We start from the raw sequence: 57671 nt of genomic DNA on the forward strand, positions 1-57671 counted from the left end.
AGCAGTTTGAAATTTATGATCCGGGAAGAGGGAGGGCTGATTCGCGAACTGACCATGGTTTCCGGAGATACCAAAAGCTTTTCGCTAATCTCCATGCTGGGAAGCTTCACCTACGATGACCTAAATATGCTAGCTGAAAAAACCAATATACCTGGCATGGAACAATACAATAAGGGCTCAAAAGGGCCAAAAGGACCAAAATAGAAACCAACTTCAAAACCATGAAAGCTTATTTCCTTGTAATTTTTATTTGGGTAGCCAACCTCTCTGTGGGTTTCGCCCAGCAGAATCCTTATGAATCCCTCAAGTCCACTCTTGGTGATGATCAAGTGAACCCTTCGGTGCTTTTCCCACTGGAGATGGATGGGGTTAAAATTCTTGAAGCCAAAGTAGATTACCGTTTTCCTTTCGAAGAAGGAAAATCTGACTTGGTCATTTCCATGAATGAGTTTACCTCCATGGAAAGTGCTGTTTTCTTTTTTGAAAAGACAGATAAGATTAAACTCATCGAGGCATTTGATGCTGGTACAGCGGAAGGATTTACGGTTGATTTCGAGAAGAATGGTCCTCAGAACTTCTGCAGGCTAATTTCCAATAAGCAAAATCCTAATGAAGCCTACCTCTTGGTTGGAAATCTAAAGCAGGCCGAATTGCTCAAAATTGTTTATCCCAAGAATTCAAAAAAAATGGTCCAATCCCTTAAAGTCAAACTTGAAAATAGCTTAAACTAAACCACTATGAAAAAACTTATTTTAACCTTGTCCATTTTTGCTTTTGCCTTCGCCGCTCATGCTCAAAGCAAAAGCATCGCCGCACTTAAAGACAAATACAAAACCAATGACGATTTCTTCCACATGGAGTTGGGAGGAAACTTCATGAACTTCGCAGACGGCTTTAAAATCAACATAGACAAAAACGATATGGCGACTATGGCCAAGTCCGTCGAAAAGCTCAATTTCTTCAGTCTTCCCGAAGGCTCTCAGGCCATCGCAGAGTACAGAACCCTTCAGAAAGGATTAGAACGTGAAAATTACGATTTGCTGATGGAGGCATCAGAGGGCAAAAGTGGAGTTTTGATCTACGGAAAAGGAGCCCTTACACTTTCTGATCTTGTGATTTTGGTAGGGGATGAAAAAGAGGGCGATCTGGTTGTAGTAGAATTGAAAGGCAGCTTCACCCAAGAGATGCTGGCCAAGGCAAAAAGCCAGTTAAACTGAAAAATCTGAATGGTAAAGGCCCGGATTTCGGGCCTTTTTTATTGTTTTCTCTTCACTTTTGGAAAAAACTTCATTTTTTTTTAATTCCATACAATCGATTGCGAAAAAGGAATTTGCTAATTTGTTGTAGTGACATGATTTTATAAAATACATTTTTCACAAAATTAAATTTTAATAAGCTCTTAAAAATCCAAACACATCAGCATCTGCTATCGATTGCGAAATGATTTTATATTTTTTATAAAAAATTTACAATTTTATTGATGTTTCAGAAAAAATAAACCTGTTTTTTTGAAACTATTGCAATTATGTTTCCGTTTGGTAACTTTGTATTGTAATTCGAATTGCATCGAAGACCCTGTAGCCCAAAATTTCCCCCAGATGGAACAGTCCATCCTGTGGTTACATCAAATCTCAAAACCTATTTAAACTTCTTTCCTTGGAACTTATCCAAGCCATTATTCAATCATTTATCACAACTTATTAAACCAACTAGAAAAAATGAGAAAATTCATGACCATGCTTTTTGTTGCGGGGATCGCATCAGGAGCGTTTGCTTACAACGACGAAAAGACAGTAGAAATCAGACAGACTGAACCGGCTAAAGTAATGGTGGCTGTGGCAGAGGCGCCACAAGGTACGCTCACCGTTAAAATAACTGACGCTAATAACCAGCTGGTATTAAGAGACCGGATCTTCAAATCTGAGGCTTTCGCCAAAAGATATGACCTTAATGCTCTTCCTGTAGGTCAGTACTCCATAGAGGTTTCTGATTTGAATGGAACCTTGAGAACAGCTACCGTGAACACAGAGGTTAGAACCAGGCCAGAGGTATTTTCTAAGGTGACTGCTCTTGGCGATAACCAATACAGACTTGTGGTAGCAAATCTGAAAGCTCAGGATGTGACTGTACAGATCTTTGACGGAGACAAATTGATCCACACAGAAGTGGTGGATAATCCTCAAGGTCTTCACAAGGTTTACACCATTGACAGACCAGGTTTCCCGGATGCAATCAGCTTCAAGGTTTCAACAGCAACTGGCTTTTCCGCTTACGTAGCTTCCAAATAAGCTAAACCAACTTCAGCTAAACCCCGCTCTGGTTTAACCTTGGCGGGGTTTTATTTTTCAATAAGGTCCCATTTCAGAGTCATCTCAGCGACTCTTTTCCCCAGCCCAAACGCTTTTTTCAAAAAGATTCCATCTATGGATTCTTTGGCAAATGGCCCTTCTCCAGTGATGGCAGAGGCTCCAAAAGCAGCTTCTACTTCCTCGCCACCCATCACAATCATCCCATGGATCAGCATGGACCGAAGTATGTCGATCAGGACACCTTCCTCACCAATAGAAATTCCCCCACCGGTAGAAAATGCCGCCCCAATCTTGTCTTTCAAGGGGCTTCCTTCGAATGGCCAGGAATTGATGAATTCCTGCACAGCTGGAGCCATGTTGGCATTATAAACAGGGGACCCTAGGATAATTGCCGAAGACTCGAGCAAATCCTTTTCTGTAACCTTTTCAATGGATAATAGCCTTGTTTCCACCTCTGAAACCGATTTGGCACCCTTTTCAATTTCCTCTGCCAATCGTTGGGTATTGCCGGACTGAGAATAATAGGCAATGAGTACCACCGGTTGATTTTGTGAGTGGACTTGATGGAGGAGTAGAAAAAAAAGAGAAATCGTCATAAAGCTCTTCATTGCCTACTTAGGGGTCATTTTGGTCACCAACTTCCGAATAATTGAGGGGAAATATTTTCCCAAAAACACGACGACCTTGCCATGACCCGTGAATACCACGATTTTTTTGCGCTTTAAAATGGCTTTTACCATGACTTGGGCTGCTTTCTCGGTGGGCCACATTAGGTTAGCCGGCCGGGGATCGGGTCGATCGGGATGCAAGATGCCAGAATTATCTACCCTGGCAATATTGCTTTCGACAAATCCTGGATGGATGGTGGTGCAGCTTACTCCGCTTCCCGCCAATTCCACCAAAAGTGATTCACCCATATTTTGTATCGCCGCTTTGGAAGCTCCATAAGCAGAAATTCCAGGATTAGGAACGAAGGCGGCCACACTCCCCACCAAAGCTAAACGCCCTTTGGTTTTTCTAAGATGGGGCAGGGCATACTTGCAGGTCATCGCCACACCGGTCACATTTACGGCAAACTGCCGATTCCATTCCAGATCAGACAATTCCTCCATTTTTCCTATGACTCCAAAGCCTGCATTAGCCACTGCAATATCCAATCGCCCAAAATCCTCAATAATTTGATCGACGCATGAGGCAACACTTGGAGTATCCATTACATCACAATAGTAGGCCTTGGCACGTCCACCATATGCTTGAATTTCCCGAACAACTTCTTCGAGCTTTTCCATTTGTCTAGCCGAAACAGCCAGAATACCGCCATGTCTGGCAAATTCCAGGGCCATTGCACGACCCAGCCCGGATGAGGCTCCAGTAATCCAAACTACCTTATCAGCGATATCCATTTTTCTCTTTGATCAAGCTTTCTCCTCAAGGTAATCAATAATAAAAACAAAACCCCAATGAAGAGGCATTGGGGTTTTGTAAGCAGCAAACATAAAGGTTACTTCTTCCAGCTGGCTTTTCCGCCTTTGGCAGAATCTACGGTGATGCTGTAGTTGGAAGCAGAGGACACAATCCAGCGAACTTTCACTGCTCCCATACCGGGGATATTTTCGACGGCCATTTTTTCAGGAGAGGATTTTTGCTCCTTGAATTTTTTCATGTCTTCGTCTTCTACCACAAAACCGGCAACCACCTTGGCTCCAGAGATTGTCACATAATCTGGCCTTTCGATTTTGTATTTCAGGTCTTGGCTCGCATGAGTTGGCATCATACGCTCATTGAAGATGGTTGCTGTGATGGCCTTCAATCCGCCGCCGAGATCTTCTTCCTTCACATCTATCACTGAAAGTTTTGGCGTGTGGTAAGCATGATAAATGGTGAAAGCAGCATTACGATGGGCATCTTGCTCGAGCAAAAATCCCGGATGAGCTCTTCCAAAATTTTTCTTGAAACCACCGATTTCTACCGTGCCAAATTGCGGATGCTTGTACTCTTTCCAGTTGACAAAGGCATCTCCGAAGGTGAGCAATTCATCGACTTTGAGCTGCTCTTCCTGATTTCCTCTCCCTGCTTCTTTATGGAAATACAGGTAAGAAACCATCAGTTCGTTGGTGTAAGTGAAGATGCCTCTGTTGCCATAAAACCAGTCCAATTCTCCACCAAAGACGGAATACAAGTCTTTGTAAACTGTCAGGTAACGATAGCCGGGAATCATTTCTTCGCCCTTTTTTCCAATAGCATCGTAGATCCTAATATCCTCCCGATTGTAGGTGTTAAGGTCTTCTTCTGCACCTGGGCCTCGGAGAATCATCCCTCCCGAGTTGTGGAAGCTTTGAGCTCCGGCGATGTTTGGATGCTTCATTACAAACTCCATCACAGCGCGGTTTTCAGGAAGGGTGAAAGGATACTTCAACGCGCCTCGCTGAATGTAATCCGGTTGCCAGTTCCATCCCCAATCACGGTTTGGATCATAGTAGCCAATCCCATCTTCATTGACCTCACCGTCTCCGTCCACGTCCAAACCTTCCTGACCGAGCATTTCATATTCGCCCACTTGGTCTGGTCCAACTTGCATCAATCTTCTTGGATCAAGAGGGTCTTTGATAAAACGGCCAGTTGGTGATTTGCGGATCATCATCGTGATGTGACCGTCTCCATCGAGGTCATTCATCATGTCTTCTCCGGCTTGTCCGTCCCCATCATTATCCAAAACAAGCATTCCAGAGCGTGGAGTATTGGCATTGTTTGGCTCTTTGAAGAAGTTATTTCGTGCGTCAGGATTGATGGTAGGGGTGATGTAGAAGGTCTTGTCCTTGAGCAATTGCTTGACAAATTCGTTGTCGGCATGCATTTCAGTCAGATACCAAGCCACATAAAGCGAAAACTCTCCACCCTGAATCTCATTGGAGTGAATATTTCCATCAATCCACATAGCAGGCTTATCGGTATCTTTTCCGGTGGAAAAATCCGTGATGGTTAAGGTCAGAATATCTCTTCCTTCTACAGATTTCCCGATCGATTCCACCTTGGCCAAATTAGGATGGGCCGCTACGATTTTTCTCATCCAATCCCAGAGTCCTTCGGCAGTATAATACCTATTCCAAGCGATTTCAACTTTTGGTTTGTGCGGAGTACCAATGGCGCGGAAGAAGTTTTCCTGCTGTGCTTTTACTTCCAAAGACCCCAGACTCAATGCTCCCAAAGCCAGGGCTACAATTATATTTTTTGTATTCATCATCTTCATGGCTTAGAGTTTTACAGTTTGAGTGGCAAATCCGGTATGCGAAGCACCCGCCTTGATGGTCACATTGCCAGTTCCTCTGATGATCCAGCTGAAAGTGGCTTTTTCATAAGCGCCCATGGAGTCCATTAGCTTGATTTTGTCTCCGGAGATCAACTTGTCGGCTGTCGCATCGATATCGATGCGCACTTTTCTCATCCATCGGGATCTTGTTCCCATTTCAGAGTGAGTTGGCAGCGGTGAGTTGTTGTATAAGTCCACCGTAATTCGGGTCAAACCGTTACCCAAAGCTTCGGTTTTTAGATTATGAAACTCCAGTTTGGGCTGCATTGCTGCCAGTTTTAGGATGAAATCTGTATGCTGCTGTGCAATTTCTCCCACTTTTTCAAAAGGAGGATTGACCATCACAAAGGGCTTGATTCCGCCTACTTCCACTTTTTGATTTGGAAAATCAGGGTGCTTCACTTCGGTCCAAGGGACAAAGGAATTCCATCCCAGAGAATCTGCCCAAGCCAGGTAATTGGCTTCGGCGTTCGTTTTACCCTTAAACTCAGGCGTCCAATACCCCGGAGTAGAGAAGCTCAATCGGGCAAAATGGAAATAGGCCCATTGAAAGAAATCTCCATCTGTTCCCTGATTGGTTTGCTGGAAGGCTTTTGGAGTCACCGTTTTGTTATACATCTCAGAAACCATCGCATTGATCGCCTGATCTTTTTCCAAAATGGATGTCACCACCCGCTTGCGGGCATCTGCGGCATTGTACTTGAGGGGTGCACTTAGATTATTGGCTGGGGAAAAAGTGACAAAAGCGAAAATATTCCACTGCTCAAACAGGTAATCCAACAAGGCGCGACTTTCCTTTTGTGAAACGGCAATATCTCCAGCCAAAGGTTCAAACACGGGGAATTTGTAAGTCAGAGACTTATTGAATGCGATGCCTTCTTTTAGATCTTCTGCAAATTTGCCGTCCTTGTCATCGTCTTTGGATTCTTTGAAGACACGGTATTTTCCGGCCTCCCCTTTAGATCGGTCGGCTTTGACCAAGACTCTTTCGTCTTCTTTGGAAACGATCCAATCACCCATAGGATCCTCTACTCGCATCCAGGTAATCAGCCCGTCTCCATTGATATCGGAGTAGCCGTTGTCTCCCGGAGTCCCGTCACGGTCATGGTCTACAGCCACGGCATTTCCCCTACGCTCATACTTCAGTGCCGCATGGTATTGTTCATAGGCGTCCGGAGACATATTGGGAAAAATGTAAAAAGTCGTCGATTCCAAAACCTTGGAATTTTCAGCCACGAGTTTTTCGGCAAACTGAAGGGCCAATTCCACACTGAGGACATGAAATCCTTCCACCCCACCGACAACTGCAATGGCAGGTTTTTGATCTTTGTTTCCGGTGCCGATTTTAAGTACGTGAATGTCCTTCCCTCCTTCGGTTTTGGTGAGGGTTTTCAACTCCACGGAGGCATTGCTGCCTAGCTTTTGGAGTCGCTGAGTGACCTGACTGAGTGTAGGATAGTCGGTTTGGGCAAAGGCATCGCCGCAAATCAGACTTCCCAACAGCAGTCCGGTGAGCAAGAATTTTCTCATAGGGAACTTGTTTTCGGGTTATTTCTGAAGAATTGAATGAAAAATTCAAGGGAAGTTTAGGAAAAAAAGAGCGGAAAATAAGCTGCAGTTTTTCAGTATCCAGAAATTGCACTCAAGCGGAATTGACTTGGGATAAATGGCAAGGCTCAAATCGGAAAATTGGTCATTTACCAAAAATTACCTTATTTCAGAAAACTAAGCAGGTTTCTATGTATCAAAAAGTAGCTTTAGCCATCGCATTTTCCCCAAGAATGGAGGCTCTGATTGCCGAAGCGAGAAGGCTGATCGGGATTTTTCAGGGAGAGCTGGTGCTCATACATGTGGGAGTTAAAACAGATGAGTTAGAATCCAAACTGGATGAAATTCTGAAAAGACACTGCGCTGATTTAAAAAGGATCAAAACTCTCTGGAAAGAAGGCAAACCTGCCAAGACCATCCTCAAAACCTGCGAGGAAGAAAAAGTGGATTTACTCGTCTTGGGAGCCTTGAAAAAAGAAGGCTTGCTTACCTATTACCTTGGCTCTGTGGCCCGAAAAGTGATCCGAAAATCCCCCTGCTCGGTCCTGACCTTGATCGATCCCAGGATAGAAACTACCCGGTTTTCCAAAGTGGTCATCAATGGTACCCAGTTGGAAGTCACTCCCAAGGTGATCGAAAAGGGCCTGAAATTCTGCCAGGTAGAAGGAGCCTCTCAAGTCCATATATTGAACGAAATCAAACTTTATAGCCTTCAGATGGCCACAGCCGGGGAAGGCTCTGAAGATGAGGTTTCCCTGATGAGGAGGAAATTGGTTCAGCAGGAAATCAAGTATGTACAGGAAATTTTAGACGGGTTGGATCAAACCGGTTTGAAGATCAACATTAAAGTCACAGCAGGAAAGTGGGCGGTGGAACTGGTTCGCTATTGTGAGTCTATAGGTGCGGATCTTCTAATCATGGGGGATGAACGGGGGTATTCGTTTATTGATCGCCTGTTTCCTCATGACTTGGAGGAAATCCTTACTGAAATTCCATGTAATCTTCTAATCATCAAGTAGCATGGAAAGCTTAGCCCACAAAGACGTCATCAATCTGCTCTTACAGCTTGCAAGCATGCTGCTTTTGGCAAGGGTATTTGCTGAGATCGCCCAAAAGTTCAAGCAGCCGGCAGTCGTAGGTGAAATCATTGCAGGTATAATTCTGGGCCCAACTATACTGGGAATGATCACTCCTGATTTTTTCGAATTCATGTTCAGTAGTAATCCATCGGCCAATCTAGCCCTTGACGGAATCGTACAGATGGCAGTAATTCTGCTTCTTTTTATTGCCGGTCTCGAAGTTGAACTTCATTTGGTCTGGTCTCAGGGGAAGTCTGCCGTCAGTATTAGTTTGCTTGGATTAATTATCCCCTTTATTCTGGGATTTATTTTCCCGTATTTCTTCCCTGGATTTTTTGGCTTGGCAGAAGGAAGCCAAATGTTGTTTTCCCTATTTATGGGTACTGCCATGTCGATCACCGCCCTCCCGGTGGTAGTCAGGATATTGATGGACATGAACCTATTCAAGACCAAAATGGGTATGGTGATCGTAGCTGGAGCTATGGTAAATGACATCATTGGCTGGTTGATTTTTTCGGTGATTCTGTCATTTATGGGAAAAAGCGGTAATCTGTCTCTGATCAATACCATTGGAATCACGCTACTCTTTACGGTTTTTATGCTTACTGTCGGCAAAGGTCTCCTGAATAGAGTTCTTCCATGGACCAACAAAAAGCTGGCTTGGCCGGGTGGAGTATTGTCCCTTTCCATGGCATTTTGCTTTATGCTTGCAGCTTTTACTGAATGGCTTGGTATCCACGCGATTTTTGGCGCATTCCTTTTCGGAGTGGCCTTAGGGGATTCTGACCACTTGTCTGAAAAGGCCAAGGAGATCATCCATCAGTTTATCAATAATATTTTTGCTCCACTATTTTTTGTCTCTATTGGGCTCAAAATCAACTTCTTCACCAATTTTGACATTTGGCTGGTATTGGCCATCATTGCTATTTCTTTTGCCGGAAAGATCATCGGAAGCGGCTATGGAGCCCTCCGTTCCGGATATGCCAAAATGGACGCTTTGGCGGTTGGTTTTGGTATGAACGCAAGAGGTGCGATGGAGATTATCTTGGGTTTGATTGCTCTTGAAAATGGGCTGATTGATGAAAAGCTATTTGTTGCTCTCGTTGTGATGGCTTTGGTCACTTCCATGACCTCAGGGCCTTTAATGAAATGGGCACTGAAAAGAAAAAAAGAAAGTTTGAATTGAAATTTTAAATTCCTGTTTATGGCCTTTTGAAATGAAGAAAATAGGCTTGGCCAACTGGGGCGTTAAGCTTATTTGCTTCCTAACTTTTCGTTCCAAGTATTCGCTCCAGTGTTTCCGCAACTCCGTCTTCTTTGTGATGTAGGGTGATTTCATTTGCCACGGCTTTGACCTCGGGTCTCGCATTGGCCACAGCCACCCCCCATCCGGCCTTTTGCAAAAGGTCTATGTCATTGTAATTGTCTCCAAAAGCAATTACATCCTCCATACCAAAGTTGAATCTGGATTTAAGCAACACCTCCAGTCCTGTGGCTTTAGAGATTTTCCTGGGAGCGATTTCTATGTAAGTATCTTTGGATCGATATAGGTGAAGATCGTTGCCATGAAGGAGGTGAAGTTCTCCAAAAAGCCAGCTGATATCATTGGAATCGCCCATTACCATGACTTTGTGGGCTCCCGAATTATCTTTGGACCACAAGTTCAACACATCCGGAGTCTGCATCCAAGTGGGTTTTACTTTGGTGTTTTGAATCTCTCTTTTAGACCAGTAATCCTCTTTGGCCTCATACCAGTTTTCTCCCTGAAAAAGGCTCACATGGATATCCGCTTTTTGAGCCCATTCGACTATGGAGTGTACTATCGGCAATGGAATGGTTACCGAATCCAATACATGGCTATTTTCGTCCAAAACGAGTCCTCCATTGTAAGCGACCATGGGTTCGGATGGTCGACCCAGATCCTTCAGGAGGTGCCTCATCGCATCAGGCATCCTCGAACTTGCCAGTATGAGCGGGATTTCTTTTGGCAAGGATTGGATCAAATTTTTTAACCTGGCAGAAAGATCTCTTTCTGAATTGAGCAGGGTACCATCCACATCAGAGCAAATCGCTTTGAAATACATAGGGGAGAGGAGTTAGACCTTAGAAAAGATTTTAAGGATATAAAAGTAAAAGATTGGTAGAGGAAATGAGGCGGATCAAAAATCACTTACATCAAAGGTATACTCTTCAAGAGCCATATTTTGAGGATCATTTGGGTCAGTTTGGATAAACTGCACGGTGATTTTTTGGTAATCCATGGCTTTTTCAAAGTCTCGAAGGTAAAGTTCTGCACATCTTCTTGCTAAAATCTCACGCTGACTAGAGAGTTTTGCCGGATCTCCGTTTTCCAGCCTTAGAAAAATTATAGACTCAATCTCTCCATTTTGAGAAGATTGACCTAGCTGAACACTCATTCCGCTAAAATCCCCCAATTGTCGGATTTCTTCTGAAGGCATGAAACCTTCTCCTAGAAGACTTTCCATTCCAGAAAAAGCGAACTTAAGCATATCCTCAGGGCTGCAGGAGCATCCTGTTAGGAAAATAAGTGTGAAAAGAAACAAGAGAATTTTTTTCATGAATCGAAGTTTCCGGGACTACCTCAATTTAAGAATAAATGGAAATTCTAAGGCTTTCTTATCCCAGGGAAATCCATTTTCTAATCAGACCGAATAACCTTAATGGTCTCGGAATGATCTTTCCATTGAATTCTGAGAAGGGTTAATCCAGATGGGAGTGATCCTAGAGTCTGATCCAGCCAAAGTACCCCGTCTGTTCCAATCACCAAGTCTATGGTTTTTAAGTAATTCCCTCCATTGATGGCCTGTATTTGGACTTGTTCACCAAATGAGAGATTTCCGCCTAAATATTTCAATTGAATCCTACCGTCTCTGCTTGGGTTTGGGAAGGCCACCCATTTACTTTCTGTTCTTCCCTCAACCTCTCTTTGCACCATTTTCACCGGACTGTATGTGCTTGTTTCTGCATAGTGATGTACAATACGGTAATACATGAGCTGTTCAAATACAGGAAATGTTTCATCAATAAATGAATAGCTGATCGGAGATTGGGATGTGCCTTTGCCTGGCATTTCACCTATTTTGGAAAAACCGAGGACATCTTTAAAACTTCTTTCAATTTCATAATAGCTGCCCTCTTTTTCAGCATTCATTTCCCATTGAATAGAGACTTTAGTCCCGCTTTCTTTTATATCGATGGATTTCCAGTCCAACTGCAAAACAGAGGCGACGTCCATAACATATTCTACGGTCTGGGTACAGCCATTTGCATCAGTGACCGTCAATCTATAAAGACCGTCTGCCAGGTTGAAAATGTCTCTGTTGGTACTGGTAAATCCGTTTGGACCAGTCCAGTAATAGCTGTAAGGGGGAGTTCCTCCTGTGACACTTTGTACATAAATGATTCCTGAACTCTCATTGATTTTTGTAGGAAAAATACTGACCTGAATCGTCAGGTTGGGATCAATATAGATGTTCCTAGTTACGCTAACTGTCGACGAGCCATTGGTGACAGTTAATTTGACAGGGTAATTTCCTGATCCAGCAAATTCGTGAATAGGATTAGGCAGATTAGAATCTGAAATTCCATCATCATCAAAGTCCCACGAGTAGGTATAATTAAGTGGAGGAGTTCCTCCTAAAGTAGTATCTGTAAATTGAATCCGGGAATTACACAGAGTTGGGGTGTAGGTGAAGTTTGGAGTTAAAAGATCATATATTATGAATTGAGCTGTTTGGGTGCATCCCAAGGCGTCTGTCACCAAAAAGGAGTAGGTGCCCTGTGGTAAAGACGAAATATCTTCAGTAGTTCTGGTAGATCCGTTTGGATAAGTCCAAAGGAAAGTATAGGGTGCTGTACCTCCTGTGACAGTTACATCGATACTTCCTGTGCTTCCATTTAATTGAGTAGAGGAAGTTGTGCCGTTTATGGAGATTGGGGCGGGAATGTTTACACTACTGGAAACTGTGGTGACCGTAGGGGTTGGAGTCTGGCTATCAGTCACTGTTAGGCTTACAGTGTAATTTCCTGGTTGAGGGAAAGTGAAGCTTGGATCTTTCAAAGTGGAGGTTCCTAGTCCTCCGAAGTTCCAGCTGTAGGTGTAAGGTGTAGCGCCTCCTGAAGTATTATTAGTGAAAGAGACAACATTTGAATTACAGGCTGATGAGTAGGTAAATCTTGGGTAGAGTGGAGTGACCGCAGTAAATCCAGTCCCGCTGAAGTAACACTGAGAGTTGATACCATCGATATCTGTTTGGGTTAATATAGGACAGGTAGTATTTGCTTTAGGAGACCCTGTGTCCCAAGTGATGAAAATGTTCCTTATTTCAATTTTATTCCCCCAAATCCAACTGAAATCTGTTACTTCAACAAATACACCTTGTACAATAGGAGAGGCTACAAATAGACAACTTTGTTTCCTGAGAATTTGAGGAGTACCATTAACATAGATATCATACACCATGGTAAGGTTGTAACCACTTGTAGTAGAACCGCCAAGTTTTACGAATATTTTACCATTGACCAATGTTTGCCCGGCAACATAATTATCAGTAATGAGAAAAGGCGAGCCATCTTGCTTTCTTAGCTCATAATTTGTTGCTGTGATATTTGCCTGAGGACATTTTTGAGCAAAAAGTGTATATGGAAATGCTGTTGCTATAAACAATAAAGCAATTAATAAATGGTTTCTTATTTTAGTAAATAATTCCATTTTTATTAACTATATATCCAGAGTTCGAAACTGGTATAAATATAAAAAACACTCTTAAATAACAATTTTTTTTGCTTCTAATTGTAATTAAAAAGCATTGACTTCTTACCTTGATTTAAAAATGAAAAACAAATAAAGTGTGATAAATTTTGTTTTATTGTATGTTTAATTTCATGTTAATTGATGGGATTCATAATATTTCCAAAGGCAATAATTTGTAAATAAAAAGTTAGAATAAGGTAAAGCTTTTCAGTCGATGTTCGAGATTGGTTGCCTGAAAGGAGGTACTAGCTTTTCAGAAAGCTTTTTGGTTTTTACCAGGTGTTTGCCAAGGTTAATGGAATTAAATGAAGTAGTCGATACCTAAGGAAATGGAGAAAGGAAGGTTTGGAATTTTCAATTCATCTTCTTGTGAATTGAAGAATTTCAACCGATAGGCTGTCCCAATTTTTCTGGATCCTTCCCGCTAGCTAGCGGGACGCGGTAGGCAACTGAGTTAATCAACCATTCGATGTATCGTTTACTTTTTTTGTTTTTGATTTCTAATTCCCGCTTCAAAGCGGCAGTTCGATCGGGCAAAGTTTCGAAGTATTTGATTTCCCAATAAGGAGCTCCTGATTTGGTAGAGGGAGTTGCTCCTGCATTATGATGCTTTAATCTTGCTTCAGTATTGTCTGTAGAACCGATGTAGTACTTACCAGACTTTGAGCTGAAAAGTATATAGACAAAATACATGGCTAAAATGGTCTTAAAAAGAAAAAGACAAGCACTAAGCTTGTCTTTGTGGAGAATAACGGATTCGAACCGATGACCTCTACACTGCCAGTGTAGCGCTCTAGCCAACTGAGCTAATTCCCCATATTTTACTTAGAATTCGAACCGTTGACCTTCCCGACCGGTGTCGGGACGCTCTAGCCAACTGAGCTAATTCCCCATATTTTACTTAGAATTCGAACCGTTGACCTTCCCGACTGGTGTCGGGACGCTCTAGCCAACTGAGCTAATTCCCCATATATTCTTGGGACTCGAACCGTTGACCTTCCCGATAGCAATCGGGTAGCTAACCCCCAATTCGAGGTGCAAATATAGGCCGAGATTGGTTTGAAGCAAATAATTTCTTTAATCCTGAGAATAATTTATCCTGGTCAGAATACTTCTTCCTAAAGTGACCTCATCTGTAAACTCCAATTCTCCTCCCACGGGAATGCCTCTTGCAATCGTGCTGACTTTAACTCCGGATTCTTTTAGTCTTTTACTCAGGTAAAAAGAGGTAGTATCTCCCTCCATGGTTGCCGAAAGCGCCAAGATCACCTCCTGAATTCCTCCCTCTTTGATTCTGGAAACCAAGCTTTCGATTTTTAGCTCCTCAGGACCTATGCCTTGAATAGGTGAAATCACTCCGCCCAACACATGATATAGGCCCATGTATTGATTGGTGTTCTCAATAGCCAATACATCTCGGATATCCTCTACCACACAAATCAACGAACGGTCTCGTCTGTGGCTTTGGCAGATACTGCATTCTTCCTGATCGGAAATATTATGGCAGGTCTTGCAATAGTTGATCTCTTCACGCATCCGTGTCAAGGCCAATGCTAATGCTTCGGTAACTGCCTCATTTTGCTTTAGCAAATGCAGGGCAAGGCGCAGAGCTGTCTTTTTGCCGATGCCAGGCAGTCGGGAAATTTCCGTCACTGCATCTTCGATCAATTTGGAGGGGAAGTTCAAGGAAGGATAAATTAAACGATGGCTGCTTGTATTCCGGCCTCAAGGATAGCTTCACACATGGGCTTCAATTCTTCGCGAGAACCTTTTTTGACTGAACATTTGCCTTTGTAATGAATGATCAAGGTGCACTGTTCCGCTTGTTCATGAGAATGCTTGCACACTTTCATCAATACTTGAATCACATGTTCAAAGGTATTGACGTCATCATTGAACACGACCAGGTCATGTGCTTCCTGATCGATCAATTCCTCCAGGAGGAGTTCAATCTCTTCTAGTTCGGGAAGGGGCATACTGAATTGGTTCATTTGGCAAAATTAAGAATAATGGACAACTTAGCGAGCGACAGACGCTAGCTTTATGAATCCCCAAGTCGTACTCTTAGTCATTTCGGCCTACTTTCTTTTACTTTTTCTGATTTCTTGGTTTACCTCTCGAAAAGTCACCGCGGACACTTTTTTTACAGGAGATCGACAGTCTCCTTGGTTTTTGGTGGCCTTTGGGATGATAGGGGCCTCACTGTCTGGTGTGACCTTTATTTCAGTACCCGGAGAAGTCGGTAATACAAACTTCTATTACTTCCAAGTTGTTTTAGGCTATACCTTGGGCTATTTCACCATTGCCAAGGTCCTCTTGCCGCTTTATTACCGCCTTAATTTAGTTTCGATTTACTCCTATCTCGAAGAGCGATTTGGCTTTTGGTCTTATAAGACAGGCTCCTTTTTCTTCATACTCTCCCGGGCTTTGGGCTCCTCCCTCCGATTGTATTTGGTGGCAAGTGTGCTGCAGCTGATTCTTTTTGATTCCTTGGGTATTCCGTTTTGGGTTTCTGTATTAATTACGGTAGGTCTGATTTGGCTTTACACCTATCGAGGGGGGATCAAGACTGTAGTTTGGACAGATACTCTGCAGACGGCATTTATGCTGGCGTCGGTGGTGATTACTATTATTTTGATCGGGAAAGATCTGGAGATCAAAAGCCTAGGGGATTACATCTCCGCGGTGAATCAAGATGATCGATCCGCGATCTTCAACTGGGATTGGAAGGCAGGCACCAATTTCTTCAAGCAATTTATTTCGGGCGCATTTATCACGATCGTCATGACAGGCTTGGACCAGGACATGATGCAGAAAAATCTCACTTGCCGCACTTTGGGCGATGCCCAAAAAAACATGTTTTGGTTTACGATCATTCTCGTGGTGGTCAATATTTTGTTTCTTTCTCTGGGAGTCATGCTGTACCTGTATGCAGAAGCAAAGGGAATTGCTCTACCCGCCAAGTCTGACCAGCTCTTCCCGATGCTGGCTACCCAGCATTTCTCTGCCTTTACCGGAATAGTCTTTGTCCTAGGAATTACTGCTGCGGCTTATTCCAGTGCGGATTCCACGCTGACCGCTTTGACTACTTCGTTTTGTTATGATTTTCTCCAGATTGAGCGGAAATATGCCCCCGAAGAACGAGTAGCCATTCGTAAAAAGGTCCACATTGCTTTTACTGGCCTGATGTTTTTCTTAATTCTGGCTTTCTATTGGCTCAATGATCAAAGTGTTATCAATTCGGTGTTTATCATCGCAGGGTATACCTATGGGCCTTTATTGGGATTGTATTCCTTTGGACTATTTACCAAGTTGAAAGTGCAAGATAAATGGGTTCCCTACTTGGCCTTAGCCGCTCCTTTGATTACCTATTTGATCAGCTCTAATTCTGAAAAATTGCTTTGGGGGTACAAATTCGGTTTTGAAGCCTTAATTCTAAACGGAGCTTTGATGTTTTTGGAATTGTATCTGATCCGAAAGAAAGCCTAAATCCCAAGCTCTTTTTCAGGATCCCAAAATACTCGATCGAAGTCCACCACCTGATCATTTTCTACTCGAATTCCATCTGCTTCCAGCAATTCCTGCATGCGTGTAGGTGCGCCAAAATGATGTTTACCTGTCAACAGTCCTTGGCGATTGACTACTCGTTGGGCAGGCACATCGGGCATGGCATGAGCCGCATTCATCGCGTATCCGACCATTCTGGCGCCGCTTTTCAATCCCAAATAATGGGCAATGGCACCATAACTGGTCACTCTTCCCTTGGGAATTTCGCGGACGACCTGATACACCAGATCAAAATAATTTGGCTTATCGTTGTTCATGTCTCCAGTCGATCAAGGCTTGGTTGATTGCTTTTTTCACTTGAATTTCAGTTGGCTTTTCACCTGTTTTGATGGGGAATTGGAACCGAATCAAAATGGTTTCTGCCTTTCTTTCCAGTATGTTGAGCTGGGCACCTTCCTTGAAGACAAACTCAGGATATTTTTCCAGGACAAGCTCCAGTTTTTCTTCCAGGTCATTGAGATAAATTTCATTTTTCGTTGAGACCTCCGAATCAAAAATAACTTGATGGGTATTGTTTTTTGAAAAGTTGACCACATCTGTGGACAAGGCCATGGTATTGGGGATCAGGATAATTTCTCCGGAATCATTTTTCAAAACCAAATTGATAAGCGTGATATCCCGGATGAATCCAGTATGTCTTCCGATTTGAACCTTGTCGCCAATCTCCAACTGATCAGAAAACATCATGATCAGTCCGTTGACAATATTGGTAATGTAATCCTTGGTCAACAAAGCGATGGCCGCTGCCACGATGGTAATACTGGTCAGAAACTCCAATGGTCGAATTCCAAACGCCAACATCAAGGAAATCAGGATGGCGAACATATTCAGTAAGGTGGCTATGCGGTCAATACCCACTACGAAATTGGGCTGAACCTTGGTCTCCTCCCGCTGCTGAAGGTAAATTCTCAGGGTAATGATCCTTCCTAAGGAAATGATCAGGTTGGCACTGAGGAGAAAAATCAATGCCCTTATGATGTGATTTAAAATTTCGTATTTCTCTAAAATAGGTCTTAAAAAAGTATCCCCTGCATAGAAAATCTCCAATAAAATCAGGATGACTAGTTTAAATGCAAAGTTTCTTCTTCTTACGTTTTCCTTGAGTCGGATGCTGCTTTTGAGGTGATTCATGGTTCAATCGAAAAATTAGGGCTAATTTTAGCAAATATAGGACGGATTAGAAGGACTGATGAGCAGAAATATAATCATAACCGGAGCTGCGGGCGCCCTAGGAGGTGCAGTAGTGGAGAAATTTAAACGCGAAGGCTATCATGTGATTGCCTTGGTAAAACCTGACGCCAATGAAGTGGCTGAAGAAGCAGATGTGACCTACGAAGTGGATGTGACTGACGAGAAGGCAGTTGCTGACTTTGTGAAAGAGTACCAGATTCAGTTTGGCGAGTTGGATGCTATTGCCATGATTGTCGGAGGATTCGCGATGGGAAGTTTGGAGTCTACCACCCAAAAAGAGTTGAACCGCATGTTTCAGCTGAATTTTTTCAGCGCTTTTTCGATGGTGTCAGGATTTCTTCCTCTTTTCAAAAAGCAAATGCATGGCACATTCCTATTTGTAGGAGCTCGACCTGCCCTTCAGCTTCAGGATGCTACAAGTACGGTTGCGTATTCCCTTAGTAAGAAATTGGTCATTTCACTTTCTGAAATTGTGGCGGAAGAAGTCAAAGGAACAGATATCCGAACGCATGTCTTTGTGCCAAGCATCATCGACACTCCTGCCAATCGGGAGGCGATGCCAGATTCGGATTTCGGAAAATGGGTGAATCCCGCAGACATCGCAGAGGCGATGCATTATGCGTTGAACACGCCTTCTTTAAGGCAGATGACATTTAAACTTTACGGAGGAGTATAATATATGTACAAGCGAATCCTTTTATCAGCCATTTTGGCTTTTACTTTATTTATTCCTGCTTTTTCCCAATCTGAAGAAAAAGCAGTGGAAGAAGTCATCCGGAGCCTTTTTGAAGGCATGAAATCAAAAAATGCGGACCAAGTCGCCGCTGCATTCTATTCTGATGGACTCATGCAAACAGTCCAAGCGAAGCCCGAGGGTAGCACCGTCGGCAGCAATTCAGTAGCTGATTTTATCAAAAGAATTGCGACGACCCCTGCTGAGACCACTTTGGATGAGCGAATTTTGGATTACCAAATCAAAGTGGACGGCACTATGGCCTCGGCATGGACTCCTTACCGATTCTATGTCAATGGCAATTTCAGCCACTGTGGAGTCAACTCCTTTCAGCTGGTCAAAATGGCCGAAGGCTGGAAAATCGTCTACATCATCGATACCCGAAGAAAAGAACCTTGTGAAGAGTAAATTTTATGAACGAATTCAAAGCGAAAGTCTATCAAACTGCCATTGATCTGCTGAAACAAAAAGAAATCCTTTTGGCTGAAGAGCGGAAAAATATTATAGAAAGTATCCTGGAAGAAGAGAAAAACAGTGCTGGTGACAAATACGAAACCAGCCGGGAGACTATGACCCAAGATTTAAATTCTATCGAAAAGCAAATCAAACAAAGTAAGCTTGATCTGGAAGAATTGTACAGATTGAACACCATCAAAGATACCCCACCAACAGTACAGGAAGGTGCTTTGGTGAAGCTTGGCACGGAGTGGTTTTTGCTTGCGGTAAGTGTTGGGCAAGTCAAAGTGGAAGAGGCCAAAGTGTTTTTACTGAGCAAAAACTCTCCTCTTGGGGAATTGCTAATCGGAAAGAAAAAGAAAGATCAGGTAAACTTCCGGGGCAAAATGCAAGTCATCGAAGAATTGGCTTAATTTTCTCTATTCCCAAATTTCAAAACGCTCATCGTTTCAAAAATTTATTGAGAAATGATGAGCGTTTTATTTTCCGGGTGTATTGACCGCCTTTCATTTTAAAGGATTACTGTGCTTTTCAGAAATAAGGATATTTCCTTTGGTTCAAATTGTTGAATGAGCAATTTTTAAGACTTTTCAGTGAAAAAAATCTAAAAAAATCTCATTCGATTGAATTTTTTCTTGGTCAATCGGTTTTTTCGCTGTAAGATTGTCAAGTCAATACACCAACCTATGGTATTTGCAGCTCAATCTTACGTTTTTTCTGTTCCTTTCCAGATGACTGGCGAGGCTGCTGCTTTTTTGATGACCATCACCGGCATGATGACCACGATGATTACGGGGTGACCCGTCGTGATCATTGAGTACCCGCCCCTGAGGCCTTTTTTGGCCAGATATTAGTTTCCAGCAACCTATTTCTATCTATGAAAATCATCAAGTTTGGAGGTTCATCCGTAGCGAACCCCGAAAACATCAAAAAAGTCTTTGCTATCCTTCAGGACAAGCTCAGGCATCATGAAATCGCCGTTGTTTTTTCAGCTTTTGGAGGTGTTACCGAGAGCCTTCTGACCATCGCAAGACTCGCACGGGAAGGTGACCAAGCCTATAGAGACCTTCTTCAAACCCTCGAAGAAAAGCACCTCGACATTGTCCGTCAGCTCATCGCCGTACAAAACCAATCCACCGTCATGACCTATGTCAAGGTCCGATTCAAAGAATTGGAGGACCTTTTTCACGGGATTTATTTGATCAAGGAAAATTCTGCTCGTACGCTGGATTATGTAGCCAGTTTTGGAGAGCGTTTGTCTGCTTTCATTCTGGCGGAAGCCATGGCCGGAAAAGGTATCAAAACGCAGTTTGTAGATGCGCGGGATGTGATCCGGACCAATGACCGCTTTGGCCAGGCCCGAGTGGATTATGAAGTAACCAACAGTTTGATCAAAGATTTTTTTGTAAAAAATGACGGAGTAAAAGTCATCACCGGATTTATAGCCTCCACGGCTAAAGGAGAAACCACGACGTTGGGCCGTTCCGGTTCGGATTACACCGCAGCGATTTTTGCCGGAGCCTTGGATGCGGATGATTTGGAAATCTGGACTGATGTCTCGGGTGTTTTGACCTCAGATCCTAAATTGGTTTATACCGCTTTTACTATTCCACAGCTGAGTTACAATGAGGCGATGGAACTTTCGCACTTTGGTGCCAAAGTGATCTTCCCTGCCACCATGCAGCCGGCGATGAAGAAAAATATCCCGATCTACATCAAAAACACGTTTGAGCCTGAAAATCCAGGAACACTCATCAACGGGGAGGTGAGTCACGGCGCTCTGATCAAAGGAATCAGCTCCATGTCAAATATTTCCATCGTGACCGTACAGGGTGCGGGATTGATTGAGGGTGGAGCTACAGTAAGCCGGGTGTTCAAAGCTTTGGCCGAGGCTAAAGTCAACATCGTGTTGATTTCTCAGGCTTCTTCCGAACACAGCATTTGCTTGGCGATCAAAACTCAGGAGTCCTATTTGGCGAAGGAAGCGATCGAGAAGGAGTTTTACTACGAAATCAAATCCGGGGAAATGGACCATGTTTCCCTTCTTCACGGTTTGGCTACCGTGGCTGTAGTGGGTGAAAACATGAAGCAAAATCCGGGTGCCTCAGGACGTATGTTCCGTGCTTTGGGCCAAAACAATATCAACGTGGCAGCTATCGCTCAGGGAAGTTCGGAGCTGAACATCTCCGCAGTGATTCCTCAGCCCGATCTGCAAAAGGCTCTCAACGCCTTGCACGAGGCATTTTTCCTTTCTGAAAACAAAGTCCTACATGTATTCCTTGTGGGAACCGGCTTGATCGGCAAGGCCTTGATGAAGATGATTGCACATCAGCAACACAAGCTGTTGAAGGATAACGAACTCGACGTGCAGATTCACGGCTTGGCCAACAGCCGATACATGGCTTTTCATGAAGATGGATTTGATCTGAAGCATCCCCACGAACTGAGTGATTCCGATCAACCCATGGATTTGGATAAGTTTATCACCCAAATGGAGGAAATGAACTTCTCCAATTCGGTCTTTGTGGATTGTACCGCAAGTCAGGATGTGGCGGATACCTATGCGCGGATTTTGGAAGCAAAAGTCGCCATCGTGACGCCAAACAAAAAGGCAAACTCCTCTTCCATGGACAACTACCGTGCGCTCAAGAGGATTGCCAAGCGTCGTGGAGTCAAATTCCTCTACGAAACCAACGTGGCAGCGGGCCTTCCGGTCATCAATACCTTGCAGGATTTGATGCTTTCCGGGGACAAAGTCATCCGCATTGAGGCGGTGCTTAGCGGCTCGATGAACTTTATTTTCTCCGAACTCGAAAATGGAGCGCCTTTCTCCGAAGTGGTGAAAGTAGCCAAAGAAAAAGGCTATACCGAACCCGATCCTCGGGATGACTTGAGCGGAATGGACGTGGCCAGAAAAATCCTGATTCTCGGTCGGGAAGCTGAGCAAGAACTCGAATTTGAAGATATCACCATCCAAAGCATGGTACCGGCCGACTGTCAGCACACAAAATCTGTGGATGAATTTTTCGAAAAGTTGAAAGGCCATGATGCAGACTTCGCAAAGCTCTTGGCAGATGCCAAAGCTAAAGGAGAAAAACTTCGCTTCATGGCAACGCTTGAAGATGGAAAAGCCAAAGTTGGATTGAAATCCTTGCCAGAATCCCATCCTTTCTCCAGTCTGAAAGGAAGTGACAACATGATCCTTTTGACCACAGATCGCTATCATGACCGTCCGATGATCATCCGCGGACCGGGTGCTGGGGCAGATGTGACTGCTGCCGGAGTGTTTGCTGACGTGATTCGAATCGGTAACTACACTCGAGAATAATGAACTCGGTCAGAGCTTTTGCACCGGCTACTGTCGCCAACGTGTCTTGCGGATTCGATATTCTTGGATTTGCGATCGACGCGATGGGCGATGTGGTGGAGGTAAGGGAAAAAAAGGAACCCGGATTGCAGGTTGTATCAATAACTGGCGACGGAGGGCGGTTGCCTTTTGAGGCGGAGAAAAATACCTGCGCGGTTGCCATTCAGGCCATGTTGGACGAGTTAGACCAGCAAGTCGGAATGGAAATTTACCTTGAAAAAGGTCTTCCCCTCGGTTCCGGTATGGGCTCAAGCGCGGCAAGCGCTGTGGCTGCCCTTGTCGCTGCGAATCGGATATTGGGTGAGCCTTTTGAGAAAAAGCAATTGTTGCCCTTCGCCATGGTGGCTGAGAAAGTCGCCTGCGGTGCCGGACATGCAGACAATGTCGCACCGAGTTTGCTTGGGGGATTTGTCCTGATTCGGGATTACCATCCGCTCGATGTGATCAAACTTCACGTGCCGGAAGGCTTGCATTGCACGCTTTTGCATCCGCATTTTGAGTTGAAGACTTCCGATTCCAGGTCGGTTTTGCGGGATAACGTCTCCTTGAAGCATTCCACGATTCAGTCAGGCAATGTCGCCGGATTGATCGCAGGGCTATTTCAGGAGGATTTCGAGCTGATCGGAAGATCGCTGCGAGATGTCATCGCCGAACCGTATCGTGCTACGTTGATTCCCGGTTTTTACGAAGTAAAAGAAGCCGTCAAGGCAGCTGGAGCATTGGGTATGGGAATTTCGGGTTCGGGGCCGACGCTTTTTGCCCTTTCCAAAGGAGAAAAAACTGTGCAATCCATCATCGACGCCGCCCAGCAAGTGTATGACTCCATCGGTCTCGGTGTGGATACCTACCACTCCGCGATCAATACCCAAGGGGCTTTTGTCCTCGAATAACCCACGCCATGAAGTACTACAGCACCAACAATCCTAATCATAAAGTTTCCCTATCCGAAGCGGTCATCAAAGGACTCGCACCGGACAATGGGCTCTACATGCCTAAGCGGATTCCTGTTTTGCCCAAAGAACTCATCGAAAAGATGTCCGAAATGAGTTTCCGGGAAATCGGCTATGCCGTGATTGGCGCCTTGTTTTCGGAGGATTTGAGTGAAAAGCAGATCCATGAACTCGTGGATCATACGCTGACCTTTGATGCACCGATCGTCAAGGTGGAGGAGGAGGTGTACAGTTTGGAGCTGTTTCACGGGCCGACTTTGGCGTTCAAAGACTTTGGAGCGAGGTTTTGCTCCAAGCTGATGAGCATGCTGGTAGGGGAGCAAAGCCAAAAAGTCCGGGTGCTTGTCGCTACCTCGGGAGATACGGGAAGTGCCGTTGCCAATGGTTTTTTGGGTGTACAAGGCGTGGAGGTGATTATACTTTTTCCAAAAGGAAAAGTCAGTCCGCTTCAGGAAATGCAGTTTACCACACTCGGGCAAAACATTACCGTGTTGGAAGTGGACGGGGTGTTTGACGACTGTCAGACCTTGGTGAAGCAGGCCTTTTTGGATCCGGATTTGAATCAAAAGTTGCTTCTGACCTCTGCCAATTCGATCAACATTGCCCGATGGATTCCTCAGTGCTTGTACTACTTCTACGCCTACTCCCGATTACCAAAGGCTGGCAAAAAGGTCGTATTTGCCGTGCCAAGCGGAAATTTTGGGAATATCGGAGCAGGGATTTTAGCCCAGCAAATGGGTTTACCGATCGACCGCTTTGTAGCAGCAACCAATGTAAACAAAGTAGTTCCGGAGTATTTGCATGGCTCACCCTTCCAAGCAAAGCCTTCGATTCCGACTGTGTCTAACTCCATGGATGTGGGAAATCCAAGCAATTTTCGAAGACTTCAGGCCCTGTATGGAAGCGATGAGGAGCTGTTTCGGGAAAATGTCAAAGGCTATTTCTACACCGACGCTCAGACTGTCGAGGCGATTCAATCAGTGCAGCCTTTGGGCTATACCCTCGATCCGCATGGGGCAGTGGGGTATTTAGGGTTGAAAGATTTTATTTCAGAAAATCCAGGTTATGTAGGCGTATTTCTGGAGACCGCCCATCCGGGCAAATTCCGGGATGTGGTCGAGGAAGCATTGGGCGAAAAATTGGTGCTACCCGAGCGATTAGCGGCTTTTCTGCAAGGAGAAAAACAGGTGATCCCGATGGGAAAAAGCTTTGCCGAGTTTAAGGGGTTTTTGGAGGGGTTGGATTGATGATATAAAAAGTGATAGTATCAAATGATACTATTAAAATACAGTCAAACCACCTCCCAAGGCTCAAAAACCGGGATTTGACTCGTCTTGAAATCTTTCTTGTTTCGTGTGATGATTCCTTCGAGTCCCGGAATACTGGAAGCGCAAAAATGCTGCACTCCATCTTCCAAGTCTTTAAAATTAGAATCTAAGGCTTGTTGGATATGTGTTTTTTGAGTTGACTGTATTTCCAAAAAATTGATGAGCCGGCTGATTTTGATTCTGCTTTCTGCTTCTCCGATTTCTTTTGAAATGATGTAATAGGTGGTCAGAATCGAGTTGTCTGAAGTCCAAAGTTCCCATTCCTTGATTCGGGATTTGTTAAGAATTTCTAAGGCATATTTTCCAAAAGGCTGCCGATTTCCCAAAAAGTCCAAGAGGATATTAGTGTCCAAAAAATACCTGTTCATCCGCTGTGCTTTTGAATTAAAATTTCTCGAATTGCTTCTTTCTCATTCAGTTCCGAAGGTAGGTTGACCGAGCCAAAAAGCCCTTTGAACTCCTCCGGTATGTTGGCTTGCTTCAATTCTGCTTCTGCAATCTCTTTTTCCAAATATCGCTCTACCAGATCCGAAAGGCTTTTTCCGGAATTGCCCGCAAATTCCTTTGCCTTTTCGATTACTGATTTTTCGATGGTCAAAGTTAGCTTGGTTTTCATTACACGTGTATTTTAACCTAATATACGTACAATCTCTTTTCTTGATCCTGTTTGGTAAGAAAATTTAGAAAACGATCCTTCCTTTACTATTTTCAATCCCTAACTCAAACCTAATCTAATCATGCACCAATCAAGTCGTTACTTCAGCCTGCTGCTTTTGGCAGGATTTGCCGGTTCACTGGCCCAGGTAACCGCTCAGACAACCAGAGCCAATTCCACGGCTTCCAAATTTGCACATTCCCCTTTGGTGGAACATATCTACACTGCGGATCCCTCTGCCCATGTGTTTAAGGGTAAAATTTTCATTTACCCTTCTCATGACATCGAAACTAAGGTGGCACAAGATGACATGGGTTCACACTTTGACATGAAGGATTACCACGTTTTTTCAATGGAAAGTCCGGGAGGAACAGTTACTGATCATGGAGTTGCGCTCAAAATCGAGGATGTGCCTTGGGCAAGTCGTCAGCTTTGGGCCCCCGATGCTGCTGAAAGAAACGAGAAATATTACCTCTATTTCCCTGCAAAGGACAAACAAGACATTTTCAAAATAGGAGTAGCAGTTTCTGATCGCCCGGAAGGCCCTTTCCAAGCCGAACCTGAACCCATAGCAGGAACATTTAGTATGGATCCCTCGGCTTTTCAGGATGGAAGGGACTATTACCTCCTTTGGGGAGGCATCTGGGGAGGACAGCTTCAATGGTATGAGGATCAAAAGCTAATAGCAGGAAGAAAAGGCCCGACCGATGGGATTCCTGCACCGGATAAAAAAGCTCTGATGCCTTATATCGCCAAGCTTACGGACTCCATGACCGAACTGGCAGAAAAGCCTCAGGAACTTCTCATTCTTGACGAAACAGGTGCGCCCATCAGAGCAGGGGACAATGCCCGCCGATTCTTTGAGGCGGCTTGGATGCACAAGTATAACGGGAAGTATTATTTGTCTTACTCCACTGGGGACACGCACTTTATCGCTTATGCCATTGGAGACAGTCCTTATGGCCCATTTACCTATCAAGGAAATGTACTCGAGCCTGTTGAAGGCTGGACCAATCACCATTCGATCGTGGAATTTGAGGGGAAATGGTACCTCTTTTACCACGACACCGAACTATCTGGGAAAACCCCACTTCGGAACATCAAAATGGCAGAATTGACTCACTTGCCTGATGGAAAAATAGAGACTATCAAACCCATGAAGTAAAGAGAAGCCGGTGCTAAGCCGGCTTTTTTGCTTTAATCATCAATAGCATCCTGTGGACCAAAGAAGTGAACCCATCAAGGGGTAATCAGTTTTCGGATTTCTAGATTGATCTCAGCTACTTTTTCCTGAGCTTCTCGGATGGAAAGTCCCTCCGGAATTCCGGGACGAAGATGTCCGGTTTCACTCAACCAAGCCAATTTTTGGATTTCCTGCCGCTGTTCGATCAAGGCGAGAATCTGATTTCCCTTGTTGAATGGAGAGAGTAGGTCTTCGATGGTTTTGGCTTCATAGACGTTTTCTCCAAGTCCAAGAAGGATGATTTTTGCCATCAAAAAGTGCCCTGACTCATCGGGATGTATGCCATCTTTTGCGAAAGCAAATTCAGGATTTAGGCTCCGTCGATCCTCCAGTTCTTTCCGCATGGGCCAGTGGAGATCGATCACCTTCCAGTCCTTAGTATAGAGGCAGCTGACCAGCCAATCCGAGTAAATATCCAGCACATTGGCATAAGCCGCACCTTTACGCTCATCATAAACCGGGGGAGTGACATGGATGATTTTTGCTCCTGAATGTTCTACAGCCTGATGCAACCCATCCATTCCTTTCTTGAAAGCATTAAATCGCCCCTCGTCAAAGGGCAAATAAATCCCGTCATTCATCCCATAGTTGGCGATCACCAAATCGGGCTCGAGTCGCTCCAAAACTCGGTGCAGACGCTCCTGAAGGTCAGGCCTTGGGAATTCCCCGTTGGCATGCCCAGGTTCGGAAAGCCCCGAAACTGTTTCGCTTGGCAGGCCGACATTGATAATTTCCTGATTTTTTTCAGGGTATTTTAAAGTAAGATAAGCGTCAATGTAAGAAACAAACTTCCCGTTGTAGGTGATGCTGTTCCCAAGGAAAACAATTCGTTTGGTGTCCTCCGGGATGGAATAGACTTGGCAAAATCCGGTTGTCTGAAAACCGAAGAAAGTTAAGATTAGGAATAGAATTTTTCGGTATCTCATTTGGTTAGGGTTTGCTAGTTGAAAAAAAATCAAAATGAGTGCATGAGAGCTTGGGATTGTTCCCCTCTACTGCAAGTGCTGCAGCAAATCCAAGGATTGGAAACAAATCTTTCACCATCCAATCTGATTTTTCTTTATTTATAGTTACGGATGAGAATTTTCCCCCGTAGCGGAAAGAGACATCACATTCTTTCAAGGGATAGGAAAGTCCTTTACCAGTGGCTTTCAAAAAGGCCTCTTTTCTAGTCCATAGTGTATAGAACCACTCTTTTTTCCGCTTTTCTCCTATCCTCTCCAAGGAAGAGATCTCCTCATTGGAATAAAATAAATTGGCAATTGGATCCAAAGCAATGTCATCCCTGATCCGTTCCACATCTATGCCGATGTTTTTGTATCGTGTTACTGCCAGAAGGGCAATTCCCTCCGAATGGGAAAGATTGAATTTTAAACTTTGGAAACCGGATTCAGACCTAAATTCAGGTTTGCCGTAATTAGAATACTCAAACAAAAGTTTTTTTGGGTCTAACCCCAAATACTGGCTCAGAATAATCCGAAGCATTCCCCGGGCAGAAATAAATCTGCTCCGATCTTTTTCAAAATAAAACCGGTTAGCCCGGTCCAATTCATCAGCAGACAGGATTTCAGTGAAGATGTTTATGTGTTCCTCTGGAAGATCAAGACGCATTTGCCAAATATGGACATCGTCAATATGAATTGGAGGTAGTGAAATTCCCTTTTGCAAATGAGTAGGTAGAAATGATAGGGGGATTGGTTTCATTTACCTTTTTCTTCTGTGAATTTGCATCATCATTCCGTTTTTTGGACGGAGATTAAGTAGCTGAGCAATCTCAACCCGGTGTTGAGAATCAAGGCTGAATTGCCATGATTGAGCAATGGAGGCGAGAACCATCACCCCTTCTAGCCAGGCATATTGTTGACCGATACAGGAGCGGGGACCTTCACTGAATGGAAAGTATTCATACTTGGGAAGTTGCCCAAGTGGGCGATCATACCAAGAATATGGGTTGAAAAGATCCGGATTTCGATGGAAACGGGGGTCATGATGAATCAGATAAGGGCTCATCAGAACAATGGTATCGCGGGGAATTGTAAAGTTTCCTATAGAAAAATCAGTCAAAGCCTGACGAGCGATGATGTAAATGGGAGGATAAAGCCGCATGGATTCGGCAAAAACGGATCGAGTAAATTTCAGGTTTGGATAATCTTCGATGGTTGGAAGCCGGCCTTGGAGTACCTGTTCCAGTTCTTCGTGCAATTCGGCTTCTATTTTGGGATGTTGAGAGAGAAGGTACCAGGTCCAGGTAAGCGCGATGGAAGTCGTATCGAGTGCGGTTAAAAAAAGAGTTAAAGCTTCATCTCTGATTTGTTGATCGCTTATTCCTTCACTGTCGGTCAACTCTTCCTGAGCCTGTAGCAGTAAAGAAAGAAGATCCCCGTTTCTTAGTTTACTCTGTCTTCTTTCCTCGATAATTCTGAAAATGGTGGAATCCAAGCGAGCCTTTGCTTTGTAGAATCTAATGGTTCCAGGAAGAGGGAGCTTTAATAGGACTTCTGCAAAGGGAAGAGTGATTCTGCCAAACAGACTCATTATCTCTTCAAGAGATTGGTAGATTTCCGGTGCTTCTTGTTCAATATCCCTGTTAAAAAGAGTTGTCCCAGCAATCCCGGTGCTGAGTTCTACCATTTCCTGCATCATATCCACTCTCATTCCATTTTCCCAACGATTCATCAGGCGTGTGCTGAATTCCGTCATAGCCGGAGCATACACATCCAGCATTTTGCGGTGAAAGGCCGGCTGAATAATTCGGGATTGGCGTTTATGAAAATCTCCCTCACTCGTCAAAAGACCCTCACCCAACAGTTCTTTAGCCATCTCCAGTGGACGGCCTTTTACAAAATTTCCTTGTTGGGTAGATAAAACTTCCCTGATGTACTCCGGGTGATTCAGGAGTACAACCCTTAATGGCCCCATTTTAAAATGAACCACATCTCCAAATTCCTGCCCGATTTCTCTCAAAAATCCCAGACTATCTTTCCTAAATCTCAGCAAATTGGCCAAAGGAAATATAGATTTGGGACCGGGAGGGAGTTTTGGATTGGACATTGTCATTCGGATTTTTTAAAGATTCAAAAATGATAAATGGCGCAACCAGCTTGGATACCTGATCCCACGGAAATCATCAGGGCAATATCTCCCGGATTGACAAGGGATTTTTCTAGGGCATAGTCTATTGCAAATGGGATGGACGAAGTGAATAGATCTTTAGCACCTTCGGTTAAGTCAATAAATTTTTCCCTAGGGAGATTTAGTTGATCTGCTAAAAGGTCGATAAACTCAGGGGAAATCTGTGGTGGAAAAACCCAATTGATTTGAGATAAGAGAAGACCTTCCTTGTGGAGTATTTCCAGTATCAGAGGAAAAACTGCTTCGAGGTATTTTTGCTCCAAGTCGGGGGATTTTTCAACATGTAGAAAAGGGCCTTTCTCCAGAGTTGTACAATTGATGGAGTAATCTTGGATCGATTCTGTTGAATAGTTGAAAAGGATAGTTGACATTCCTTTCCCTTTGTCTGGATGTCGATCAAATATAACCGCAGAAGAAGCTTCTTTTAGTCCCAGGAGTTGGTCGGGATGTAATTTCGCGTTGTTTTCGATTTCACTGGCGACAACCATTGCTGTTTCAAAATTTCCCGACGCAATCATCTGTTGTGCAACATAACAGGCGTTGAGAAAACCCAAAGACCCATTGAAGATATCAAAAGCGAAGGTTTTTCTGATTTCTGGGTCAGAATAGGTTGCATTCATATTCAACCTGCCTGCAAGTAAGGTTGAATAAGCCGGTTCCAATACAAATTCGGATCGGTATACTCCACAATGAATCAAGAGTTCGATATCCCTACAGTGATACTGGGATTTTTCAAAGCAATTGGTGGCAGCACCATACAGCAATACCATAGAATCTTCCGTCTTATTGTCTTTCAATAGGGAAGTTCCTATGCTTTCTATTCGGATTCCAGGAAGTGTTGGACAAGTTAGGGCTATAGGTTCGGATTCAGTAGTTCGTGTTTTTTTTCCTGTATCCTGTTTTCGTAATCGATCAGGGAGATCATCGAAAACATAGAGTGCGGTGCCAGTAGTAAGTCCGGAAGCAGAAATTCCAAAAACCACTTTGTCCCCAGGCTGGATCCGATTGTTTTGGATTTGATCGAAGATGGCTACAAAATGAGAGGTCGAAGCTGTGTTTCCCCGTTCTTCCAGGTTGTCAATAGTATTGCTGTCGTTTAGAATGGGATTCTTTACCAAACTGTTGATTTCATTTCTTGCATTATTCAGGGTCATCCTGGAGGTTTGATGCAAGAGCAGGTGATGGAATTTGTCCAGGGCCCAACCAGCACGCTGCAAAGTATTCCATGAAAATTCGGCTCCCGATTTGATTCCTACATCTGTCAGGTTCACTGAATCCGTGTACATGATCCAGCCTCCCTTTTCGGATACTTTCGCTATACAATAAGGACTATACCGACCAAAAGTTTGAATATCAATTGAATGAAATCCAGTTTGGTTATTTTCTCCCTTTTCTAAAATTACAGCTGCCCCAGCATCACCCAGGGTCAGGCAAGCCAGTCTGGAATCCATGAAATTCTCAATTTCTCTTTGGGCTGTATTCATCAGGTGGGTAATGTACTCTCCGCTTACTACCATCGCTCTTCGAATCGCCCCATTTTTTATCAGGGTGTTTCCTAGAAAGATGCCTGTGAACATACCCGCACAGGCATTGGTAATATCAAATGCAATAGCATGGTTAAATCCAAAATGTCTTCTAAGCTTGATAGCAGTGCTGGGTTCAAAAGAAAATCTATCCTTACTATCTATTTTAGAAATATTGCAACAAATCAAAAGGTCTATGTCTGCTGGATGATACTTGGAGTTTTTAAAACATTCAGTAACGGCATTGATGGCTAAATCCAGAGAGAACTCTTCCTGACCGGCAACCCGTCGGGATTTAATACCGGAAATCTTTTCTAAGGGAAAGCGAATCTGATTTTGGCAGCTATTCAATACTTCGCTGGTCGACATGGACTGAGAGGGAAGATAAATCCCCAAACTTTCGATTATCGTATTTTGCTGAGGGTCCATTTAGCCAACATTTGAATGCTTTATCAATTGAATCACCATGTGATCCGGAAGTATTTTCTTCGTTAATAGTGAAAATTCAGGGTTATTTTTTTCTCGATTCGGAATAATTACTGATCAGTGCTGTGTGATATTTTTTATTGGACTAAACCGATTTTTCATATTGCGATTCACTTAAAGATATTATATCTTCTCTAAAAATTAGAACAGAAAGGCATGCTTTTATTGGTAAAATTGGGGAAAAGAAAAATAAAATTTTTTGACTCATTTGAGCCTTTGAAAAAGCAATTGAGTGGATCGTTTACTCACCCAAACGACTTGTTAGAAATTGGTGATTTTTATCATCGATTGATTAAAAAAGGATTCATTAAAATTCTTTTACCGGGAAAAGAGATGTGTTCTGCATGTAGGATCTCCATTCGGGTAAGGACTTTTAATCAGTCCAAAATTGATGTTAATCCCTTCTTATGGAGGCCATGCTACTAATGCCAAAGTCCTTAGTTGATATTCTATGTTGGCGGGCAAAGTACCAAGCGGATACCATTGCATATCGGTTTTTGATTGATGGAGAATTTGAGGAGGAGTCGATTTCTTACCAGGAGCTCGATAGGAGAGTCCGTTCATTTGCGAGCTGTCTTCAAGAGGATGTAAGCGAAGGCGAGAGGGCGCTGATACTCCTGCCGGCAGGGATCGATTTTATTGTGGCCTATTTTGCTTGCCTGTATGCTAAAATCATAGCTGTTCCTGTTTTTTCACCACATTCCGCCCGCCTGGAAGCCTCATTAGAAAATATCTTCCGAATAGCGGAAAATTCGAAACCTGCTTCTTTTATTCTAAGCAGGGATCTTTTGGAGGCAATTCAATCAAGAAATTCACTAAAACAAAGATTTCTGGGAATTAAACTATTGGCAATTTCTGAGGAAGTCATCAGAGGAAATCCTGAGAATTGGAGAAAGCCAACAATTGAAGGTGAGGATATAGCTTTTCTTCAGTACACCTCAGGGTCTACCAATGCTCCAAAAGGAGTAATGGTGACCCACCAAAATTTACTGCACAACCTTGCTTTTATTCAAGAAGCATTTGGTCAGACGGGCAAAAGCCGGACAGTCATATGGTTGCCTCCTTACCATGATATGGGGTTGATTGGTGGAATTTTACAGCCTCTGTATACAGGAAATGAAGTCACACTTCTTCCGCACTTGATGTTTCTTCAAAGGCCCTTTAGATGGTTGGAGGCGATCACACGTTTTAAAGCAACTACCAGTGGAGGACCAAATTTCGCATACGAATTATGTCTTAAGAAAATCAGACCCGAGCAAAGAGAAATCCTGGATCTGAGTTCTTGGGAGGTGGCATTTAATGGAGCAGAACCCATCAATCCCAAGACTTTGGATGAATTTTCTGATTTTTTTGCCCCCTGTGGCTTTCGGAAAGAGGCGTTTTTACCCTGTTATGGATTGGCTGAAGCCACACTTTTGGTTTCTGGTTCCGTGAAATCTGCCTTGCCAAAGGTTAGGAATTTTGAACTATCCGGCCTGGAAAAAGGAAAAGTATTACTTGCCAAAGAAGCTACTGAAGGTACCAAACGTCTTGTAAGTTGTGGCCCGAACCGGGATGGGCAGGAAGTTAAAATTGTAGATTTCGAAACGCTATTGCCCTGTGAGTCAGACCGGATTGGAGAGATCTGGGTAAGCGGTCCCAGTGTTGCCAAAGGGTACTGGCATATGCCTTCGGAAACAGCCGCCACATTTGAAGCAAAGATTGCTGGAGCAGAGGATAGGCAGTATTTGCGTACTGGAGACTTAGGTTTTTTACTTGACGAGGATTTGTTTGTGGCAGGTCGGATCAAAAACCTAATCATCGTTGACGGAAAAAATCATTATGCCCATGACATAGAAAAAACGGTGGAGCATTCTCATCCCAGTATTTGGTCATCGGGTTGCGCTGTGTTTTCCATTGAAGTTGATGGAAAAGAAAGGGTCGTCGTGGTGGCAGAGGTTCAACCAAAGCTAATTGAGAGCCAGGCAACGGTCATCAGAGCGATTAGAAATGCAATTTCTGAAAGTCATCAACTGCCCGTCCATGAAATCAAATTAACTCTACCAGGAACCATCCCAAGGACTACCAGCGGAAAAATCAAACACTTTCTCTGCAAAAAGAACTATTTATTGGGGGTTATTAAAGAAATCGTTTTGACATGAAATTTGGAATATTTATCGATTTACAGTTGCCGCGTCCTTGGAATGAAGGGGATGAATCCAGGCTTTTTCAGGAAGCTTTGGAGCAGGTTGAGTTGGCAGATCGGCTCGGAATTGAGTATGTCTGGGTACAGGAGCATCACTTCCTGGAGGAATATTGTCATTCCTCGGCACCGGAAGTATTTCTTGCCGCCTGCTCCCAACGTACAAAAAACATCCGTCTTGGTCATGGCATCGTGGCAATGTCTCCCAAGTTCAATCACCCTGCAAGGATTGCCGAGCGACTGGCTACACTCGATATCCTCAGTGGCGGAAGAGTGGAATGGGGTACAGGAGAATCCGGTTCACGAATGGAATTGGAAGGCTTTGGGGTCGATTTTGTAGATAAACGCCCGATGTGGTCAGAGGCTGTTCAGGAAACAGCAAAAATGATGTGCACCAATCCATATCCCGGATTCCAAGGGAAGTATTTTTCAATGCCCCATCGAAATGTGATTCCAAAACCCCTTCAGAAACCTCACCCGCCTATCTGGGCTGCTTGCTCCAATCGAGACAGTTTGAAGTTGGCGGCCCAATTGGGACTTGGAGGGCTGACTTTTGCTTTTGTAAACGCCGAGGAGGCCAAATTTTGGGTAGATGAGTATTATGAAACCTTCAAGCAGGAATGCAAACCACTGGGGCAGTCAGTAAATCCAAACGTGGCTATGCTTACAGGCTTTATGTGCCATGAGGATAATGAAGTCGCCCACAGCCGCGGCTATGACGGTTCTCAATTTTTTGCCTATGGATTGGGGCATTATTGGAGAGACGGGGTACACATACCTGGGAAAACTGATCTTTGGGGGGAATTCAAAAAACGACCCGAATCAGTAGACCAACAAATTGAACGAGAACGGAAAAAGGCGGGAATGAGGGGAATTGGGAACCCGAAGCAACTGATAGAGAATTTCAGGGAATTGGAAAATGCAGGAGTAGATCAACTGATACTCTTGCAACAATGCGGTGCCTACCAGCACGAACATATTTGCGAATCATTGGAGCTGTTTGCTAAAGAAGTACTGCCAGAATTCAAGGAAAGAGATGCAAAACGAGAAATGGAGAAGTTGCGGGAATTAGAATTCTTCATTGCGAAGGCAAGTCAGAATATTAAACGCTCGGAGCCCATGAAAGAGGTCCCCCCGGTACAGGCATATCCGCTAAGTTGGGCTAAGTCCAGTCCGGCCAACCCAAGCGGGACACCGGACAGAAGACCGGGAATGACGGCATTTTGGCAAATGCAGGTGGGGGGGAAAGGTTCCAAAAAGTAAACCCCATTCGATCAAGAATAAAAATGATGAGGTTGAATTAAGGCAGCATGGACTCAAGAAAGATTCAAGATTGGTTAGTCTCGCAACTTGCTGAACAGTTGGAGCTCCCTCCTTCTGAGATAAATATTCATGAACCCTTTTCGAATTATGGATTAAGCTCTCGCGATTTAGTTACGCTTTCAGGGGATTTGGAAGAATGGCTCGGAAGAAGGTTGTCACCTAGTTTGGCATACGAATATCCCAGTATACTGTTACTTTCCAACCATTTGGCAGATGACAGGGATGTGGATGGTCTGTCTAAAAACACAGAGTCATTTGGAGAATCCAAGGAGCCCATTGCCATCATAGGGATGAGCTGTCGATTTCCCGGAGCAAATGACCTGGAATCCTTTTGGAAGCTTATTCTGAACGGCGTGGATGCCATATCCGAAATTCCGGAAGACCGCTGGCCCAAGCAGGCGTATTTTAATCCAGATCCTTTGGCTCCGGGAAAATCCATTTCCAAATGGGGAGGATTTCTCGAACATGTTGATCAGTTTGACCCTTTCTTTTTTGGGATTTCCCCAAATGAAGCCAAACAGATGGATCCTCAGCAGCGATTGTTGTTGGAATTGTCCTATGAGGCACTTGACCATGCCGGCCAAAATATTGAACAACTCGAAGGAAGCCGAACAGGAGTGTTCATTGGGATTTCCGTAAATGAGTACAGTCAATTTCAATTGGAAAATCTTGCTGGAATTTCCGGACTCTCAGGAACGGGCAGTGCTCTGTCAGTTGCAGCAAACAGGATTTCTTATTTTTTTAATTTGAAGGGGCCAAGCATGGCAATAGACACGGCATGCTCTTCTTCTTTGACAGCATTGCATTTGGCCTGTCAGAGTCTAAGGAACGGAGAAACTTCAATGGCCCTAGCAGGAGGAGTGAACGTCATTTTGTCACCTGCACACTCGATTGCCTTCACCAAAGCTGGAGTACTTGCCTCTGATGGTCGATGCAAGACCTTTGATGCAAATGCCGATGGATACGTAAGGGGTGAAGGTGGAGGGGTGGTTGTCTTGAAAAAATTATCCGATGCCTTGGAGGAAGGGGATCAAATTCTTGCCTTGATTGCAGGAAGTGCGGTTGCCCAGGATGGCAGAACAAACGGATTGATGGCACCCAACCGGGAATCCCAGGAAGCGTTACTTCGGGAAGCTTACCGAGTAGCAGGAGTTTCTCCAAACAGGGTTCAGTATGTGGAAGCTCATGGCACAGGGACCCTCTTAGGCGATTCGATGGAGGCAGCAGCCATCGGTACAGTCATTGGATTACAACAAAAGGATTCCAAATGCTCAATTGGTTCGGTGAAAACAAATATTGGGCATTTGGAGGCAGCAGCAGGAATTGCAGGATTGATCAAGGTAGTTCTATCTATGCAGCATCGAATCATTCCGCCAAGTCTTCACTTCCACCAGCCAAATCCCCATATTCCCTTTGAGTCCCTAAATCTTCAAGTACAAACCGAGGCAAAACCTTGGCCGGTGATTCCCGGTCAAAGTATCGCTGGTATTAGTTCATTTGGATTTGGAGGGACAAACGTGCACGTGGTTTTACAAGATTGGGGTCAGGAAATTCATGAAGGAGAAAAGCTAAATGAGTCAAAAGAACCTATTGCTCATTTGATTCCGATTTCCGCAAACAGCCAGGAAGGTCTTGAATTGCTAGCATCCGAAATCAAGGAGCTAGTAGATTCCGAACGGATGTTCTCGCTTCGAGACCTCTGTTCAGCCACAGGGAGGCGACGAAGTGGAAATGCTTTTAGAATGGCCGTTTTGGCCAAAACACGGGTAGAGTTGTCCAATTCTTTGGAGGCTTTTGTGAAAGGGCATCAAGATCCAAGTGTTTTAACTGGAGGGAAGGCCCCGAATAGGCAACCCAACCTAGTATTTGTTTTTTCCGGTCAAGGAGGGCAATGGCCTGGCATGGGAAAGGAACTATTAAATACTCAACCCGTTTTTAGTCAAACTATCGATGAGATCGGGGAGATTATTCAACAAGACTTTGGGTGGTCATTGCGGGATCTTTTGTTGGCCTCACCTTCTGAACATCCTTTGGATCAAATAGAGAGAGTCCAGCCTGCCATTTTTGCTATTCAGGTTGCACTTGCCAAACTTTGGAAAGATTGGGGAGTAAGTCCGGATGCAGTGATTGGGCATAGTATGGGGGAGGTGGCTGCCGCTCATTTTTCTGGAATTCTGAGCCTAAAAGATGCCATTAGGATTATTTGTATCCGTAGCGAACGATTGAAAAAGTTGAAAGGTCAGGGGGCGATGCTCGCCACGGACCTTTCTTTAGATCAGGCCCTTGACTATGTAAGAAGTCATGAAAATTCTATTTCTATCGCGGCATTTAACAGCCCAACATCCACGGTTCTTTCGGGTAATCCCAAGATATTGGAGTCCATCAAAAATTCACTGGAGATTCAAAACCGCTTCTGCCGATGGGTGAAGGTTGACGTGGCTTCCCATAGCCCACAACTAGAACCCTTACGAGCTGAGTTGATTGAAGCCTTAACCGGTCTTGAGCCACAGACTTCCAGAATTCCTTTCTATTCAACCGTCACCGGCACCTTGGGGGATAACTTGACCTTTGATGCGAACTATTGGGTAGATAATATGAGAAAACCGGTGTTGTTTTCAAAAGCAGTTGCGCATCTTTTGGATCAAGATTACACTCGGTTTATAGAGATTGGTCCCCATCCCATTCTGCTTAGTTCTATTCAACAAACTTGGAAACCTCATCACAGTGAATTGAGATTGCTACCTTCCATGCGAAGAGAAGAATCCGAGAGGGAAGTGATTTTGGGGACTTTAGGTATACTTTATGTAGAGGGTAATTCTGTCAAGTGGGATAAAATTTACCCGGGTCCTTCAAAAAATGTTTCTCTTCCAAGTATCCGATGGAACAAACAGAGGTATTGGATAGATTTCATAGGGTCCAATTCAAAAAAGCAAATCTATTGGTATTCCAAAGAAAGCATCACAGTGCATCCCTTATTGGGGGAACGAATTGATTTGGCTCATTTGTCATCCATTCAGGTCTGGCAAAATCAATTTTCAAGTGAAAACTTGGGATTTTTGAGCGATCATAGGATTGAAGAGGAAATCGTCTTTCCTGCTGCCGGATTTATTGAAATGGCCCTTCAGATAGCTGAAGAATCCGGTATCCTTCACTCTCATAATTTGACTGAATTTCAATTTCTTCAAAAGATGGTTTTGAGGGAAGAGGGAGCCACTTCGGTTCAGGCCATACTCTCAAAGGAAAAAGAAAATGGCTTTGCCTTGAAACTTTATGCTCGTTCCGATGGAAAAGGGGATTGGATTCCCTGTGCAACTGCTAGTTATACCCCAAAGACAGAATCCGAGGAGTTCCCTACTTTTTCAAAAGTCATTCAAGAGATTTTCAATAAAGACGGGGTGAGGGAATTTTCCAAAGCACAGTTCTATGAAACACTGTCCCTTATCGGGTTAAGCTATGGAGAATCGTTTAAAGGTGTAGAGCAAATTTGGAGAAATGGGAATGAGGTGTTAAGTCGAATCAATTTACCTAGCTCCCTTCAATATGAAATCGCTGCATTTCACATTCACCCTTCATTACTCGACTCTTGTTTACAAGTATTGGCCGGTTTTGTGTTTGAGTCTAGCGATACTCCTCTTTTCATTCCTTCGGCATGTAAGGAACTTCGATTTTTCACAAAGCCCGATGGCCCCTTGTGGAGTCATGCAAAGCTCAGGTCAGGTTCCTCTTTAGGACCATTAGGGCTAGAGGCGGATTTGAGTGTTTTCGACGAAAGCGGGAATCTTGTTCTTGAACTTTTCGGATTGGAGTTGCGACAAGTTGCAAGAATGAAATCTTGGAAGCCGACAAGAAAGGATACTTGGTTTTACCAATTGAGTTGGGAAAAGAAAAGTGAACTGGATTTATCCACTCCACTTAAAGGCAAAAAAAGAAATTGGTTGATTTTTGCTGATTCCGAAGGATTGGGGGAATTACTGGCCCAGGAACTTCAGGCAAGAGGGGACTCCTGTTTTCTTTGGCATTGGGAAAATGAGATTGACTTGGGAGAAGAAGAAATTCTTCGAAAAATCGAAGGCATCCTCTCCGAAATACCATCCTCTTTGGATGGAGTGGTTCACTTATGGAGTCTTTCCATCCCTATGCAATTCTCTGATTCCCACGGGAAGGCAGATTTGCTGGGATGCAATAGTGTGCTATTTCTCCTTAAGGCCTTAGCAAACCGTTTTTCCGGATCTCCAAAGTTATTTTTAGTCACTAAAGGAGTTCATGCTGTTTTTCCCCATGAGCCGATTTCTGTAGAGCAATCACCCATTTGGGGCTTGGGAAAGGTGATCAGTTTCGAACTCCCAGAGCTCAAATGCACAAGAATTGATTTGGATTACTTCTATTCCTCCTTTGATTCTTTGCCTGAACTTGTCAGACAGATTTCTCAGGATGATCCCGAGGATCAAATTGCGTTTCGTTCAGGAGAGCGATATGTCCTCCGCCTTAAGCCGTTCTGGCCTGAGGCGAAGATCGGGCTTTCCGGAACTGCCTTTCGCTCAGACAAAACCTACCTGATTACGGGAGGACTTGGGGGATTGGGCCTTGTAATCGCAAAGTGGATGGTCAAAAAAGGCGCAAGGCGACTGGTATTGGTAGGGAGAAGCGAACCCTCTCCAGCTACTTTGAAGATTCTTGATACCATGCATGAATCCGGAGCGGAGGTGATAGTGGCTCAGGCGGATGTCAGTGATTTTGCTCAGATGGAATCCTTGTTTGATAAAATGGGAGAGCATTTACCTCCACTTGCAGGAGTGATTCATGCGGCAGGGTTGTTGGATGATGGAGCCCTCGTAAATCTTACTGCCGAACGAATGAAGAGTGTCATGGCGCCGAAAGTAAGAGGTACCTGGAATTTACACCAGTTGACAGCAAGCACGAGCTTGGATTTTTTTGTTTTGTTTTCCTCTGCTGTTTCTGTTTTGGGATCCCCAGGACAGGGGAATTATGCCGCAGGAAGTGCCTATCTGGATGCCATGGCAAATTATCGCCGCCAACTCAAATTGCCAGCTATCAGCATCAATTGGGGACCATGGGCAGAGGTAGGCTTGGCTGCCGAGGTGACTGAGAAATTGCAGGAACAAAATTCTTCCACTCAACATCTAGTTAAGGTAATAGAGATTGATCAAGGGCTTGAAATCCTTGAGTTTCTACTTAAGGAAGATGTAGCACAAGTGGCGGTGGTGCCTTTCGATTTGGAAAATTTGCTTGCTTTATATCCTACTGCCGCGAGTATGCCCTTTTTTGAAGATGTGGGAGGAAAGCAAACTCATGTGGCACGACTTTATGCCAGGCCTAATCTCAGACAGGAATACGTAGCACCGAGAACAGAAGTGGAGAGCAAACTTGCAGACCTTTGGCAGCAAACACTCCACATTGATAAAGTTGGGGTTCGGGATTCCTTCTTCGAACTCGGGGGAGATTCTGTTCTGGCTGCTCAGATTCTGGCGATGGTTCGGAAGACTTATGGAATCAGTATCAGTCCACAAGATGCGTTTCAGGCTTTTACGATCGAGCGGCTGTCCGATTTACTAGAGTCTGAAATGATCCGGCAAATCGAAGAGATGAGTGAAGAGGAAGCAAAAAAAAGACTTTCTTAATCCGAAACCGCGGCCATGGCACCTAAGGATCTTTCCCCTGCAAAACGTGAATTATTGGAAAAATGGATGAAAGGAAAACTTCCCGATTCCGAAAAAACCGGATTAGCACGTCGTCCCTCTGGCAATTTGGTCAAGCTTTCATTTCCCCAGCAGCGTCAGTTATTTCTTGAATTACTTGAGCGTGGCACTGCTGTGAATAACCTTTCCGTGTTGCTCAAGCTTGAGGGAGGTCTCGATGTTTCAGCTTTGGAAAAAAGTGCAAACCTTATCGTGGAACGTCACGAGAATCTTCGGACTGGTTTTGTGTTTGAGTTGGGTCTGCCATCAGCCAAAATTTGGGATCAGTTGAGCATTTCCATCCCCCTTGTCGATTTACAACACTTCGACCAAGCCAAACGGCAATCGGAGGTAAGGCGACTGGCAGAATCGGAGGTTTTGAAGCCCTTTGACTTGTCCATCGCTCCATTAATCCGAATCAAACTTTTTCAAACCGGTGAGCAGGAGTATTACTTTTTGGTGGTGGTACATCATACCATAGCTGACGGGTGGTCATTGGGTGTATTTTTAAAAGAACTCATGTTTTTTTATCAAAGATCAAAAAGTGGTCAAAGTATAATTCTGCCCGAATTGCCGATCCAATATGCCGATTATGCCTTTTGGCAAACTTCCGAAGAAAGGCAGCGAGAATTCGAGACCTCACTGACATACTGGGTAAAGTCCTTAGCAGGAGATCTTCCTGTTTTGGAGTTGCCTACCGACAAGAGAAGGGGATCAAGGCAAACCTTTTCAGGAGGAACCCATCGGTTTGTACTTTCTGAAGAATTGACAAAGTCATTGGAAGACTTTGGTCGAGCGGAAGACAGTACTTTATTTATGACTTTGCTGACTGCCTATTTCCTTTTGCTATATCGGTATAGCGGTCAGAATGAAATTCTGATAGGCACCCCCATTGCCAACCGAAATCTGCCAGAGATACAGGATTTGATCGGGGTATTCATCAATACTTTGGTACTGAGAATCTATACTTCCGGCGATCAGGGATTTCGGGAATTGCTTCGACAGGTTAGAACAACGGCCCTAGAATCCTTTGCACATCAGGATTTGCCTTTTGAAAAACTTGTAGAAACCTTAAAGCCTAGGAGGGACCTTAGTCGGCCACCTTTGTTTCAGGTAGTTTTTAATTTTCAAAATGCACCTTTACCAAAGCTGGAGATCGAAGGCATAAAATCGACTTTTCAGGAAATTGACCGTGGGGTATCCCAGTTTGACCTCACATTACTAATGGCTAAGGTGAATGGACAATGCCAAGCCACTGTAGAATACAACAGCGATCTCTTTCGCTCGTCTACGATTGAAAGAATGTTCAAGTCGTATCAACTGATCCTTGAGCAAGCTTTGTTAGATCCCGAGTGTCCTGTTTCACTTTACCCTTTGCTTCTGCCTGAGGAAATAAACAGGTTGGTTCATGACCGAAATCAAACCTTTTTGGAATTTCCTAAAGACCTATGCATTCATCAACTATTTGAAAATCAAGCGGAAAAAACACCTGATGCTCTTGCAGTGATGGATGATCAACGTCAGTTGACCTATTTTGAACTCAATCAGCATGCAAATACTCTTGCAATGAAACTCCAGGAATTGGGTGTTGGTCCAGGAGTTCGGGTTGGTGTTTTGATGAAAAGATCTTGGGAGATTCCTGCTGTTTTGTTGGCAATTCACAAAGCAGGAGGGGCTTACGTACCCATACATACTGGATTCCCTCTCATGCGGATAGAATTTATCCTGAAGGACGCAGAGGTTAAAGTCTTATTTACCAATCTTGATACAGATCTGGCAGATCAATTGGCAGTACCGAAAATTAAGCTAAATGAAGAGAAATTTTCCCCAGCGGAGCATCTTTCAAATCCCAATCCCAAAGCAGGACCTGACCATTTGGCATACCTAATCTACACCTCAGGATCAACAGGTACACCCAAAGGAGTGATGATTAACCATTCTTCCTTGGTCAATTTTCTATGGTCTATGCAACAAAAGCCAGGGATCAAAACCAAAGATGTTCTTCTGGCTGTAACGGCTCTTTCTTTTGATATTGCTGCTCTGGAATTTTTTCTTCCCTTAATCGCGGGAGCTTCCTTGTTAGTAGCGAGTGAGGACAGACTCCTCAATCCTAACCTTCTCGCAGAAGCAATTGACCAGTTTGGTGTCACGGTCCTGCAGGCTACACCTGCTATGTGGCAGATTTTGTTGGACACAGGTTGGAAAGGTAATTCGGGTCTGAAAGCATTATGCGGGGGGGAGGCACTATCTGAGAGGTTAGCCGATCAGATTTTGGATAAGGTAGGAAGCTTATGGAATATGTATGGACCGACCGAAACAACTATCTGGTCTTCCGTTCAATCAGTTAAAAAAGGAAAAGGCCCGATTACTATTGGTGAACCCATCGGCAATACACAGCTTTATATTCTTGATGACCATCATCAACCCGTCCCGGTGAATGTGGTCGGAGAATTACTCATAGGTGGACAGGGCCTTGCTCAAGGGTATCTCAACTTACCCCACTTGACGGAAGAGAAATTTGTTTGGATTTCAATCTATGGTCAACCCAAAACTAGATTGTACAGAACAGGAGACCTTGCGCGGTATTTAGAAGATGGCTCCATTGAGGTATTAGGAAGAATGGACAGTCAACTGAAAATTCACGGCAACCGGATTGAATTGGGAGAAATCACCAGTGTTTTATTGAAGCATCCTCGTGTGCAGGATGGAATCGTCATCAGCAACTCAGATAGCCTTGGGGCAAAAAAACTTGTGGCTTATTTTGTCCCTAAACAAAACCTGACAGCACCAAATTCTGACGAGCTTCGGGAGTTTTTAGGCAATCAGCTTCCTGAGTATATGATTCCTGCATTTTTTATCCCTATTTCTTCCCTGCCTTTATCCACAAATGGAAAAATCGACCGAAAAGCTTTGCCAATTCCTGAGAACAAACGCCAATTTTCTCAATACCTCGCACCTGGAAATGAGACAGAGCAATTATTGGTAGAGATTTGGCAAAATGTGTTAAACCTTGATAGGGTAGGCATCCAGGACAATTTCTTCGACTTGGGAGGTGCTTCAATGCAAAGTCTTCAGCTAGTTGCCAAAGCAAATATGTTCGGACTCAAAATAAGTGTCGAGAATATCTTCGAATTTCAAACCATTAAGGAGCTGTCTGAACATGTCCGAGCGATCGGTCAAAAGTAGAAAACAGTTTGGCGAGGTGTACGGGATTAAAGGGCAGTTTCTAAAGCAAGTTGATTTTTTTGACTATTGCTGCTTTTTGGGATTTATTGGAAAGAACAACGAGGATGACCAACAAGCTTAAAATGGCTGCAAAAAAGCACCATACAGAAATCAAATAATTCGTAAAAAAAAGGTAACTGACGGCTAATGATCCCATCATCGCTGAAGCCACTAACTTTGTGTATCGCAAGGTGGAAAGAAACGGGGTAACGGCAATAAGGACAAAATTGAACGGTTTCAATATTTCCAAATGTGGAAAATCCCTGTAGTATCGGATATGATGGCTCTCCACTACTGCAGAAATATCATAGGTCAATAAGCAATAGAACATATAAATTGAAGTGGCCAAGCCAAGAATTAATAAATAGAATAAAAATTTCTTTCGTGAAGGAGAAGTTTCCATTGACCAAAAAATCCAAGGAACCCAAATCGGCCAGATAGGCTGTGAAACTAAAGAGTAACCATAGAGCCCGAATTTATACCAAGATTCAAAATCAGGATTGGTCAGGGACAACCACAAGAAGCCTTCTGCAAATTGGTGGAAACTAAAAAGAAGCGGAGTAGAGGCAAATGGGAGCATACCACGCGACTCCGTTTTTTTGATTGAATAATAGGCAGGTCCAAGCAAGCCTGCCCCGACTGCAATACTGGCGGTGGCTGAGAAACACATGCTTTTGGTACAGTTGGGTTTAACATGAAAAACTCCAAATCAATTTAATCATTATATAGGATATTCTCATTGGTCTCACGGTCATTTTTGGCTGTATACCAAGCTGTTAATCTTTTGAGGCCCTCTTCGAAGGTAATCTCAGGTCTATAACCGAAATCTCTTTTTGCCGCTGAAATATCATACCAGTGAGGAGTTGAAAGTTGTTGTGCTAGAAACAAAGTGAGGATCGGCTCTTTTTGTACTCCGAATAATTGATAGGAGGCTTCTAAAATCCTACCTGAAATCCGAGCAAGAATGGGAGAAAGACGTTTAGTTACCGGGGCATATCCTCCTACGCCTATAAGACTGTTCATAAAGTCTTCAAGAGGGATTGGCTCATCTTGAGAAATAAAATAGGTTTTGCCTTCCACCGGTTTTGGGTTTCGAATCAGTTGGTCCAAAGCCTGAATGTGTGCTTTTGCGGCATTTTCTATATAGATGGTATCTACCAGATTAGGCGATTTGCCGAGTATTCTCAGGTTTCCTTTTTTGGCTTTTTCAAGTAGACGAGGTAGAAAATGGCAGTCTTCAGGCCCCCAGATCAAATGGGGGCGCAAGCAGACTGTTTTCAGATTTTCGTCGTTGGCAGACATGACCAGGATTTCTGCCAAGGCCTTGGTTTTTGGATACCAAGCGCTGTACTTATTCGGATAGGGGAGACTTTCATTTTTACCTTCCGAGCCTTTTCCATCAAAAATTACACTTGGGGAACTGGTAAAAACCAGATTTCGAATTCCCGATTCCCGGCAGGCTTTTAACACATTTTCGGTTCCTACCACATTGGTTAGGAAAAAATCTTGGTACTTCCCCCATATTCCGGTTTTTGCACCCACATGAATGACACCTTCGCATCCAAGCATTGCATCTTTCAAACGTTGGAAATCTGCCAGATCGCCTTGAATATGGTTTACCTGAAGGGACTCCATTTCCGGATGTTTGCCTCTGGAAAAGGTGACCACCGAATGTCCGTAAGAACAAAGTTGGCGCACAATAGCAAGTCCTAAGAAACCGGTTCCACCGGTGACCAAGAGTTTCATTTCAGTTTCATTTTCGCCCAATCCGCCAATTGTTCCCTTGCAATTTTTGTGTTGTGCCGGAAGTCAACAGGAAATTCCGGATGAAAAAGCACCACTTTGACAGGCCTAGTAATTGGCTTTTTTTGCGCCAAGCTCAACAGTTCTCTTTTAAGTCTGTCCAAGTCAATTGATTTAAGATTCTTTTCCGTCTCCACGCATAGGACGGCTTTCTTTTCTACTCCGACCAAGGCTGTTCGAAAAACCTGGGGATGCTTGTTAAAAATTTGTTCGCATTGGACAGAAAACAGGACTTGATCATCGGTGACTACGCGGTGAGATTTTCTTCCACAAAACCATAGATTCCCTTCTTCGTCCAAATAGCCCAGGTCCCCCATTCTATGACGTATCTCACTCCCATCCTTTATTTTAGCCAGCCTGTTAGATTGCTCTCTGTTAAAGTAACTTCGGGTTACGTTTGGGCCTTTTGCAACAATTTCACCGACTTCCCCAAGAGGTAATTTTAGATCATCCGACCATTCGGGGATTTCCTCATCACTAATTTTAATAATGGCTATCTCTACACTTTTCAAAGGCTTGCCTACACAGATTCCCGCTCCATTTTCGGTTTTCTCTTTTTTCTCCCCAAGTATTTCGTGACTGCCGATTTTGGTCAAGGGCATAGACTCTGTGGCTCCATAGGGGGTGAAAATTTGAGTTTCGGGGTTTAGCATTGAAGAAAAGCGCATCAATGCCTTGTTGGAGGCAGGTCCACCTGCCGAGATGACTCTTTTTAATGTCGGGAGTTTGATTCCATGGGCTTTTCCATACCTGCCAACGGCATCAATGAGTGCCGGTGAGCCAAACAAATTCGTAATACCAAACTGTATGACAGGGCCAATAATATGGCATGGGTTCACCTTTGCCGGTTTGGAGGGATTCATATCCGGAATAATGCTGCTCATTCCCAATCCAGGATTAAAAAGGGCAAAAGGGGGAAAAGTAGGCATATCGATTTCACCCGGCGAAAAATCAAAGGTAGATCGGATAATATCCAATTGGGCCTTGAAATTTCCATGGGTATAGACAACGCCTTTTGGGACTCCAGTCGAGCCGCTAGTAAAAATAATGGCGGCTATATCTTCTGATCTTGCATCGAAAAATGGTCTTTCTTGGTCATTCTGATAGGACTTATGGATTGAATTAAAACTTTTTCCACCCCAGAATAATCTTGGACCAATTGTTACCGTTTTATGGATGGATTTTTTTCCCCACCCAAAGATCACGCGTGCAAGGTGAGCCATGGGTATTCCGATAAATCCTTCCGGATCAACTTCCGAAATGCACTTTTTCAAATTTCTTAGTCCCGTTCCTGGATCGATGAAAACTGGGATGATGCCCGTTTGAAGCATCCCAAAGCTGAGTGTAAAAAAGTTAAAACCCGGAGGTACCATCAGGACTACTTTGTCTCCTCTTTGAAATCCGGCTTCGAGCAATCCTCTACCCACTTGGGCAGTTTGTTGAGCCAGTTCTTTAAAAGAGATTTTTTGGTACTGGGTAATTCCGTTTTTATCAAGGCTGTTTCTTTTTGGAAAAGCAATGGCTAGCAAATCGGGGTGAGTTTTTGCCCTTTCAAAAAGAGCGGCAGTAAGGTTAAAGCTTTCCATGAGTATCCTTAAAAAAGTCCAGGATAAGGTTTCCGATTACCTCCTGCTGATCCTCCAAAATATAGTGCCCTGAATCTTCAAATCTGTAAACCGTTGCCTTCGGAAGATAGGTTATCCAAGTCTTTAGGAAATGATGATCAAATACCCTGTCTTTCAATCCCCAAGCAATTAGTGTCGGCGTGTTATTGAATTGTCGGAGATTTTCCTGCATTTCAGTGACCCTTTGGTAGGAAGGATCTCCGGGCTCCAGAGGAATATCCTGTACAAAACGAAGTGTGGCAATCCTATTTTTCCACGAGTTGTAGGGTGCAGTATATCCTTCTCGCACTTTTTTGGAGAGTTTTATGCGTTTGACCCCTTCTAGGGTTGCTATACCGCTGAACGCATTAAAAGCCCGAATGGCAAAAGCTCCCGCCCATGTTCGGGCAAGCCTAAGCGCCAAAGGAAATTTCTTGGTTTTTGGTAGGTGAAAAGCCGCAGTGTTCATAAGAACGATCTTTTTGATCGATTTGGGATGCTTTATGGCATAAGCCATTCCTATGATACCGCCCCAATCATGAACGACTAGATGGATATTTTCTGTGATCCCTTTTTTTTCAAGGAATTCCTTTAAGTTGTTCACGTGCTGTTCAAGTGTATAGGGGTAAGCAGCCCCATCAGGTTTGTCAGAATATCCACATCCTATATGGTCTGGAGCAAGACAATGGAAAAAAGGAGAGAGTTTTTGGATTAGCTCCCTGTAATAAAAAGACCAGGTGGGGTTGCCATGAAGCATGATTACTGGTTCACCATTTCCCTCTTCCAAATAGTGATATCGATAGCCGCTTATGTTTTCATAGTGACTGACAAAAGGATATAATTCCGGACTGACTCCTTTCATACGGATGCTCAATTTGTGGAAAGTGAACTCATTTAATTTTCAGGATTTCCAGAAGTTCTTCCGGCTTTACAAAAAGACCTATTCTGGCCAACTGTTCGCTTAAGCGTCCAATGATATGCCTATACAAGGTTTGGTATTCTACCCCAAATGCCCTGAAGGCTTGAATCAGGTGATGGTCCTCGCTTTTATCCCCATAGACAGATTTCAGGATCACTTTTAAGGCAGTCTTATTGCGGATTTGTTCCCATTTGCTTCCTTCTCTAAACAGCTCATTATACATGGCAACGCACAAATCCATGTGTCTTTTTTCATCCTGCATGGAGATCGTTTTGGATATTGAACAGAATAATTTATCGGGCATGTACTTCTCGTTTCCAAAAAATTCGAGATATGCCGCCCCTATTGCTTCTACAATTACGGCAAGAAACATCCCGGTAGCTGGCATAAATCGGGCAAGCCACATATAGCGATTGGCTCCACGGATCAAAATGGGCGAAATGTATTCTTTGGCATTCAGCTTTTCTACCAAAAATCGTCTAAAAACAGCCGAATGCTTGGCCTCATCATGAATGAAGGTGGTCATTGCCTCCTGGATTTCCCGGTATCTTTTGTAGTGGATGATGCCCATGCTTAAAGGAGCTATAGCACTTTGTTCGACTACCAAAGCGTGGTTCGCTAGATCTTTAAGTCCTCTCAGCTGCCGCTTTAGGATTAAATCTTTCAGCCTGTCCAATTCCTTTTTGTCTTCGGGTAATTTATTAGAGGCAATAAGTTTTTGGATCAAGTCATAGGTATCCTCTAATTCTAGGAGGACTTCGGGGGTAATCGAATGGAGATCTTCCTGGATTTTTACTCTCAACCTCTCGGATTCGATTTTATGTTCTTTTAGGAGGGAATCAAGTTTTTGCTCAAGGTCAACTTTTTGATGTTTAAGCTGGATTAATTCAGATTCTTGTTTCCTTTTTTCTTCCTCGGTACTTAAATGTTTTACAATATTTCCATCCTTTACCAATGAAAGCCGCTGAAGTTCAAGCAAGTCTGTTTCTTCACGTTGATTAATGTCTAATTGGTCCTTCAAAGTCGATACTGAATCTTCCAGGGTTTTTAAGGGAGACTGTATCTGCAGTGCTTCATGGATAGATAGTTTGTCAAAGGGGATGCACTCCAAAAAACCTTTTAATGCGTCTGAATCCAAAGGAAGCCCCTCATTTTTAATTTGATCGATTTTTCCCCTGATAGTTTCTTTTATCATGGGCAAAACCAAAAAGGTTATTCTATGCAATTCCTCAGGCTGGAGGTTTTCTAGATTTTCCTTTAGATTAAGTTCCAGATTTTGACTCCAGTCAAAAGCAGTTTCCCGGCTCCAGTATTTTTCTTCGCAATCTCTGGTGTATTGTTTGAAGTCATGCGTAGGCGTGATATAGTAATCCGGCCTTCCTTTATCAGCAGTCTTTTGTGAGGATAAAATCCTTGAGTCTTTCATTTGGGCGGGGAATTAAGGTTGGATAGGATAATTCCAGAATCTTAAGATTGGTCCCAGTTTTTCTGTGACTGTTTTTCTTTCCTTTTCGGGAAGTTGATGTTTGATTTGGGCAAAGTGCTTTTGAGAGCCAGTAAATGCGTTCAGTTTTTCCTCACAGTAGGAAAAATCCCCCAGATTAAGATCAGCGTAGGCCTTTTGGAGGATTTTCATCGGATTTTGAATAAAATCATCATAGGAAACTTCTACCAATTGGCCTGCTGGGACCAAATGTTTTTGATCTAAATACCGTTGGGTCATTTTGGAAAAAGTATCTAAGATGATCTTTTTGACATCCTCGGGATTTATGTTTTGGAGGGCATAAACATGCTGAACAACTCCCCAGAATCTTTTATTGGAAGCATAGACCTCATAGGGGTCCCGATGAATGAAAATAAACTTTGCCTTGGGAAATAGGGAAAGCAGCTCCTTTATTCTAGCTGTATTGGGAGGACTTTTGAGAACCAACTGCTTTCCGTCGTTTGCCAAAGAAATCTTTTTGAGAAGGTAAAGGAAAGCTTCCTTCCAGGAATTAAGTTCTGATTCGGTCAGGCTTTCCATCAATACATATTTTTGAAACTGTGCCTCCATCATTTTCGGGAAAAAATAACCCCATTGAGCTCCTCTTGGATCGAGATAAGCTGTCATCGTTGCATCTTCTTCCCCAGGGAAACGAAAAGACAAAGGAACTCTGTGGACAGAGTCCTTGAGATTAAAAAAGCGGCAAATGAATTCAAAGAATGGCAGTAGTAGTTTCTCCGTGGTCAACATCACCTCGGGCAATACCATTTGAAAATTTGAGTGGTATCCCAATCGATCATCTTGAGTCAGACATTGATGAAGATAGGAAGTGCCACTGCGATAAAAGCCCAAAACAAACAAAGGATGTTTGTCAATCTGGTGCTTTGCTATTTTTTTATGATATAGCGCGAGCTCCAGCCATCGTATTGGTTCAAAAAAGATAGTTTTTAAAATCCAGGGAAATACGTTTTTAAATTTATTTACAGATATCCCACCATTGTTAATCACCAACTTTGAAAAAGTATAAATAGGCAATGGAAGTAGGCGATTCATAGAGCTGAAGTTTGCTTATCCTGTATTCTGGTACTGATAAAAGAGAAAAGCTTTTCAACGCTTTTTTCTACCGATTCTAAATGGGTGGATAGGATGAGGTCTGGGTTTTCAGGTAGTTCAAATGGGTCGTTGATTCCTGTTAGGTTATGAATTTTTTCAGGATGATTTTCAGGTAACAGTGCCCTTTTATAGAGATCTTTTGTGTCTCTTGAGATTAAGGTCTGAATTTCGCATTTCACCCAAACTGTGTAGACATGAGAACCATAAGAACGAAGTATTCTTCTTGTGTCTTCATAGGGATTAATAGCTGCTAGAATTGCAATTACACCATGGGTAGCAAGGAGATTTGCTACAAATCCAAGACGTCTGATATTTTCCTTTCGGTCCTCTTTAGAAAACCCGAGATCTGGGCACAGAATTTTTCTGTAGATGTCGGCATCTATTACTTCGACCCGGTGATTATTATTCTCCAACAAGCTTTTCACTCCATAGGCAATGGTCGATTTACCTGCACCTGATAAGCCTGTAAGTTGAATAAATACCATATCTAAAATTTAGAGAAAAATCCTTGGTTTCAGAAGATAAGAAGGCTTAGAATGATAAAATCTTTTTTTATTAAAGTATTTTGAATCAGAGGCTTCGGAACGATTAAGGGCGTTTATCTGTTGGTCCCATTAGATAAAAAAACAGGTCGGTGAAAAAGGGTTTTGGAACCGATTCGATGAGCGGAGAGGTTTGAAGATCAAAAGCTGATTAAATAAGTATTGCCCTTATCTTGTCATTCCAGGGAAAATAAGTCTTAAGCCGATTTGGTGAAAAAATCAATGTCATTTCTTCCGCACCCAAAGAAAAATATTGATCAAACCATCTAGGGTCTAGAGTTAAATTATTCAAATCGGAAGACTAATGAAATTCAAAAGAATTACCCTATGAAAATTATCATTGGCTTTGTATTATTTGCCTTAGCAGCAGTCATATTCGCCTTCAATTCCTCAAGAGAAATTCAACCTAATCCGGAAAATGCAGAGACCATCCTGTCTTTAGAAGCGAATGACTCTACCGAAACCGACTTATTTCTCAGAGACAGCCTTGAGCAGTTTGGAAAGGCCTTTCTTGGTGTTCCTTATGTGTATGGAGGTACTAGCAAATCGGGATTTGACTGTTCCGGATTTGTGTACTATGTATATCATGAATTTGGAATCAAGGTTCCAAGATCTTCTTCCCAGTTTGCCAATTTTGGGAAGGAGGTACCCATTGATAGTGTCAAAAAGGGAGACATTTTGGTGTTTTTGAGTCCTACCCGAAATGCAATCGGTCATGTGGGGATCGTCACCAACCCCAAAGGGATGGAGAGTGAGTTTATCCATGCTTCCTCCAGTAAGGAAATGAAAGTGATGATCTCAAGCCTAAATCACCCCGGCTATACCCGTCGATTTGTCAAAGCAATTACCGTTTTGGGAAATTAATTGATAGAAGGAAGAGCGTAACCCAGAATGTAAAAAACTCCTTACTTTCTTCGTTCGATCGAGTAGCTGACCAGATCTGCGAGAGAGGTTTTATAGACCGAATCCGGAAAGTCTTTTAAAATAGCCAAAGCTTCTTGATAGAAACCGTTCATCTTTTCCTTGGCATAATCAAGTCCCCCACTTTTTTTCACAAAATCAATGACTTCATTGACAGCTTTCTTGTCCTCTGAGCGGTTACGGATGAGGAAAATGATCTTTCGTTTCGTTAGCCAATCGGTGTTTCTTAAGGCATAAATAAGCGGAAGAGTCATTTTCTTCTCTTTTATATCAATGCCTACAGGTTTTCCGATTTCGTCCTCTCCATAGTCAAAAAGGTCATCCTTGATCTGAAATGCCATGCCGACTTTTTCTCCGAAAAGTCTCATTTTTTCGATAGCAGTTTCGTCGCTTCCTACGCTGGATGCTCCCACAGAACAGCAGGAAGCAATAAGGCTTGCGGTTTTTTGTCGGATGATTTCATAATACACTTCCTCATCCACGTCGAGCTTGCGAGCCTTGTAACTTTGTAAAAGTTCGCCTTCAGACATTTCTTTCACAGCATTGGAGACAATGCGCAAAAGATGAAAATCACCATTGTCTACACTGAGTAATAGTCCCCGGGAAAGAAGATAATCTCCCACCAGAACGGCTATTTTGTTTTTCCAAAGGGCATTGACTGAAAAAAATCCCCTGCGGTAATTGGCGTCATCCACCACATCGTCGTGGACTAATGTAGCGGTGTGCAGCAATTCGATCAGGGCTGCACCGCGATGGGTAGATTCATTGATGGTCCCGCAGACTCCGGCTGTCAAAAATACAAACATCGGACGCATCTGTTTGCCTTTGCGCTTGACGATGTAGTTGGTGATGTGGTCGAGTAGCTTGACCTTACTTTTCATAAAGTCCCGAAACTTGTGTTCGAACTGAGCCATTTCGGCTTCGATAGGGACTTGTATTTGTTTGAGGTCTGGTTTCATCGGGGAATGATGCCGTAAAAATAACACGCTTTACGGCACGGGCAAGGGTTAATTTGGTCTTACCTAGTCAAACTTTCCAAAAAGCAAATCGTTTGCGACTTTTTCGTAATTTGTAGAGAATGTTTATTGCTTACACCCAAACCCACCTACACTATGAAAAACTTTCAAATCGAAATCAAATGGGGAATCCTCTTTGTCTTATCCGGATTGATCTGGATGGTGTTGGAGAAGTCTCTAGGCTGGCATGATGTGAAAATTGAGCAGCATGCTACGTATACACTTTTCTATGCGCCTATTGCGGTTCTGATTTATGTTTTTGCTTTGCGGGATAAGAAAAGAAATTTCTATTCCGGTAAAATGAATTACATCCAGGGACTGATCTCCGGTTTGGTTGTCACATTTGTCGTGGTGATTTTTACCCCATTGAGTCAGTATATTTCTCATGAATTTATTTCTCCCGACTATTTTCCAAATATCATCAAACTATCTGTGGATAAGGGAATGATGAGCCAAGAGGAAGCAGAAGGCCATTTTACCTTACTCAATTACATTCAACAATCTTTGCTCTTTGCGGGATTTATGGGTTTGCTTACCTCAGCAGTGGTGGCTCTTTTCACACGGTCAAAGGGGTAAACCTTGCCCTTCCCAACAAATCCATCTTTGGGAAGGGCTTTTTCTTTATCTTTGAGACCCTTTAATAAACCGGAAAAACCACTTGGAGGAGAAATATATCAAACATCGGTACGCTCCCATTTTGCCCAAAAAGGACGAATGGCCTGTGGTAAAACTGGCTCGGGAGCGAAAGGAATTTATAAAGAAAGTAGCCGAACTCGCAGAAGTCCGGATATTGAATCAGACGGGGAAAAATCCCGAGATTTTAAAGGAGGAGCTGGAGACTACCCTCTACCGGGAAAAGCTCCGAATCAAGCAAAATCCATGGGATGTGGATCCTGATGATGAGGGTCAGTTTTGGGGAGAAGTGAAAAACTCATTGCTCCAAATCAATGCTGACTCGTCTTTGACCAAGACCAAAAGGCTGGAGGCATATCAGGAGGTGTTAAAAAGAATTACTTCCCGTTATGCGGAGGAAATTGCCTCGAATTTTAAAGCCACCCATTACAAATTTACCAGGAGTGTGGTAACGTATGGGTTTTCGAGGTTATTGAATGCAGCCAGGGTAAAAGGCTTCAAGTCCATTTTCAGTAACCAATACACCCTTCAGGATAAAATCCAGATTACCGGCCAAACGGATCAAATACGGGATTTGGCCACGAAAGGCACCATTGTGATGGTACCTACTCACTTTTCAAACCTGGACAGCATCCTGATTGGATGGATAATTTCCGTTCTCGGAATGCCTCCCTTTATTTATGGTGCGGGATTGAACCTGTTCAATATTTCCATTTTTGCGTACTTCATGAATGCCTTAGGTGCCTACAAGGTAGACCGGAGAAAGAAAAATCTAATGTACCTGGAGACCTTAAAGACTTACTCCAAAGAAGCGATTCAGTTTGGTTGCCACTCTTTGTTTTTCCCAGGAGGTACCCGGTCCCGAAGTGGAATGATCGAATCTAAATTGAAACTGGGGTTGCTTAGTACGGCTATTGAAGCTCAGAGAGCCAATTATCAACAAGGCATTACTGATATTTCAGGTAAGATTTTTATTGTTCCGGTCACGATCAATTACCACTTTGTGTTGGAGGCTCCGGGATTAATTCAAGATCATCTCAGTATGACTGGTCAGGAGCGGTATTACAGGGAAAATGATGAATTTTCCACTTCTTATAAGATCTCAAAATTTTTGGTCAAGTTCTTTACGAAGGGGTCTGACATCTCCGTATCCATCGGGCGAGCCATGGATGTCATGGGTAATTATGTGGATGAAGATGGTAACAGCCACGATAAATGGGACAGACTTATCGATACCCGTGATTATTTTGTTTCCGAAGGAAAAGTTACGGTGGATCAACAGAGGGAAGAGGAGTATACCCATATGTTGGGTAAAAGGATCGTTGAGGAATTTCATAAGATAAACCGGGTATTCAGCTCACATTTAGTTGCTTTTGTGGCCTTTGAATTAATCAAATCGAAGAATAACAAGTTGGATATTTTCGATCTTATCCGTCTGCCACTCGAAGATATCTTCCTGTCTTATGAAGAGTTTAAATCCTCTTGTCAACGGGTATTGAACCGTATTTTTGAATTAAAATCCGAAGGCAAAATTGATGTCGCACCGCATTTAACACGATCCATGGATGAAATCATTACCCACGGATTGGATAATGTGGGAATGTATCATGCCAAACGACCGTTGATCAGAGACAAAAAAGGGAATATTGTCACTGAAGATATGAGTTTACTTTATTTCTACCACAATAGACTGCATGGATATGGCCTCGAAAAACTCTTCTAAATCCAAGCTGATTGGAGTAGTCGGAGTGGGTAGCTTTGGGACAGCCATTGCCAATATGCTGGCGGAAAAAAATGAGGTAATGGTCTATGCCCGTAAGCAGGAAGTAGTAGACGAAATCAATTCTTCCCATACTGCTTCAGGTAGAGTTTTAAATCCTTCGATTCGGGCTACGTTTTCTCCTGAAGAGCTTTGTGATGCATGTGATGTGCTTTTTTTCATGATCCCTTCGGCAGCTTTTGTAGAAGTGACTCAGACTTTTGCTCCTTTTCTACACCCATACCATTTGGTAATTCATGGGACTAAAGGATTGGCCTTGAATCTTCAGAAGGGAGAAACTCTAGAAACCGTCACAAAGCTTCATCGAAGTCAGCTTATGACGATGAGTGAAGTCATCTTACAAGAGACAGTCGCAGTTCGGGTAGGATGCTTGGCCGGACCCAATATTTCCAAGGAGCTCAGCTTAGGTCAACCTGCGGCCACGGTGATCGCAAGCAAGTACAATGAGGTGATTTTGGAAGGTCAGCGATTACTTCGTTCTGAGCGATTTCAGGTGTATGGAAATTCAGATATCATCGGGGTTGAGCTGAGTGGAGTTCTGAAAAATATTATCGCGATTGCCGCAGGAGCATTAGCAGGGCTGGGTCTGGGAGAAAATGCGAAGGGGCTTTTGATTTCCAGGGGAATGGTGGAAATGGCCCATCTCAGCAAAGCTCTTGGAGGAAGTGTCCAGTCTGTCATGGGATTGGCAGGAGTGGGAGATTTGGTGACTACCTGTAATTCGGTGGATTCACGAAATTTTACAGTCGGCTATCGATTGGCAAAGGGGGAATCTTTGGATGAGATCATGCAGACCATGGAGGAGGTAGCTGAAGGAGTGAATACCATCCGGATCATCGATGCATTTATCAAAACAGTAGGGATCCGAGCTCCGATAACTGAAAATCTCCATCGTGTTTTATTCGAAGATCTCTCTATTGAAGAGGCTTTACAGTTTCTAATGAAGTATCCTTTCAGTGTGGATGTGGACTTTGTGTAAGAGGTAGGGATATTTTAGAATAGGGAAATTCCTCATCTGTCTAAGGACGAGGGTAAGAGGATTCCTAGAGGGGAGTTTTTGGCTTTTAAACAAAGGAACGGTTGATGGCATTTTTGGAACCTTGCCTCAGGATCAACCGACTTTTTCCCTCCGAAGCGGCTCCTGGGTTGCGAAGAAAGGGAAATTTTATTCTGGAGAGGAAAAAATGAGAGGGCCGAAGCCCTCACTGTTTTACTTGGATGGTAAAAGCTTAATCAGCAACCCTGTGCCCTCTGTGACCGCGTAGATATATCCGTCGGGACTTTGGGACACTTGCCTTACTCTTCCGATTCCCTGAAGTAATTTTTCTTCTCCAGTAGCTCGGGTTCCGTTCATTTCTACCCTTGCAATATGAGTTCCTGCAAGTGCTGCCACCAGGATATTTCCTCTCCAAGCCTGGTATTTGTCAGAGGTTACCATCGTCATGCCGCAGGTGGCGATGGACGGAGTCCAGTATTTTACAGGTTGCTCCATTCCTTCTTTTTGAGTGATGTTGGTGATCGGTGTGCCGTTGTAGTTGATTCCGTAGGTGATCACCGGCCAACCGTAGTTTTTGCCTTTTTCCAGAATATTTAACTCATCACCACCTCGGGGACCGTGCTCTACTTCCCAAAGGCGATTGTTGACCTTGTCAAAATATAGCCCTTGAGGGTTCCGATTTCCATAGGTCCAAATGGAAGGAATGGCACCAGAAGTGTTGACAAAAGGATTATCTGTGGGGATTCTGCCATCGTCATGGATACGGTGAATTTTTCCATGTGAGTT

Annotated in this window: 49 protein-coding genes and 1 tRNA gene (2 of these 50 running past the window's edge); 22 read left to right on the plus strand and 28 right to left on the minus strand. The window is 43.6% G+C overall.

The window, feature by feature from the left end; translation table 11 throughout:
• The 4 genes from DDT91_RS06340 to DDT91_RS06355 all read left to right on the plus strand — a co-directional run.
• On the plus strand, positions 1-204 hold the end of the coding sequence (locus DDT91_RS06340) for a DUF4252 domain-containing protein (RefSeq protein ID WP_187175306.1). It extends 342 nt beyond the left edge of the window; the window shows 204 of its 546 coding nt (coding positions 343-546); its start codon lies off the left edge, out of view; its stop codon occupies positions 202-204.
• A gap of 17 nt (positions 205-221) precedes the next feature.
• The gene (locus DDT91_RS06345) at positions 222-731 is read left to right on the plus strand and encodes a hypothetical protein (protein ID WP_187175307.1); all 510 of its coding nucleotides are present in this window, start codon (positions 222-224) and stop codon (positions 729-731) included.
• A 6-nt stretch (positions 732-737) separates the two neighbouring features.
• Positions 738-1217, plus strand: a complete 480-nt coding sequence (locus DDT91_RS06350) for a DUF4252 domain-containing protein (protein WP_187175308.1) — start codon at positions 738-740, stop codon at positions 1215-1217.
• 501 nt (positions 1218-1718) lie between these two features.
• A complete protein-coding gene (locus DDT91_RS06355; RefSeq protein WP_187175309.1) occupies positions 1719-2288 on the plus strand; it encodes a hypothetical protein in 570 nt (189 codons plus the stop codon).
• A 50-nt stretch (positions 2289-2338) separates the two neighbouring features.
• Here DDT91_RS06355 and DDT91_RS06360 read toward each other — a convergent pair whose 3' ends face one another.
• The 4 genes from DDT91_RS06360 to DDT91_RS06375 form a co-directional block, all read right to left on the minus strand.
• Positions 2339-2917: a flavodoxin family protein gene (locus DDT91_RS06360; protein WP_187175310.1), complete on the minus strand. Its 579-nt coding sequence runs from the start codon at positions 2915-2917 to the stop codon at positions 2339-2341.
• Positions 2918-2920: 3 nt separating this feature from the next.
• Entirely contained in the window at positions 2921-3712 is a 792-nt protein-coding gene (locus DDT91_RS06365; protein ID WP_187175311.1) for an SDR family oxidoreductase, read from the minus strand.
• Positions 3713-3810: 98 nt separating this feature from the next.
• Positions 3811-5547: a M14 family metallopeptidase gene (locus DDT91_RS06370; protein ID WP_187175414.1), complete on the minus strand. Its 1737-nt coding sequence runs from the start codon at positions 5545-5547 to the stop codon at positions 3811-3813.
• A 12-nt stretch (positions 5548-5559) separates the two neighbouring features.
• Entirely contained in the window at positions 5560-7146 is a 1587-nt protein-coding gene (locus tag DDT91_RS06375; RefSeq protein ID WP_187175312.1) for a M14 family metallopeptidase, read from the minus strand.
• Positions 7147-7355: 209 nt separating this feature from the next.
• Here DDT91_RS06375 and DDT91_RS06380 point away from each other — a divergent pair, with 209 nt between their 5' ends.
• Both DDT91_RS06380 and DDT91_RS06385 read left to right on the plus strand, forming a co-directional pair.
• Entirely contained in the window at positions 7356-8183 is an 828-nt protein-coding gene (locus DDT91_RS06380; protein ID WP_187175313.1) for a universal stress protein, read from the plus strand.
• Between the two features lies 1 nt (position 8184).
• Positions 8185-9429 (plus strand): cation:proton antiporter, encoded by a 1245-nt coding sequence (locus DDT91_RS06385; RefSeq protein WP_187175314.1) that lies wholly within the window; start codon positions 8185-8187, stop codon positions 9427-9429.
• A 79-nt stretch (positions 9430-9508) separates the two neighbouring features.
• Here the strand turns inward: DDT91_RS06385 and DDT91_RS06390 are convergent, their stop codons facing one another.
• The 7 genes from DDT91_RS06390 to DDT91_RS06420 form a co-directional block, all read right to left on the minus strand.
• The gene (locus DDT91_RS06390) at positions 9509-10327 is read right to left on the minus strand and encodes a Cof-type HAD-IIB family hydrolase (RefSeq protein ID WP_187175315.1); all 819 of its coding nucleotides are present in this window, start codon (positions 10325-10327) and stop codon (positions 9509-9511) included.
• A gap of 75 nt (positions 10328-10402) precedes the next feature.
• A complete protein-coding gene (locus DDT91_RS06395; protein ID WP_187175316.1) occupies positions 10403-10822 on the minus strand; it encodes a lipoprotein in 420 nt (139 codons plus the stop codon).
• An 80-nt stretch (positions 10823-10902) separates the two neighbouring features.
• Positions 10903-12930, minus strand: a complete 2028-nt coding sequence (locus DDT91_RS06400) for a PKD domain-containing protein (RefSeq protein ID WP_187175317.1) — start codon at positions 12928-12930, stop codon at positions 10903-10905.
• Positions 12931-13401: 471 nt separating this feature from the next.
• Entirely contained in the window at positions 13402-13710 is a 309-nt protein-coding gene (locus DDT91_RS06405; RefSeq protein ID WP_187175318.1) for a GIY-YIG nuclease family protein, read from the minus strand.
• A gap of 49 nt (positions 13711-13759) precedes the next feature.
• A tRNA-Ala gene (locus DDT91_RS06410) sits at positions 13760-13833 on the minus strand.
• A gap of 261 nt (positions 13834-14094) precedes the next feature.
• Positions 14095-14703 (minus strand): recombination mediator RecR, encoded by a 609-nt coding sequence (recR, locus tag DDT91_RS06415; RefSeq protein WP_187175319.1) that lies wholly within the window; start codon positions 14701-14703, stop codon positions 14095-14097.
• An 11-nt stretch (positions 14704-14714) separates the two neighbouring features.
• Positions 14715-15008 (minus strand): ATP-dependent Clp protease adaptor ClpS, encoded by a 294-nt coding sequence (locus tag DDT91_RS06420; RefSeq protein ID WP_187175320.1) that lies wholly within the window; start codon positions 15006-15008, stop codon positions 14715-14717.
• 52 nt (positions 15009-15060) lie between these two features.
• On the opposite strand from DDT91_RS06420, the gene DDT91_RS06425 reads away from it, so the two are divergent.
• Positions 15061-16506: a sodium:solute symporter gene (locus DDT91_RS06425; RefSeq protein WP_187175321.1), complete on the plus strand. Its 1446-nt coding sequence runs from the start codon at positions 15061-15063 to the stop codon at positions 16504-16506.
• Here the strand turns inward: DDT91_RS06425 and DDT91_RS06430 are convergent.
• On the minus strand, positions 16503-16841 hold the full coding sequence (locus tag DDT91_RS06430) for an MGMT family protein (RefSeq protein ID WP_187175322.1): 339 nt from the start codon (positions 16839-16841) through the stop codon (positions 16503-16505). The genes DDT91_RS06425 and DDT91_RS06430 overlap by 4 nt on opposite strands.
• Positions 16828-17715, minus strand: coding sequence for a mechanosensitive ion channel family protein (locus tag DDT91_RS06435; RefSeq protein WP_187175323.1), 888 nt, complete (start codon positions 17713-17715; stop codon positions 16828-16830). Before DDT91_RS06435 ends, DDT91_RS06430 begins: the two co-directional genes overlap by 14 nt.
• Positions 17716-17773: 58 nt before the next feature.
• On the opposite strand from DDT91_RS06435, the gene DDT91_RS06440 reads away from it, so the two are divergent.
• The 6 genes from DDT91_RS06440 to thrC all read left to right on the plus strand — a co-directional run bounded on the left by DDT91_RS06440 (position 17774) and on the right by thrC (position 24528).
• Complete coding sequence (locus tag DDT91_RS06440; protein ID WP_187175324.1) at positions 17774-18451, plus strand: SDR family NAD(P)-dependent oxidoreductase; 678 nt, start codon at positions 17774-17776, stop codon at positions 18449-18451.
• Positions 18452-18454: 3 nt separating this feature from the next.
• On the plus strand, positions 18455-18916 hold the full coding sequence (locus DDT91_RS06445) for a nuclear transport factor 2 family protein (protein ID WP_187175325.1): 462 nt from the start codon (positions 18455-18457) through the stop codon (positions 18914-18916).
• Between the two features lie 5 nt (positions 18917-18921).
• Positions 18922-19377 (plus strand): hypothetical protein, encoded by a 456-nt coding sequence (locus DDT91_RS06450; protein ID WP_187175326.1) that lies wholly within the window; start codon positions 18922-18924, stop codon positions 19375-19377.
• Between the two features lie 464 nt (positions 19378-19841).
• Entirely contained in the window at positions 19842-22292 is a 2451-nt protein-coding gene (gene thrA, locus DDT91_RS06455) for a bifunctional aspartate kinase/homoserine dehydrogenase I (RefSeq protein ID WP_187175327.1), read from the plus strand.
• A complete protein-coding gene (locus DDT91_RS06460) occupies positions 22292-23221 on the plus strand; it encodes a homoserine kinase (protein ID WP_187175328.1) in 930 nt (309 codons plus the stop codon). Before thrA ends, DDT91_RS06460 begins: the two co-directional genes overlap by 1 nt.
• Positions 23222-23229: 8 nt before the next feature.
• A complete protein-coding gene (gene thrC, locus DDT91_RS06465; protein WP_187175329.1) occupies positions 23230-24528 on the plus strand; it encodes a threonine synthase in 1299 nt (432 codons plus the stop codon).
• Positions 24529-24572: 44 nt separating this feature from the next.
• Here thrC and DDT91_RS06470 read toward each other — a convergent pair whose 3' ends face one another.
• Positions 24573-24977 carry a PIN domain-containing protein gene (locus tag DDT91_RS06470; RefSeq protein ID WP_187175330.1) on the minus strand — a complete coding sequence of 135 codons (405 nt, stop codon included), beginning with the start codon at positions 24975-24977 and terminating at the stop codon, positions 24573-24575.
• Entirely contained in the window at positions 24974-25225 is a 252-nt protein-coding gene (locus DDT91_RS06475; protein ID WP_187175331.1) for a DUF6364 family protein, read from the minus strand. The genes DDT91_RS06470 and DDT91_RS06475 overlap by 4 nt, the downstream gene beginning before the upstream one ends.
• Positions 25226-25346: 121 nt before the next feature.
• Between DDT91_RS06475 and DDT91_RS06480 the strand changes: the two genes are divergently transcribed.
• On the plus strand, positions 25347-26429 hold the full coding sequence (locus tag DDT91_RS06480) for a glycoside hydrolase family 43 protein (protein ID WP_187175332.1): 1083 nt from the start codon (positions 25347-25349) through the stop codon (positions 26427-26429).
• 74 nt (positions 26430-26503) lie between these two features.
• Here the strand turns inward: DDT91_RS06480 and DDT91_RS06485 are convergent, their stop codons facing one another.
• From DDT91_RS06485 to DDT91_RS06500, 4 genes are read right to left on the minus strand one after another with little or no spacing between them, the layout of a single operon-like run.
• The gene (locus DDT91_RS06485) at positions 26504-27433 is read right to left on the minus strand and encodes an SGNH/GDSL hydrolase family protein (RefSeq protein WP_187175333.1); all 930 of its coding nucleotides are present in this window, start codon (positions 27431-27433) and stop codon (positions 26504-26506) included.
• Between the two features lie 4 nt (positions 27434-27437).
• Positions 27438-28211 (minus strand): 4'-phosphopantetheinyl transferase superfamily protein, encoded by a 774-nt coding sequence (locus tag DDT91_RS06490; RefSeq protein ID WP_187175334.1) that lies wholly within the window; start codon positions 28209-28211, stop codon positions 27438-27440.
• Positions 28212-29558, minus strand: coding sequence for a cytochrome P450 (locus DDT91_RS06495; RefSeq protein ID WP_187175335.1), 1347 nt, complete (start codon positions 29556-29558; stop codon positions 28212-28214).
• 23 nt (positions 29559-29581) lie between these two features.
• Complete coding sequence (locus DDT91_RS06500; protein ID WP_187175336.1) at positions 29582-31591, minus strand: 3-oxoacyl-[acyl-carrier-protein] synthase III C-terminal domain-containing protein; 2010 nt, start codon at positions 31589-31591, stop codon at positions 29582-29584.
• Between the two features lie 482 nt (positions 31592-32073).
• Between DDT91_RS06500 and DDT91_RS06505 the strand changes: the two genes are divergently transcribed.
• Genes DDT91_RS06505 through DDT91_RS06520 form a run of 4 tightly spaced genes read left to right on the plus strand, consistent with a single transcriptional unit; the run spans position 32074 to position 44035 of the window.
• Complete coding sequence (locus tag DDT91_RS06505) at positions 32074-33789, plus strand: fatty acyl-AMP ligase (protein ID WP_222718611.1); 1716 nt, start codon at positions 32074-32076, stop codon at positions 33787-33789.
• The gene (locus DDT91_RS06510; protein WP_187175337.1) at positions 33786-35093 is read left to right on the plus strand and encodes an LLM class flavin-dependent oxidoreductase; all 1308 of its coding nucleotides are present in this window, start codon (positions 33786-33788) and stop codon (positions 35091-35093) included. Before DDT91_RS06505 ends, DDT91_RS06510 begins: the two co-directional genes overlap by 4 nt.
• 47 nt (positions 35094-35140) lie before the next feature.
• Positions 35141-40792 carry a type I polyketide synthase gene (locus DDT91_RS06515; protein WP_187175338.1) on the plus strand — a complete coding sequence of 1884 codons (5652 nt, stop codon included), beginning with the start codon at positions 35141-35143 and terminating at the stop codon, positions 40790-40792.
• Positions 40793-40807: 15 nt separating this feature from the next.
• On the plus strand, positions 40808-44035 hold the full coding sequence (locus tag DDT91_RS06520; RefSeq protein WP_187175339.1) for a non-ribosomal peptide synthetase: 3228 nt from the start codon (positions 40808-40810) through the stop codon (positions 44033-44035).
• A gap of 40 nt (positions 44036-44075) precedes the next feature.
• On the opposite strand, the gene DDT91_RS06525 is transcribed toward DDT91_RS06520, so the two are convergent.
• From DDT91_RS06525 to cysC, 7 genes are read right to left on the minus strand one after another with little or no spacing between them, the layout of a single operon-like run.
• Complete coding sequence (locus DDT91_RS06525) at positions 44076-44744, minus strand: DUF6629 family protein (RefSeq protein WP_187175340.1); 669 nt, start codon at positions 44742-44744, stop codon at positions 44076-44078.
• 44 nt (positions 44745-44788) lie between these two features.
• Positions 44789-45820, minus strand: coding sequence for an NAD-dependent epimerase/dehydratase family protein (locus DDT91_RS06530; protein ID WP_187175341.1), 1032 nt, complete (start codon positions 45818-45820; stop codon positions 44789-44791).
• On the minus strand, positions 45817-47463 hold the full coding sequence (locus DDT91_RS06535) for a fatty acid CoA ligase family protein (RefSeq protein WP_187175342.1): 1647 nt from the start codon (positions 47461-47463) through the stop codon (positions 45817-45819). Before DDT91_RS06535 ends, DDT91_RS06530 begins: the two co-directional genes overlap by 4 nt.
• Positions 47450-48343 carry an alpha/beta fold hydrolase gene (locus DDT91_RS06540; protein ID WP_187175343.1) on the minus strand — a complete coding sequence of 298 codons (894 nt, stop codon included), beginning with the start codon at positions 48341-48343 and terminating at the stop codon, positions 47450-47452. The genes DDT91_RS06535 and DDT91_RS06540 overlap by 14 nt, the downstream gene beginning before the upstream one ends.
• Before the next feature lie 28 nt (positions 48344-48371).
• Positions 48372-49826 carry a hypothetical protein gene (locus DDT91_RS06545; RefSeq protein ID WP_187175344.1) on the minus strand — a complete coding sequence of 485 codons (1455 nt, stop codon included), beginning with the start codon at positions 49824-49826 and terminating at the stop codon, positions 48372-48374.
• A 12-nt stretch (positions 49827-49838) separates the two neighbouring features.
• Entirely contained in the window at positions 49839-50936 is a 1098-nt protein-coding gene (locus tag DDT91_RS06550) for a sulfotransferase (RefSeq protein WP_187175345.1), read from the minus strand.
• Positions 50933-51481, minus strand: coding sequence for an adenylyl-sulfate kinase (cysC, locus tag DDT91_RS06555; protein ID WP_187175346.1), 549 nt, complete (start codon positions 51479-51481; stop codon positions 50933-50935). Before cysC ends, DDT91_RS06550 begins: the two co-directional genes overlap by 4 nt.
• Before the next feature lie 384 nt (positions 51482-51865).
• Here cysC and DDT91_RS06560 point away from each other — a divergent pair, with 384 nt between their 5' ends.
• Complete coding sequence (locus DDT91_RS06560) at positions 51866-52402, plus strand: C40 family peptidase (RefSeq protein WP_187175347.1); 537 nt, start codon at positions 51866-51868, stop codon at positions 52400-52402.
• A 41-nt stretch (positions 52403-52443) separates the two neighbouring features.
• Here the strand turns inward: DDT91_RS06560 and DDT91_RS06565 are convergent, their stop codons facing one another.
• Complete coding sequence (locus DDT91_RS06565; protein WP_187175348.1) at positions 52444-53418, minus strand: polyprenyl synthetase family protein; 975 nt, start codon at positions 53416-53418, stop codon at positions 52444-52446.
• A gap of 153 nt (positions 53419-53571) precedes the next feature.
• On the opposite strand from DDT91_RS06565, the gene DDT91_RS06570 reads away from it, so the two are divergent.
• From DDT91_RS06570 to DDT91_RS06580, 3 genes are all read left to right on the plus strand, one after another.
• On the plus strand, positions 53572-54051 hold the full coding sequence (locus DDT91_RS06570) for a DUF4199 domain-containing protein (protein WP_187175349.1): 480 nt from the start codon (positions 53572-53574) through the stop codon (positions 54049-54051).
• An 82-nt stretch (positions 54052-54133) separates the two neighbouring features.
• The gene (locus tag DDT91_RS06575) at positions 54134-55831 is read left to right on the plus strand and encodes a 1-acyl-sn-glycerol-3-phosphate acyltransferase (protein ID WP_187175350.1); all 1698 of its coding nucleotides are present in this window, start codon (positions 54134-54136) and stop codon (positions 55829-55831) included.
• Positions 55809-56867 (plus strand): NAD(P)H-dependent glycerol-3-phosphate dehydrogenase, encoded by a 1059-nt coding sequence (locus tag DDT91_RS06580; RefSeq protein ID WP_187175351.1) that lies wholly within the window; start codon positions 55809-55811, stop codon positions 56865-56867. The genes DDT91_RS06575 and DDT91_RS06580 overlap by 23 nt, the downstream gene beginning before the upstream one ends.
• A 231-nt stretch (positions 56868-57098) precedes the next feature.
• On the opposite strand, the gene DDT91_RS06585 is transcribed toward DDT91_RS06580, so the two are convergent.
• On the minus strand, positions 57099-57671 hold the 3' end of the coding sequence (locus DDT91_RS06585) for a PQQ-dependent sugar dehydrogenase (protein WP_187175352.1). It continues 585 nt past the right edge of the window; the window shows 573 of its 1158 coding nt (coding positions 586-1158); the start codon falls outside the window, past its right edge; its stop codon occupies positions 57099-57101.

This window comes from Algoriphagus sp. AK58 (genome assembly GCF_014324365.1).
Taxonomy (GTDB): domain Bacteria; phylum Bacteroidota; class Bacteroidia; order Cytophagales; family Cyclobacteriaceae; genus Algoriphagus.

What these genes read in the sequence shown, in the direction of transcription:
- DDT91_RS06345 (WP_187175307.1), top strand. Translation starts at nt 222, where the DNA reads ATGAAAGCTTATTTCCTTGTAATTTTTATTTGGGTAGCCAACCTCTCT.
- DDT91_RS06350 (WP_187175308.1), top strand. Translation starts at nt 738, where the DNA reads ATGAAAAAACTTATTTTAACCTTGTCCATTTTTGCTTTTGCCTTCGCC.
- DDT91_RS06355 (WP_187175309.1), top strand. Translation starts at nt 1,719, where the DNA reads ATGAGAAAATTCATGACCATGCTTTTTGTTGCGGGGATCGCATCAGGA.
- DDT91_RS06360 (WP_187175310.1), bottom strand. Translation starts at nt 2,917, where the DNA reads ATGAAGAGCTTTATGACGATTTCTCTTTTTTTTCTACTCCTCCATCAA.
- DDT91_RS06365 (WP_187175311.1), bottom strand. Translation starts at nt 3,712, where the DNA reads ATGGATATCGCTGATAAGGTAGTTTGGATTACTGGAGCCTCATCCGGG.
- DDT91_RS06370 (WP_187175414.1), bottom strand. Translation starts at nt 5,547, where the DNA reads ATGAATACAAAAAATATAATTGTAGCCCTGGCTTTGGGAGCATTGAGT.
- DDT91_RS06375 (WP_187175312.1), bottom strand. Translation starts at nt 7,146, where the DNA reads ATGAGAAAATTCTTGCTCACCGGACTGCTGTTGGGAAGTCTGATTTGC.
- DDT91_RS06380 (WP_187175313.1), top strand. Translation starts at nt 7,356, where the DNA reads ATGTATCAAAAAGTAGCTTTAGCCATCGCATTTTCCCCAAGAATGGAG.
- DDT91_RS06385 (WP_187175314.1), top strand. Translation starts at nt 8,185, where the DNA reads ATGGAAAGCTTAGCCCACAAAGACGTCATCAATCTGCTCTTACAGCTT.
- DDT91_RS06390 (WP_187175315.1), bottom strand. Translation starts at nt 10,327, where the DNA reads ATGTATTTCAAAGCGATTTGCTCTGATGTGGATGGTACCCTGCTCAAT.
- DDT91_RS06395 (WP_187175316.1), bottom strand. Translation starts at nt 10,822, where the DNA reads ATGAAAAAAATTCTCTTGTTTCTTTTCACACTTATTTTCCTAACAGGA.
- DDT91_RS06405 (WP_187175318.1), bottom strand. Translation starts at nt 13,710, where the DNA reads ATGTATTTTGTCTATATACTTTTCAGCTCAAAGTCTGGTAAGTACTAC.
- DDT91_RS06420 (WP_187175320.1), bottom strand. Translation starts at nt 15,008, where the DNA reads ATGAACCAATTCAGTATGCCCCTTCCCGAACTAGAAGAGATTGAACTC.
- DDT91_RS06425 (WP_187175321.1), top strand. Translation starts at nt 15,061, where the DNA reads ATGAATCCCCAAGTCGTACTCTTAGTCATTTCGGCCTACTTTCTTTTA.
- DDT91_RS06430 (WP_187175322.1), bottom strand. Translation starts at nt 16,841, where the DNA reads ATGAACAACGATAAGCCAAATTATTTTGATCTGGTGTATCAGGTCGTC.
- DDT91_RS06435 (WP_187175323.1), bottom strand. Translation starts at nt 17,715, where the DNA reads ATGAATCACCTCAAAAGCAGCATCCGACTCAAGGAAAACGTAAGAAGA.
- DDT91_RS06440 (WP_187175324.1), top strand. Translation starts at nt 17,774, where the DNA reads ATGAGCAGAAATATAATCATAACCGGAGCTGCGGGCGCCCTAGGAGGT.
- DDT91_RS06445 (WP_187175325.1), top strand. Translation starts at nt 18,455, where the DNA reads ATGTACAAGCGAATCCTTTTATCAGCCATTTTGGCTTTTACTTTATTT.
- DDT91_RS06450 (WP_187175326.1), top strand. Translation starts at nt 18,922, where the DNA reads ATGAACGAATTCAAAGCGAAAGTCTATCAAACTGCCATTGATCTGCTG.
- thrA (WP_187175327.1), top strand. Translation starts at nt 19,842, where the DNA reads ATGAAAATCATCAAGTTTGGAGGTTCATCCGTAGCGAACCCCGAAAAC.
- DDT91_RS06460 (WP_187175328.1), top strand. Translation starts at nt 22,292, where the DNA reads ATGAACTCGGTCAGAGCTTTTGCACCGGCTACTGTCGCCAACGTGTCT.
- thrC (WP_187175329.1), top strand. Translation starts at nt 23,230, where the DNA reads ATGAAGTACTACAGCACCAACAATCCTAATCATAAAGTTTCCCTATCC.
- DDT91_RS06470 (WP_187175330.1), bottom strand. Translation starts at nt 24,977, where the DNA reads ATGAACAGGTATTTTTTGGACACTAATATCCTCTTGGACTTTTTGGGA.
- DDT91_RS06475 (WP_187175331.1), bottom strand. Translation starts at nt 25,225, where the DNA reads ATGAAAACCAAGCTAACTTTGACCATCGAAAAATCAGTAATCGAAAAG.
- DDT91_RS06480 (WP_187175332.1), top strand. Translation starts at nt 25,347, where the DNA reads ATGCACCAATCAAGTCGTTACTTCAGCCTGCTGCTTTTGGCAGGATTT.
- DDT91_RS06485 (WP_187175333.1), bottom strand. Translation starts at nt 27,433, where the DNA reads ATGAGATACCGAAAAATTCTATTCCTAATCTTAACTTTCTTCGGTTTT.
- DDT91_RS06490 (WP_187175334.1), bottom strand. Translation starts at nt 28,211, where the DNA reads ATGAAACCAATCCCCCTATCATTTCTACCTACTCATTTGCAAAAGGGA.
- DDT91_RS06495 (WP_187175335.1), bottom strand. Translation starts at nt 29,558, where the DNA reads ATGTCCAATCCAAAACTCCCTCCCGGTCCCAAATCTATATTTCCTTTG.
- DDT91_RS06500 (WP_187175336.1), bottom strand. Translation starts at nt 31,591, where the DNA reads ATGGACCCTCAGCAAAATACGATAATCGAAAGTTTGGGGATTTATCTT.
- DDT91_RS06505 (WP_222718611.1), top strand. Translation starts at nt 32,074, where the DNA reads ATGCCAAAGTCCTTAGTTGATATTCTATGTTGGCGGGCAAAGTACCAA.
- DDT91_RS06510 (WP_187175337.1), top strand. Translation starts at nt 33,786, where the DNA reads ATGAAATTTGGAATATTTATCGATTTACAGTTGCCGCGTCCTTGGAAT.
- DDT91_RS06515 (WP_187175338.1), top strand. Translation starts at nt 35,141, where the DNA reads ATGGACTCAAGAAAGATTCAAGATTGGTTAGTCTCGCAACTTGCTGAA.
- DDT91_RS06520 (WP_187175339.1), top strand. Translation starts at nt 40,808, where the DNA reads ATGGCACCTAAGGATCTTTCCCCTGCAAAACGTGAATTATTGGAAAAA.
- DDT91_RS06525 (WP_187175340.1), bottom strand. Translation starts at nt 44,744, where the DNA reads ATGTGTTTCTCAGCCACCGCCAGTATTGCAGTCGGGGCAGGCTTGCTT.
- DDT91_RS06530 (WP_187175341.1), bottom strand. Translation starts at nt 45,820, where the DNA reads ATGAAACTCTTGGTCACCGGTGGAACCGGTTTCTTAGGACTTGCTATT.
- DDT91_RS06535 (WP_187175342.1), bottom strand. Translation starts at nt 47,463, where the DNA reads ATGGAAAGCTTTAACCTTACTGCCGCTCTTTTTGAAAGGGCAAAAACT.
- DDT91_RS06540 (WP_187175343.1), bottom strand. Translation starts at nt 48,343, where the DNA reads ATGAAAGGAGTCAGTCCGGAATTATATCCTTTTGTCAGTCACTATGAA.
- DDT91_RS06545 (WP_187175344.1), bottom strand. Translation starts at nt 49,826, where the DNA reads ATGAAAGACTCAAGGATTTTATCCTCACAAAAGACTGCTGATAAAGGA.
- DDT91_RS06550 (WP_187175345.1), bottom strand. Translation starts at nt 50,936, where the DNA reads ATGAATCGCCTACTTCCATTGCCTATTTATACTTTTTCAAAGTTGGTG.
- cysC (WP_187175346.1), bottom strand. Translation starts at nt 51,481, where the DNA reads ATGGTATTTATTCAACTTACAGGCTTATCAGGTGCAGGTAAATCGACC.
- DDT91_RS06560 (WP_187175347.1), top strand. Translation starts at nt 51,866, where the DNA reads ATGAAAATTATCATTGGCTTTGTATTATTTGCCTTAGCAGCAGTCATA.
- DDT91_RS06565 (WP_187175348.1), bottom strand. Translation starts at nt 53,418, where the DNA reads ATGAAACCAGACCTCAAACAAATACAAGTCCCTATCGAAGCCGAAATG.
- DDT91_RS06570 (WP_187175349.1), top strand. Translation starts at nt 53,572, where the DNA reads ATGAAAAACTTTCAAATCGAAATCAAATGGGGAATCCTCTTTGTCTTA.
- DDT91_RS06580 (WP_187175351.1), top strand. Translation starts at nt 55,809, where the DNA reads ATGGCCTCGAAAAACTCTTCTAAATCCAAGCTGATTGGAGTAGTCGGA.